The organism is Nitrosospira multiformis ATCC 25196 (genome assembly GCF_000196355.1).
Lineage (GTDB): Bacteria > Pseudomonadota > Gammaproteobacteria > Burkholderiales > Nitrosomonadaceae > Nitrosospira > Nitrosospira multiformis.
This window is the reverse complement of the sequence record NC_007614.1, coordinates 1,555,556-1,613,226: the sequence shown is the minus strand read 5'-3', so window position 1 is coordinate 1,613,226 and position 57,671 is coordinate 1,555,556. Positions and strand designations below refer to the sequence as shown.

40 protein-coding genes and 2 pseudogenes (2 of these 42 running past the window's edge) are annotated in these 57,671 nt (G+C 54.8%); 29 read left to right on the top strand and 13 right to left on the bottom strand.

Annotation, left to right across the window (positions count from 1 at the left end; genetic code table 11):
* From NMUL_RS07400 to NMUL_RS07380, 5 genes are all read left to right on the top strand, one after another.
* Positions 1 to 2,261, top strand: the 3' portion of a protein-coding gene (locus NMUL_RS07400; protein WP_011380745.1) for an efflux RND transporter permease subunit. It extends 919 nt beyond the left edge of the window; only the last 2,261 of its 3,180 coding nucleotides appear in the window; its start codon lies off the left edge, out of view; it ends in the stop codon at positions 2,259 to 2,261.
* Positions 2,262 to 2,633: 372 nt separating this feature from the next.
* A complete protein-coding gene (gene smbP, locus NMUL_RS07395) occupies positions 2,634 to 3,020 on the top strand; it encodes a small metal-binding protein SmbP (RefSeq protein ID WP_011380744.1) in 387 nt (128 codons plus the stop codon).
* A gap of 1 nt (position 3,021) precedes the next feature.
* Positions 3,022 to 6,324 (top strand): maltose alpha-D-glucosyltransferase, encoded by a 3,303-nt coding sequence (gene treS, locus NMUL_RS07390; RefSeq protein WP_011380743.1) that lies wholly within the window; start codon positions 3,022 to 3,024, stop codon positions 6,322 to 6,324.
* Between the two features lie 22 nt (positions 6,325 to 6,346).
* Positions 6,347 to 8,224, top strand: coding sequence for a malto-oligosyltrehalose trehalohydrolase (treZ, locus tag NMUL_RS07385; RefSeq protein ID WP_011380742.1), 1,878 nt, complete (start codon positions 6,347 to 6,349; stop codon positions 8,222 to 8,224).
* A 55-nt stretch (positions 8,225 to 8,279) separates the two neighbouring features.
* Positions 8,280 to 13,472 carry a malto-oligosyltrehalose synthase gene (locus NMUL_RS07380; RefSeq protein ID WP_011380741.1) on the top strand — a complete coding sequence of 1,731 codons (5,193 nt, stop codon included), beginning with the start codon at positions 8,280 to 8,282 and terminating at the stop codon, positions 13,470 to 13,472.
* Between the two features lie 40 nt (positions 13,473 to 13,512).
* On the opposite strand, the gene glgX is transcribed toward NMUL_RS07380, so the two are convergent.
* Positions 13,513 to 15,618 (bottom strand): glycogen debranching protein GlgX, encoded by a 2,106-nt coding sequence (gene glgX / locus NMUL_RS07375; protein ID WP_011380740.1) that lies wholly within the window; start codon positions 15,616 to 15,618, stop codon positions 13,513 to 13,515.
* Positions 15,619 to 15,748: 130 nt separating this feature from the next.
* On the opposite strand from glgX, the gene NMUL_RS07370 reads away from it, so the two are divergent.
* Together NMUL_RS07370 and NMUL_RS16320 are read left to right on the top strand one after the other, a co-directional pair.
* Positions 15,749 to 16,057 (top strand): hypothetical protein, encoded by a 309-nt coding sequence (locus NMUL_RS07370; RefSeq protein ID WP_238529771.1) that lies wholly within the window; start codon positions 15,749 to 15,751, stop codon positions 16,055 to 16,057.
* A 62-nt stretch (positions 16,058 to 16,119) separates the two neighbouring features.
* Complete coding sequence (locus NMUL_RS16320; protein WP_074772360.1) at positions 16,120 to 16,341, top strand: GDCCVxC domain-containing (seleno)protein; 222 nt, start codon at positions 16,120 to 16,122, stop codon at positions 16,339 to 16,341.
* Between the two features lie 325 nt (positions 16,342 to 16,666).
* On the opposite strand, the gene ahr is transcribed toward NMUL_RS16320, so the two are convergent.
* The 4 genes from ahr to NMUL_RS07345 all read right to left on the bottom strand — a co-directional run bounded on the left by ahr (position 16,667) and on the right by NMUL_RS07345 (position 20,673).
* A complete protein-coding gene (gene ahr / locus NMUL_RS07360; RefSeq protein ID WP_011380739.1) occupies positions 16,667 to 17,707 on the bottom strand; it encodes an NADPH-dependent aldehyde reductase Ahr in 1,041 nt (346 codons plus the stop codon).
* Between the two features lie 55 nt (positions 17,708 to 17,762).
* A complete protein-coding gene (locus NMUL_RS07355) occupies positions 17,763 to 19,214 on the bottom strand; it encodes a patatin-like phospholipase family protein (protein WP_049783088.1) in 1,452 nt (483 codons plus the stop codon).
* Between the two features lie 2 nt (positions 19,215 to 19,216).
* Positions 19,217 to 19,432 carry a hypothetical protein gene (locus tag NMUL_RS07350; RefSeq protein ID WP_041352451.1) on the bottom strand — a complete coding sequence of 72 codons (216 nt, stop codon included), beginning with the start codon at positions 19,430 to 19,432 and terminating at the stop codon, positions 19,217 to 19,219.
* Positions 19,433 to 20,094: 662 nt separating this feature from the next.
* Positions 20,095 to 20,673 (bottom strand): hypothetical protein, encoded by a 579-nt coding sequence (locus NMUL_RS07345; RefSeq protein ID WP_041352450.1) that lies wholly within the window; start codon positions 20,671 to 20,673, stop codon positions 20,095 to 20,097.
* Positions 20,674 to 20,912: 239 nt separating this feature from the next.
* On the opposite strand from NMUL_RS07345, the gene NMUL_RS07340 reads away from it, so the two are divergent.
* From NMUL_RS07340 to NMUL_RS07325, 4 genes are all read left to right on the top strand, one after another.
* Positions 20,913 to 21,290, top strand: coding sequence for a winged helix-turn-helix transcriptional regulator (locus NMUL_RS07340; RefSeq protein ID WP_041353012.1), 378 nt, complete (start codon positions 20,913 to 20,915; stop codon positions 21,288 to 21,290).
* A gap of 107 nt (positions 21,291 to 21,397) precedes the next feature.
* Complete coding sequence (locus tag NMUL_RS07335; RefSeq protein WP_011380735.1) at positions 21,398 to 21,961, top strand: sugar O-acetyltransferase; 564 nt, start codon at positions 21,398 to 21,400, stop codon at positions 21,959 to 21,961.
* Between the two features lie 108 nt (positions 21,962 to 22,069).
* Positions 22,070 to 22,507, top strand: coding sequence for a DUF3293 domain-containing protein (locus NMUL_RS07330; RefSeq protein WP_011380734.1), 438 nt, complete (start codon positions 22,070 to 22,072; stop codon positions 22,505 to 22,507).
* 111 nt (positions 22,508 to 22,618) lie between these two features.
* Positions 22,619 to 23,545, top strand: a complete 927-nt coding sequence (locus NMUL_RS07325) for a D-hexose-6-phosphate mutarotase (protein ID WP_011380733.1) — start codon at positions 22,619 to 22,621, stop codon at positions 23,543 to 23,545.
* Positions 23,546 to 23,592: 47 nt separating this feature from the next.
* Here NMUL_RS07325 and hrpA read toward each other — a convergent pair whose 3' ends face one another.
* A complete protein-coding gene (gene hrpA, locus NMUL_RS07320) occupies positions 23,593 to 27,582 on the bottom strand; it encodes an ATP-dependent RNA helicase HrpA (RefSeq protein ID WP_011380732.1) in 3,990 nt (1,329 codons plus the stop codon).
* A 481-nt stretch (positions 27,583 to 28,063) separates the two neighbouring features.
* On the opposite strand from hrpA, the gene NMUL_RS07315 reads away from it, so the two are divergent.
* Positions 28,064 to 29,482: a hypothetical protein gene (locus NMUL_RS07315; RefSeq protein ID WP_011380731.1), complete on the top strand. Its 1,419-nt coding sequence runs from the start codon at positions 28,064 to 28,066 to the stop codon at positions 29,480 to 29,482.
* A 232-nt stretch (positions 29,483 to 29,714) separates the two neighbouring features.
* On the opposite strand, the gene NMUL_RS15940 is transcribed toward NMUL_RS07315, so the two are convergent.
* Both NMUL_RS15940 and NMUL_RS07305 read right to left on the bottom strand, forming a co-directional pair.
* Positions 29,715 to 29,915, bottom strand: a complete 201-nt coding sequence (locus NMUL_RS15940) for a hypothetical protein (RefSeq protein ID WP_167535562.1) — start codon at positions 29,913 to 29,915, stop codon at positions 29,715 to 29,717.
* Positions 29,916 to 30,133: 218 nt separating this feature from the next.
* A complete protein-coding gene (locus tag NMUL_RS07305; protein WP_011380729.1) occupies positions 30,134 to 31,273 on the bottom strand; it encodes a TIGR03118 family protein in 1,140 nt (379 codons plus the stop codon).
* A 417-nt stretch (positions 31,274 to 31,690) separates the two neighbouring features.
* On the opposite strand from NMUL_RS07305, the gene NMUL_RS07300 reads away from it, so the two are divergent.
* On the top strand, positions 31,691 to 32,218 hold the full coding sequence (locus NMUL_RS07300; protein ID WP_011380728.1) for a DUF1269 domain-containing protein: 528 nt from the start codon (positions 31,691 to 31,693) through the stop codon (positions 32,216 to 32,218).
* 46 nt (positions 32,219 to 32,264) lie between these two features.
* On the opposite strand, the gene NMUL_RS07295 is transcribed toward NMUL_RS07300, so the two are convergent.
* Positions 32,265 to 33,011, bottom strand: a complete 747-nt coding sequence (locus NMUL_RS07295) for a hypothetical protein (protein ID WP_011380727.1) — start codon at positions 33,009 to 33,011, stop codon at positions 32,265 to 32,267.
* 260 nt (positions 33,012 to 33,271) lie between these two features.
* Between NMUL_RS07295 and tmk the strand changes: the two genes are divergently transcribed.
* Positions 33,272 to 33,889 carry a dTMP kinase gene (gene tmk, locus NMUL_RS07290; RefSeq protein ID WP_011380726.1) on the top strand — a complete coding sequence of 206 codons (618 nt, stop codon included), beginning with the start codon at positions 33,272 to 33,274 and terminating at the stop codon, positions 33,887 to 33,889.
* Positions 33,886 to 34,992 carry a DNA polymerase III subunit delta' gene (gene holB, locus NMUL_RS07285; RefSeq protein WP_011380725.1) on the top strand — a complete coding sequence of 369 codons (1,107 nt, stop codon included), beginning with the start codon at positions 33,886 to 33,888 and terminating at the stop codon, positions 34,990 to 34,992. The genes tmk and holB overlap by 4 nt, the downstream gene beginning before the upstream one ends.
* Before the next feature lie 292 nt (positions 34,993 to 35,284).
* On the opposite strand, the pseudogene NMUL_RS07280 reads toward holB, so the two are convergent.
* A pseudogene (locus NMUL_RS07280) lies at positions 35,285 to 35,551 on the bottom strand (transposase); the annotation flags it as partial.
* Between the two features lie 20 nt (positions 35,552 to 35,571).
* Between NMUL_RS07280 and NMUL_RS07275 the strand changes: the two are divergent.
* Entirely contained in the window at positions 35,572 to 36,015 is a 444-nt protein-coding gene (locus tag NMUL_RS07275; protein ID WP_146063196.1) for a hypothetical protein, read from the top strand.
* Here NMUL_RS07275 and NMUL_RS14915 read toward each other — a convergent pair.
* Positions 35,990 to 37,132, bottom strand: a complete 1,143-nt coding sequence (locus NMUL_RS14915; protein WP_011380722.1) for a DNA-binding protein — start codon at positions 37,130 to 37,132, stop codon at positions 35,990 to 35,992. The two genes, NMUL_RS07275 and NMUL_RS14915, sit on opposite strands and share 26 nt — an antisense overlap.
* A 187-nt stretch (positions 37,133 to 37,319) precedes the next feature.
* On the opposite strand from NMUL_RS14915, the gene NMUL_RS07265 reads away from it, so the two are divergent.
* The 11 genes from NMUL_RS07265 (at position 37,320) to NMUL_RS07215 (ending at position 54,581) form a co-directional block, all read left to right on the top strand.
* Positions 37,320 to 38,327: a site-specific integrase gene (locus NMUL_RS07265; protein ID WP_011380721.1), complete on the top strand. Its 1,008-nt coding sequence runs from the start codon at positions 37,320 to 37,322 to the stop codon at positions 38,325 to 38,327.
* Positions 38,328 to 38,801: 474 nt separating this feature from the next.
* Positions 38,802 to 39,566: a TatD family hydrolase gene (locus NMUL_RS07260; protein WP_011380720.1), complete on the top strand. Its 765-nt coding sequence runs from the start codon at positions 38,802 to 38,804 to the stop codon at positions 39,564 to 39,566.
* A 27-nt stretch (positions 39,567 to 39,593) separates the two neighbouring features.
* Complete coding sequence (locus NMUL_RS07255; protein WP_104009670.1) at positions 39,594 to 40,220, top strand: ankyrin repeat domain-containing protein; 627 nt, start codon at positions 39,594 to 39,596, stop codon at positions 40,218 to 40,220.
* Between the two features lie 3 nt (positions 40,221 to 40,223).
* Positions 40,224 to 40,628, top strand: coding sequence for a VOC family protein (locus NMUL_RS07250; protein WP_011380718.1), 405 nt, complete (start codon positions 40,224 to 40,226; stop codon positions 40,626 to 40,628).
* Positions 40,629 to 40,755: 127 nt separating this feature from the next.
* On the top strand, positions 40,756 to 41,499 hold the full coding sequence (locus NMUL_RS07245; RefSeq protein WP_011380717.1) for an SDR family oxidoreductase: 744 nt from the start codon (positions 40,756 to 40,758) through the stop codon (positions 41,497 to 41,499).
* Between the two features lie 6 nt (positions 41,500 to 41,505).
* Positions 41,506 to 41,697 carry a DUF1269 domain-containing protein gene (locus NMUL_RS15935; protein WP_167535535.1) on the top strand — a complete coding sequence of 64 codons (192 nt, stop codon included), beginning with the start codon at positions 41,506 to 41,508 and terminating at the stop codon, positions 41,695 to 41,697.
* Positions 41,698 to 42,628: 931 nt separating this feature from the next.
* Complete coding sequence (locus tag NMUL_RS07235; RefSeq protein ID WP_011380715.1) at positions 42,629 to 43,285, top strand: MgtC/SapB family protein; 657 nt, start codon at positions 42,629 to 42,631, stop codon at positions 43,283 to 43,285.
* A 68-nt stretch (positions 43,286 to 43,353) separates the two neighbouring features.
* Positions 43,354 to 43,755 (top strand): VOC family protein, encoded by a 402-nt coding sequence (locus NMUL_RS07230; RefSeq protein ID WP_011380714.1) that lies wholly within the window; start codon positions 43,354 to 43,356, stop codon positions 43,753 to 43,755.
* Between the two features lie 306 nt (positions 43,756 to 44,061).
* Positions 44,062 to 48,150, top strand: coding sequence for a Tc toxin subunit A-related protein (locus tag NMUL_RS07225; protein ID WP_011380713.1), 4,089 nt, complete (start codon positions 44,062 to 44,064; stop codon positions 48,148 to 48,150).
* A gap of 25 nt (positions 48,151 to 48,175) precedes the next feature.
* A complete protein-coding gene (locus NMUL_RS07220; protein ID WP_011380712.1) occupies positions 48,176 to 54,106 on the top strand; it encodes a toxin TcdB middle/N-terminal domain-containing protein in 5,931 nt (1,976 codons plus the stop codon).
* A 73-nt stretch (positions 54,107 to 54,179) separates the two neighbouring features.
* Positions 54,180 to 54,581 (top strand): GFA family protein, encoded by a 402-nt coding sequence (locus NMUL_RS07215; RefSeq protein ID WP_011380711.1) that lies wholly within the window; start codon positions 54,180 to 54,182, stop codon positions 54,579 to 54,581.
* 3 nt (positions 54,582 to 54,584) lie between these two features.
* On the opposite strand, the gene NMUL_RS07210 is transcribed toward NMUL_RS07215, so the two are convergent.
* Positions 54,585 to 55,580 (bottom strand): NAD(P)H-quinone oxidoreductase, encoded by a 996-nt coding sequence (locus NMUL_RS07210; RefSeq protein ID WP_011380710.1) that lies wholly within the window; start codon positions 55,578 to 55,580, stop codon positions 54,585 to 54,587.
* A 104-nt stretch (positions 55,581 to 55,684) separates the two neighbouring features.
* On the opposite strand from NMUL_RS07210, the gene NMUL_RS07205 reads away from it, so the two are divergent.
* A complete protein-coding gene (locus NMUL_RS07205) occupies positions 55,685 to 56,374 on the top strand; it encodes a type 1 glutamine amidotransferase domain-containing protein (protein ID WP_011380709.1) in 690 nt (229 codons plus the stop codon).
* A 108-nt stretch (positions 56,375 to 56,482) separates the two neighbouring features.
* Positions 56,483 to 56,701, top strand: coding sequence for a hypothetical protein (locus NMUL_RS07200; protein ID WP_011380708.1), 219 nt, complete (start codon positions 56,483 to 56,485; stop codon positions 56,699 to 56,701).
* A 180-nt stretch (positions 56,702 to 56,881) separates the two neighbouring features.
* Here NMUL_RS07200 and NMUL_RS07195 read toward each other — a convergent pair.
* Positions 56,882 to 57,671: pseudogene (locus NMUL_RS07195) on the bottom strand (flavin-containing monooxygenase) (its annotated part continues 431 nt past the right edge of the window); the annotation flags it as partial.

Sequence of the window (57,671 nt, the reverse complement as noted above, 5' to 3'; positions counted from 1 at the left end):
AGATCATGCCGGCCTTGCCGGAAGGTGTTTCAATCCGGTCCCTCTACGACCGCTCGGATCTGATCCAGCGCGCCATCACGACGCTGCGTGAGGTGTTGACCGAGCAGATCATTATTGTAGCGCTGGTTTGCGCGGTCTTCCTCATGCACGTGCGGAGCGCCCTGGTGGCGATCATCATGCTCCCCATCGGCGTACTCATCGCTTTCATCGCAATGCGGTTCCTTGGCATCAATTCCAACATCATGAGCCTTGCAGGGATCGCTCTCGCGATTGCTGAAATGACCGATGCAGCGATCGTCATGATCGAGAATGCACACAAGCATCTTGCGCGCGCTGGCTCGGAAGTTTCAAGTACAGTACGCAAAGAGGCCGTCATTGATGCTTGTAAGGAAGTTGGCCCATCGTTGTTCTTCAGCCTGTTGATCATCACGGTATCGTTCCTGCCTGTATTTGCCCTCGAAGCGCAGGAAGGGCGCATGTTCCAGCCACTCGCCTATACCAAGACTTTCGCCATGGCGGGCGCCGCGATACTTTCCATCACCCTCGTTCCGGCCCTGATCCTGCTCCTGGTTCGTGGCCGCATCCCGCATGAGCAGGATAATCCGTTGGGCCGTATCATGATCTGGACCTATCGTCGGGTGATGGATTGGGTAATGCACTGGAAAAAGGCGATCATTCTGGCGGCACTTGCAGTACTTGGAGTAACTGTCTATCCGGCACTCAAGCTCGGCACGGAGTTCATGCCCACCCTGAATGAGGGCACTTTGCTTTTCATGCCGGTGACCCTGCCAGGCATTTCCGTGACGAAGGCGGCCGAGATATTGCAGACGCAGGACAAGATCATCAAAAGCTTTCCGGAGGTGGCATCAGTGCTCGGGAAAGCGGGGCGGGCCAATACTGCTACCGACCCGGCGCCTCTGGAGATGGGTGAAACCATCATCAACCTGAAACCGGAGGCTGAATGGCGCCCCGGGATGAGCATGGATAAGTTGATCGCTGAAATGGACCGGGCGCTCCAGATGCCAGGAGTGAGCAATGCCTGGACCATGCCGATCAAGAACCGGACCGATATGCTTGCCACAGGCATACGCACGCCCATTGGCGTCAAAGTGTTCGGTTCGGATCTGGAGGAAATCGAAATCCTTGCCAGACAGATCGAGAGGGCGGTAAAAACAGTGCCTGGAACGACGAGTGTCTATGCGGAACGCATTACCGGCGGTTATTACCTCGACATCCAGCCGGACCGTATGGCGCTTGCCCGCTATGGACTTGCCGTAGGTGATTTGCTGGATGTAATCTCGGTGGCACTGGCCGGCGAAACGGTAACCACCACTGTGGAAGGGCGGGAACGCTTCACTGTCACTGTGCGCTATCCACGTGCATTGCGCAGTGATCCCCAGGCAATCGCTACCCAGGTGTTGATACCTACCATGGATCAGGGCATGATCCCGCTCGGGCAACTTGCGCAGGTGAAACTCCTTCAAGGCCCGCCGAGTATCCGCACGGAGAACGCGCTACTGTCGGCTTACATCTTCGTCGATATCCGCGAGCGCGACATCGGCGGCTATGTTGCGGAAGCCCAGCAAGCGGTACGTGAGCAGGTGCGGTTTCCGCCGGGGTATTACGCAACCTGGAGTGGTCAGTTCGAATACATGGAACGTGCTGCCGAAAAACTGAAGGTAGTCGTGCCGCTCACCGCTCTGATCGTATTCCTGCTTGTATATCTAAACTTTCATCGACTCACCGAGACCCTGATCGTCATGCTTTCGGTCCCTTTTTCCTTGGTCGGCGGCATCTGGCTCATGTATCTGCTCAACTACAACATGAGCATCGCAGCGGCGGTTGGCTTTATCGGGCTCATCGGTATCGCGACTGAAACAGGAATGGTCATGCTCACTTTCCTCGATCGGGCGTTGGCGAGTATCACGGCGATGCGGCAAGCCGCAGGCGAAAAAGTGACCGTTGAAGATCTTTACGAGGCAGTGATCCAGGGTGCGGTATACCGGATACGTCCGGTGATGATGACCATCTCGGGAAGCGTCGTTGGATTGCTTCCCGTCATGTTCAGTACAGGCACGGGCTCTGAGTTGACACGGCACATAGCCACCCCCATGGTGGGAGGAATGGTTTCCACTACAGTACTGACGCTGATTGTATTTCCGGCCGTCTTTGGTCTGGTCAAGGGAGTCACTGTACGAGGCGACAGCAAAAGGCAAGCGCTTATGCGTGCAAGAACACAAAAGGGAACTCGAAGAATATGAAACACCTCCCTATTATTATGGGTAGCGCGGACTCCAGGGTAATTGCCAAGATTGCTAACCGCTAAGCTATAAGCAGGGTGTGGAGGCAAACCCGGATGTGGCAAAGGCTCCCGGATTCCCGGATAGATGATGGGGGAAATGAAATAAACGCATTGAAGATGGAGGGCAGGGGGCAGTATCAATATGTCCCAGCGTTGACGGAGGTGTTTTATATCCGGCATTCAGATTTCTGCATCACCCTGTGAACCGTATAACTCTGAAATGAGCCCGCGCAGAAGTTTTAAAGCCCTACTGTACGGACCTCGGTTACGCCCCTTACAATGAGTCCGACAAGGGGCAAGCCTCCAGGATTCGTTCACCAGGAGAGATGTCATGAAAAAGCCATTCTCGTGCAGCTTCATCGCTTTTGCTTTTCTCGCAGGATGTTCTACGATGGATTATGCTACAGATGAACATGAGGACAAGGCGCTTCAGGAATTGGGGCTGGCAGTCAGAAATGCTGAAAATGAGGACGCAGGAGGCGTTATCGCACATACTGAAAAAGCGAAGAAGCACCTGATCGAGGAAAACCACGAACATCCTTATACCCAGCCGTTCATATCGATATATGGACAGTTTCCGAAAGCGGAACATGATATGGAGACATTCGAAGAAATGGATAAGGCGATCGGGGAAGCGAAAAAAGGGAACTTTACAAGAGCCGCGGAGGCTGCCAGAAGAGCTTCTGTTCATCTGAAACAGAAAGCCTGGTCGAAATAGCATGGGACGAGAAGAAGACCCGCTCTGGTACAAGGATGCCATTATCTATGAATTGCACGTCAAGACATTCTTCGACAGCAATGGCGACGGCATAGGAGACTTTTCGGGCCTGATTTCCAAGCTCGACTATCTGGCGGAACTGGGCGTTACCGCGCTCTGGCTTCTTCCATTTTATCCGTCTCCGGGACGGGATGACGGTTACGATATTTCCGATTATCACAATGTGCACCCGGATGTCGGCACCCTGGAGGACTTTCACCGGTTTATCGCGGAAGCTCACAGTCGAGGTTTACGCGTAATCACGGAACTGGTGCTCAATCATACTTCCGATCAACATCCATGGTTTCAGGCAGCGCGCCGCGCCCCACCTGGGTCCGTCAAGCGCGACTATTACGTATGGAGCGACGACAACACCAAGTACAGCGGTGCACGCAGTATTTTCACGGACACAGAGGGATCCAACTGGGAATGGGATGATGTAGCCCAGGCCTATTACTGGCACCGCTTTTTTTTCCATCAACCGGACTTGAATTTTGATAACCCCCATGTCTTTAACGCCATGATGCATGTGATGCGGCTTTGGCTGGACGCCGGTGTCGATGGCATGCGGCTGGATGCCATGCCTTATCTGTGCGAGCGTGAGGGGACCAACTGCGAAAACCTGCCGGAAACTCATGCGGTGATCAAACGCATGCGCTCCGAACTGGATAAACACTACCGCAACCGGATGTTCCTGGCTGAGGCGAACCAGTGGCCGGAGGATGTACGCGAGTATTTTGGCGAGGGCGACGAATGCCATATGGCTTTCCATTTCCCACTCATGCCGCGAATGTACATGGCTATTGCGCGCGAAGATCGTCATCCCATTGTAGAGATCATGGAGCAGACACCAGACATCCCCGAGAATTGTCAGTGGGCAGTGTTTCTGCGCAATCACGACGAACTGACATTGGAGATGGTCACCGACCGCGAGCGGGATTATCTTCACCAGACCTACGCAATCGACCCTCAGGCCCGCCTGCATCTCGGTATTCGCCGGCGTCTGGCGCCGCTGATGGACAATGACCGGCACCGAATCGAATTGATGAATCTGCTGCTCATGACCATGCCAGGGTCGCCCGTGCTCTACTACGGAGATGAAATCGGTATGGGTGATGACCTTCTCCTCGGTGATCGAAATGGGGTGCGCACGCCCATGCAGTGGTCGGGTGCAGTTAACGGCGGATTTTCAACGGCTGATTCTCAACGGCTTTTCCTGCCGGCCATCATCGACCCCGTATATGGGTTTGGGGCAGTGAACGTGGACTCACAGAGACGGAATTCGTCATCCCTGCTCAACTGGATGAAGCGCCTGATTGCGATGCGCAAGGCACACCGGACCTTTGGCCGGGGCACGCTGCGTTTTTTACGGCCTGGCAATCGCAAGATTCTTGCTTATCTGCGTGAGCATGAGGATGAAACGATTCTGTGCGTGGCTAATCTGTCCCGCGTCGCGCAGCCGGTAGAGCTGGATTTAAGCCAATTCAGGGGAAGGGTACCGGTTGAATTGATGGGGCGCACGCCTTTCCCACCCGTGGGTGAGCTGCCGTATCTTCTTACCTTGAGCGCTCATGGCTTTTATGCTTTTCGCCTGACAGCCGATGTGGCCGCCCCTGCCTGGCATGAGGAGCGGCAGGTATCGCCGGATCTGCCTGTCCTTGTGCTTGTGGATTCGGGTTGGGGCACCCTGTTGAACCGGGGCGAGGGTAACGGGGGCATGAAAGACCTGATGGCTCGTCGTGCCCGCCAACAGCTCGAGGAGCAGATCATGCCTCGCTTCTTTTATTCCCAACCCTGGTTTTTGATGCGAAATCTCCCCGTCAGAAAATTTGAGCTGGGGGAGATGCACGAGTGGTCCGCGGAGCAGGGAAGCTGGCTGCTTGCCACCGTTGTTTTAACGCTGGCCAATGATGAGACTTATCGCTTTGCCGTGCCTTTGGCACTGGTGTGGGAGGACGAGGATGAGGCGATTGTGAGCACGCTGCTGCATGCCACGCTTGCCAAGGTTCGCCGCCGGGAGCGGACGGGCGTGCTGTTCGACGCCTTCTGGGATGACGGCTTCTGCCGCGCCGTGATCTCCAGCATGCATGAGGGTTCCGCACTCCTGTTTAAGCGGGGGCAAGTATCTTTCCATGCGACCACCGCTTTTCCCGGCCCGGTGGTTTCAGGCGCGTCAACAACGGTGACCCGGACAGTTTCGGAGAGAGGGCGATTGTTCGTGAACATGGGCGACCGGCTGGTACTGAAAGGATACCGCTGGCTTCTTCCCGGCGTGCATCCCGAGCTGGAGATGTCGCGTTTTCTGACGGAGACGGCAAAATTTACCCACATGGCGCAACTCGCCGGCACCGTGGAGTACACGGACAGTGAGGAAGGCAATTCCACTCTGGCAATCCTCGAGCACTACGCCGAGAATCAGGGTAGCGCCTGGGCTTATACACAGGACTATCTGCAACGCTACCTGGATGAATGCCGCACACAACAAAAGCGTCCCATTGATTCGCGGCATATTGCCTACATGACCCTCATCAATACGCTGGGATTGCGTACGGCGGAATTTCACCGGGCACTTGCGCAGGATGATGCAGAGGGAGCTTTCGGCGTCGAGCCCATTACCTCCGAAGATCTTGCGCAGTGGGCGAGCACCGTGCGTGCGCAGATGGATGAAATGTACAAATTGCTGGAAGCGAAATGGCCGGATGTACCCAAATCCGCGCAGGAGGCCGGCAACGATCTTTTATCAGCCCGGTCGAAATTCTACCGTCGTATCACCCGCCTTGCAGCCATACATCCCCAGGCCTTGAAGGCGCGTTGTCATGGGGATTACAGCCTGCGTCAGGTGTGGCTCTCGAATAATGATTTTCTGATTACGAATTACGGCGGCGGTGCCGAACGCGCATGGCGTGAGCGCCGCTGGAAACAGAGTCCCCTCCGCGATGTGGCAGGTATGCTGTTTTCGTTTTCCGAGGTGGCGGCAGCGGCACTGGAGCATGTCACGGATGAATATCCGGAATCAACCATTATGCTTGCACAACAAGCTGATAAATGGCGAGTGCTTGCCAGCGGCGATTTCCTCAAAAGCTATCGCAGGGCGATGAAGGGAAATTCCCTGTTCCCCGCTGATGCCGGAGTAACCGATGCTTTGGTTACGCTCTTCATGGTGGAGAAAGCTGTTGCCAGCGTGAGTAACGCGCTCGCGCAACAATCGAAGGCAGTCGATGGAACCATGCAGCGACTGATACGGCTGATGCAACACAGAAGGTAGAACAAAGGGAAGAGGGAAAGGCGTGCTGACACGACTTCACGACATGCCTTATGGCACTCAAATCACGGACCACGGAGTGCGCTTCCGTCTTTGGGCGCCTGGTTGCAAACAGGTGGGATTGTGCCTTGCAGACGGACGGACGAATGAGAAGCCCGAACGGGCACTCCCCATGACTCCCCGCGCAGGAGGATGGTTCGAGTCGACTGTAGCGGAAGCGGGAGCGGGAATACGCTATGGGTTCGATGTGAACGGTGCCCGCGTGCCCGATCCCGCTTCGCGCTTCAATCCGGATGATGTGCATGGTTTAAGTGAGGTGATCGATCCTTCGGCCTTCGCCTGGCAGGATGCGAAATGGCGTGGACGGCCATGGGAAGAAGCCGTCATCTATGAGCTGCATGTAGGCACGTTCTCGCCCGAAGGAACCTTCAAGGGCGTCTCCCAGAGACTGGACTATCTGGTCGAACTCGGTGTGACCGCCATTGAGCTCATGCCGGTTGCCGATTTTCCGGGCTCACGAAACTGGGGCTATGACGGCGTTCTGCTTTACGCGCCGGATAGCCGTTACGGACGTCCGGAGGATCTCAAGGAACTGGTTCAGGCCGCGCATGAACGGGGACTGATGATTCTGCTCGATGTCGTCTACAATCACTTCGGGCCGGAAGGAAACTATCTTCACCTTTATGCAAAGGAATTCTTTACTGGGCGCCATCACACTCCGTGGGGTGCGGCAATAAATTTCGATGGCCCCGCAAGTGGACGGGTACGCGAGTTTTTCATCCACAACGCGTTGTATTGGCTGCAAGAGTATCATTTCGACGGCCTGCGGCTCGATGCAGTCCACGCGATCATCGACCATTCCAGTCCGCACATCCTTGTCGAACTGGCGGAGCGTGTTCGTGCCGAGGTCGGTACAGAGCGCCACGTGCATCTGATCCTGGAAAACGATGCCAACAATGCCCGCTATCTGACAAATAGTTGGTACGACGCGCAGTGGAACGACGATATTCACCACGCTCTGCATGTGCTTTCTACACAGGAGGGCGATGGATACTATGTGGATTATGCCGACAATCCGGTACGCCATCTCGGGCGCTGCCTGGCGGAAGGGTTTGCCTATCAGGGAGAGATATCCGTTTATCGCGACGATATGGCGCGTGGAGAGGCGAGCATTCATCTGCCGCCCCAGGCTTTCATTTCCTTTCTGCAATCCCACGACCAGGCGGGCAACCGTGCATTTGGCGAGCGTATTAGTCATATTGGCGAGGAAGCGTTGACACGTATGGCGGCAGCCATCTATTTGCTGGCTCCCGGCATTCCCATGCTGTTCATGGGCGAGGAGTTTGCCGCAAAATCGCCTTTCCTGTTTTTCTGCGACTTCGGACCGGAGCTGCGCGAAGCTGTGACACAGGGGCGACGCAGGGAATTTGCCCGCTTTGCGCATTTTACGCAAGACATGGACGAGACAGCGATACCGGACCCGAATGCTGTTCAGACTTTTCTTATCTCGAAAATCGATTGGGATTTACTCAGGAATGAAGCTCACTTTGCCTGGCTGGAGTATTACCGCAACCTTATGAAACTTCGCAGCGAAATTATCGTACCGCGCCTTCGCGGAATGAAGGGTAATTCGGCACATTTTGAGGTATTCGCGCCTAAATGCCTGTGGGTCTGCTGGCAGTTGGGCGACGATTCCACCTTGCGGCTATTGGCGAATTTTTCCGACGAGAGCGTGGCGGCTCCCCGGTTCGGCGGGCAGATCGTGTTTGCCTCACCCGGTGCAATACCCCCATCTTCCCGAACAACCAAAAGTATCCCGGTGAAAAGTATGCTGGCGCCTCGTTCGGTAGTCTGGATGCTTGAACCGGCTGCCGATAAAAGTAAAGGCAGTTTTACCGGATAACAACCGCCGAAACTGAAATGAAGGGAAAGCACAAGGAAATATTCGAGGGAGAAGCATGAGCAATCCGCTTGACCAGCTGTGCGAATTATATGGCGTGCTGCCCTGCTACAGCGATATCTGGGGAAATACCCGCTACACTTCACAGGACGCAAAGCGCGCTCTACTCGGGGCAATGGGGGTTGCAGCGGCCACCGAAGAGGAAATTTCAGCGTCCCTGCACATTTTTATAAGGCGCAAATGGGAGCATGTGTTGCCACCCGTACAAGTGGTGCGGGAGTGGATGCGACCCTATCGTATTGCAGTCGCACTACCGGCCCTCGAGGGCAAAGGGCGCTATCGCTGGCGCTTGTGCAGGGAATCCGGGACCGAAGACCACGACGAATTTATTCCTGATGCCCTGGAGGAGGTCGAGCGTTATCGCTTCACCGCTCCTGGCAATTTCGGCAGTTTCGATGATCCTGGTGAGCAGGAATTCGTGCGGCGGATTCTGGTGCTGGATCTCTCTGTGGAACCAGGGTATCACCGGCTTTTCATCGAAAAGAGCGATGGCCTCGCTCTGGCTGAAATGCCGTTTATCATGGCTCCTGCCACCTGTTATTGGCCGCCCGGTCTCGAAGGTCCGAGGCGGGTGTGGGGCCCTGCCCTCCAGTTATATGGGATTCGTTCCCAGCGCAATTATGGCATCGGGGATTTCAGCGATCTTCGGCGCCTGGTCGAATTCTATGCCAGCGCAGGGGGAAGCACGCTCCTGCTCAACCCGCTTCATGCGTTATTTCCCGATGCTCCGGAACACACCAGTCCCTACAGCCCCTCCAGCCGCACCTGGTTCAACCCGCTTTATCTGGATGTGGAAGCCATACCCGAGTTTGCGGAATGCGAGGAAGCACGTTCGATAGTGCTCGCGCCGGAATTCCAGGCGCGGCTGCGCGCGCTTCGTGCTACCGAACAGGTGGATTACAGAGGCGTTGCGGAGGCAAAATCGGAGGTTCTCGTCTCCCTTTACCGGTATTTCCGTAATACCCATCTGGCGCGAAATACCGATCGCGCTCGTGTTTTTCGTGCTTTCCAGGCTGAGCACGGCGAGGTTCTTCGCAAGCAGGCACTGTTCGAGGCGCTTCAGGAATATTTCCGGGCAGAGGATAGCTCTGTATGGGGGTGGCGGGTGTGGCCCGAAGCATACCGCGATCCCGAAGCTCCGGAAGTGACCGCGTTCCGCGAAGCTCATCTCGAGCGCGTGGAATATTTCGAATACCTGCAGTGGCAGGTTTCCCTGCAACTGGGCTCAGTGGGCACACGCTCATGGGAAGTAGGACTCAATATTGGTCTAATGTTCGATCTGGCGATCGGGGTAGCGGAAGGGGGCGGGGCAACGTGGTCCCGCCGTGAACTCTATGCACTTGAAGCCAGTGCAGGGGCGCCACCCGATGACTTCAACCGTCTGGGGCAGAATTGGGGCTTGCCGCCCTGGATTCCTCACCAGCTTACTTCATCCGCTTATGCGCCTTTCATTGAAGTGCTGCGCGCCAACATGCGCGACAGCGGTTCACTGCGCATAGATCACGTAATGGGCCTGCGCCGCCTGTTCTGGGTGGTGCGGGGGCTGCCTGCAACGGAGGGGGCCTACATACGCTATCCCTTTGAAGATATGCTGAGCATATTGGCACTGGAGAGCCAGCGCAACCGCTGCCTGGTGATAGGTGAAGATTTGGGTACAGTACCCCCTGAAGTACGTGAAGCCTTGCATCCCGCAAACGTGATGTCCACACGGTTATTATATTTCGAGCGGGTTGATGGCGGACGATTGAAGCCACCGCAGGCGTACCCGGCAAATGCCGTAGTGGCGGTAACAACCCATGACCTTCCGACTCTGGCAGGATTCTGGCAAGGGCTCGATATTGATTTGCGCGATCGTCACCATCTGTTTCCCGAAGATGAGATGCGGAACAGGCAAATCGTGGAGCGAGCGGCAGACCGTGCACAGCTCCTGGTGGCATTGGAAGGGGAAGGCGTATTGCCGTCGAGAGGAGGACTTCATCAGGTCGGCTTTCCAGAGATGACGGCGGAACTCGCCGCAGCAGTGTACACCTATCTGGCCCGTGCACCGTCCAAACTTCTGCTGCTGCAGCTCGAAGATGGCTTCGGAGTACTTGAGCAACCGAATCTGCCCGGGGCGACAGGAGACACTTATCCATCCTGGCGTCTCAAACTGCCCCTCAATCTGGAGGAGTGGCAGGGAAGCGCCTGGCTGCAGGGGATAATCCTGGCATTGCGCCGGGAACGCCCCTTGTCGCAAGCGCCCTCCTCCTCAGAGGGTGAGGTCGCGCAGGATGTACAAGTGCAGATTCCCAGGGCAACTTACCGCTTGCAATTGAATCGGGACTTCAATCTGAGGCAGGCAACGGAACTGATCCCATACCTGGATGAGCTGGGCATCAGTCATTGCTATCTTTCGCCCCTCCTCAAAGCGCGCCCCGGCAGCATCCATGGCTATGACGTAACCGACCACGGCAGGCTCAATCCGGAGATCACGAGCGCCCGCGACTTTGAGCGGTTTGCCGCTGTCTTGAAGCGCCATGGAATGAGCCAGATCATGGATGTGGTGCCCAATCACATGTGCATCACCGGCGTTGATAACGAATGGTGGCTGGATGTACTGGAAAACGGTCCGGCATCCCGCTTTGCCAGCTATTTTGACATCGACTGGTACGTGATGGGAGAGCACCTGCCGGGCCAGGTGCTGCTCCCTGTTCTGGGCGATCACTATGGCACCGTTCTGGAGAACGGGGAGCTCAAACTCGCGTTCGACATCGAACAAGGCTCCTTCAGTGTTTTTTATCATGAGCACAGGTTTCCTGTAGATCCGCGTGAATATCCCCGTATTCTTGGGCATGATCTGAGAAGGCTCGAGATGCGACTGGGGGAGCAGCACCCGGAGTTTCTGGAACTCCAGTCCCTGATTACGGCATTAACCCATTTGCCGCTGCGAGAGCGCGTTTCCCCCGATGCGGTCGCGGAGCGGGTACGCGACAAGGAGATACACAAGCGCCATCTGGCTTCACTGTTCGTGAAGAGCGCCGACATCGCCCAGTTCGTCCAGGAAAATATCACTCTATTCAACGGTGACGCACCGGGGCAACCCAGGAATTTCGATCTGCTACATGAACTGCTGGCCGTCCAGGCCTATCGCCTGGCTTTCTGGCGTGCGGCAGCGGACGAAATCAATTACCGCCGCTTCTTCGACATCAATGATCTGGCGGCGCTGCGCATGGACAACCCGGAAGTATTCGAAAGCACGCACCGCCTGGTTCGTGAACTGATCGCGCGCGGCTATGTAAGCGGATTACGCATCGATCATCCGGATGGTTTATACGCGCCCCAGGAATACTTCGAGCGCTTGCAGGCGATGGCTGCGGCAGCACTGTTTCCGGGAACGGTGAAGGACGGCGCCAAGTCGCTCTATATCGTCGCAGAGAAAATACTTGCGTCATATGAACATCTTCCGAAGGCCTGGTCCATCCACGGCACTACGGGATACGACTTTGCCGCGGCTTGCACCGGTCTTTTTGTCGACACCCACGCCGCCGGGGAGTTTACCCGCATCTATGAGCGTTTTATCCGGGCACGTCCGGATCTCGATGCAATGATACGGGCGAACAAGCATCTGATCATGGATCGTGCGCTGGCAGGTGAGCTTCAGGTACTGGCAATACAATTGGCACGTATCGCCAAGGGCGACCGCCGTACATGCGATTTCACCTTCAACAGTCAGCACAGCGCACTTGCCCAGGTTGTCGCCAATTTTCCTGTCTATCGTACTTATGTATCCGATTGTGAAAGTTCTGCTGATGATGTCCGCTACGCCGACTGGGCGGTTGAGGTAGCCAAGAAGCGCAGTCAGGCGGTTGATACCACCATCTTCGATTTCGTGCGGGATGTATTGCTGGGACGGCAGGCCAAAGGTCAAGCCGAAGCATACAGGAACGCCATATGCACCTTTGCCATGAAGTTCCAGCAGTACACCAGCCCGGTAATGGCCAAAGCGATGGAGGATACGACCTTCTATCAATACAACCGGCTGGTATCGCTCAACGAGGTCGGCAACGAGCCGCAGCGGTTCGGGGTGTCCCTCGCAGCCTTTCACCGGGAGAATCAGGAGCGAGCGAGCCATTGGCCGCATGCCATGCTGTCCACTTCAAGTCACGACAGCAAGCGGTCGGAGGATGTGCGGGCGCGCATAAGCGTTCTCTCCGAAATACCCGATCAGTGGGCACAGGCTCTTAAACGATGGAACAGGCTCAATCGCAGCAGCCGTTGGGAGCTGGACAACACTTATGCGCCGAGCCGGAATGACGAGTACCTGCTATACCAGATATTGCTGGGCATATGGCCTTTCGACACACCGCATGCCGAGGAATTGGCAAACCTGTCCGACCGCGTAGTTGCCTATATGCGCAAGGCCGCGCGAGAAGCGAAGGTGAACAGTTCCTGGATCAACCCTGATAGCGAATATGAGGCAGCAATGCAGGACTTCGTGCATGCACTTCTCTCCGAGCAGCCCACCAATCTGTTCCTGCGCGACTTTCTGCCTTTCCAGCAGCGGGTTGCATGGGTGGGTGCCTTCAACAGCTTGTCACAAGTGTTACTCAAACTGACCTCACCGGGAGTACCAGACATCTACCAGGGCAATGAAACCTGGGATTTCAGCCTCGTGGACCCGGACAACAGGCGTCCTGTGGACTACACGGCGCGTCGCAGGTCCTTGCAGGCCATCCGCTCGATGCATGCTGAAGAAGGTCCCGGGGCATGCGCCCAGCATCTGATGGAGAACCTGCGGGACGGCAGGATCAAGCTCTATCTGACCTGGAAAGCGCTCACGTTCCGCCGCGAGCACGAACAGCTTTTCCGCGACGGCGACTACCTGCCGCTAAAAGCGCATGGAGACTGCAGCGAACATGTATGCGTGTTTGCACGGCGCCGGGAAAATGAAATTATTGTCGTTGCCGTACCGCGATTGCTCGGTAAGCTCATCGGAGAACAACACAGGTTCCCAGTCGGCAAATCCATCTGGACCGACACCTGGGTGGAACTGCCTTCAGACGAGTTGCGCGAGAAGTGGATCAATGTGTTGACTGGCGAGATTCTTGCCACCCAGAGGACGGAGGAGGCATGTGGGAAGTTTGGGTTGGCTCACCTTTTCGGGACGTTTCCTTATGCGTTGCTATCCCCTTTCGAGCAGACAACGGGATGAAGCGGGGATATTTGCAGAGGCTCATCCTGATGAGAGGGTTTCATGCCTGCCGCTGCAAAAGCACCAGTGACCGGGCGGCGACTGACAAAGCGGATCCGGCTTCGAGCCCGGGCTGATCCGCTGCATTCTCTACCCAGCCCTCGTTGGTGTCGAGTATTCTCAACCAGCGTAGCCCCCAGTGGTTGGGGGGCAGGACGAAATCGATCGGCTCGAAATGTGCGTTGAAAATCAGGTAGAAGCTGTCATCCTTTACCGGCTCCCCTCGAGCATTGGGATTCGGGAAACTGTCTCCGTTGAGAAAAATTCCCAGGCTTTGAATTCCCCCATTCCCCCATAATTCCTCGCTCGCCTGTTCTCCCATGTAATTGAACCACGCAATATCGTCCTGGCCCCCACCGTGAATGGGTTGCCCCTGAAACCACCGGCGTCGGCGGAAGACCGGGTGATCACGGCGGAAGCGAGCAAGGCGTCTGGTGAATTCCTGTAAACCGGTATCCACCTTCCCCCAATCCACCCAGGAAATTTCGTTGTCCTGGCAGTACGCATTATTGTTTCCCTGCTGGGTGCGACCCAATTCATCCCCTGCCAGCAACATGGGCACGCCCTGAGACAATACCAGGGTAGCCAGAAAATTGCGCTGCTGCCGGGCGCGAAGCGTAAGCACTTCCATGTCATCCGTAGGCCCTTCGACACCGCAGTTCCAGGAACGGTTGTCGTCAGTGCCATCCCTGTTGTCCTCGCCATTGGCCAGGTTGTGTTTTTCGTTATAGGAGACAAGATCCCGCAATGTGAAACCGTCGTGCGAGGTGACAAAATTGATGCTTGCAAAAGGATGACGCGAATTCCCCTCGTAAAGGTCTGAGCTTCCGGTAAAGCGATAAGCGAATTCACTTAAAGTAGGTTCCTGGGTGCGCCAGAAATTGCGGATACAGTCCCGGTACTTGCCGTTCCATTCAGACCAGCCTGACGGGAATTTCCCCACTTGGTAACCGCCTTCCCCCAGGTCCCAGGGTTCCGCGATCAGCTTGACCTGATTTGTAACAGGATCCTGCTGGATAATGTTGAAAAATGCATTCAGCATTTGCACTTCATGGAGTTCGCGTGCGAGCGCGGATGCGAGATCGAAGCGGAAGCCATCGACGTGCATTTCCAGAACCCAATAGCGAAGCGAATCCATGATCAGTTGCAGCACATGCGGTTGCCTCATATTGAGGCAGTTGCCTGTGCCTGTGTAATCCCTGTAGTAGCGCCGATCTTCCATGAGCTGGTAATAATAGGCGTTGTCGATTCCCTTCAGGCATAACACCGGCCCGAGATCGTTGCCTTCCGCAGTATGGTTGTACACCACATCGAGGATAACTTCTATGTCGGCTTGATGCAGGGCCTTGACCATTTGCTTGAATTCGGCGCTTGCGGCTCCCGGACGCTTGTCCGCGGCGTAGGCGCTATGGGGAGCAAAATAGGCAATGGAGTTATAACCCCAGTAGTTGCGCAAACCCTGATCCAGGAGATGTTTGTCCTGCACAAAGTAGTGCACTGGCAACAGCTCGACAGCCGTGACCCCAAGCTGTTTCAGATAATCGATAGAGGCAGAGTGTGCGAGCCCCGCATAAGTGCCCCGCAGTTCAGGGGGTATGTCGGGATGCTGTGCGGTGAAGCCCTTGACATGCAACTCATAAATGACTGTTTCGTGCCAGGGGCGCTGGAGTTGACGATCGCCGGACCAATCGAAAAACGGCTGATGAACGATGCTGCGGGGCATGAAAGGCGCGCTATCCTTGTCATTCCGTGCATCGCGGTCATCGAAAAGATAGGGGAATACAGCTTCATCCCAGGTAATGTCGCCATCGATCCCTTTTGCATACGGATCGAGCAGCAGCTTCGCGGAATTACAGCGATTACCTTGCTCCGGGGACCACGGCCCATGCACCCGAAAACCGTAACGCTGTCCAGGCTCTACGCCCGGCAGGTAGCCGTGCCAGCAGTATCCTGTCACCTCGGGCAAATTCACCCTGGTTTCACGACCGGCTTCATCGAACAGGCATAGTTCGACGCGTTCCGCCGCCTCGGAAAACAGGGAGAAATTGGTTCCCGCTCCATCGTATGTCGCACCAAGGGGGTAGGGAGTGCCTGGCCAGATTTTCATTCGGGTACCTGCGTCAAAGTTGCGGAATGCTGCTATAACTTACAGTGCTATATTATTTTCGGACCAGCCAACAGAGAGATGGCAAATGAAAATTCGCTTATTTTTTGTAATTCTAACAGGCTTGACTCTCATGTCCTGCGCTCACATCGATTCCCATCCCATGGATATGACAAGCGCTATTCGGAACGCAAAAACCGCTAAGGATCATTACGTCCTGGCTCGACACTATCAGGCGGCAGCGGAAGCCATGCAGGCGAGAGCAGATGAGCAGAAAAGATACCTGACCGAATATCGGAAACACGGATATTACTATGGCAGGAAAACCATTGATGTGAAAGAGCATGCCCAGGCACTTGCTCACATCTATGAGGAAGCTGCGGAGGAAAACAGGAGGATGGCGGAGTCTCACCGTCAGATGGCGGAGGAAGCGAAGCAGTAGAAGCGGCAGTAAACTGGAGGATATGCTGCCACAATTTTTTACCACTCCCGGGAATTCTTTTGATGAATAACCCACTTCATCTGGAATCGGAACTGACGTGCCCTTACTGTAAGTACGTCAAGCGAGAAATCATGCCAGTCGACGCCTGCCAGTTTTATTATGAATGCGAAGACTGCAAGACGCTGTTGCAGCCTCGTCCGGGTGATTGCTGCGTCTTTTGTTCCTTCGGGTCCATTAAATGCCCTCCGGTTCAGATGCAGGCATGCTGTTCATCCTCCCCTTAGCTTGCGGAAGAGCTTGCCGTGAGCCTCCAAACCGGATTTCAACATCCCGAAGAAGGAACAAGCAGGCAGGAAACCAATTTCAGCCCGCAAGCGCAATGGGGAATTCATGGGGGCGGGTACCTGCCTATTTGCCACATTCAGCCGCAGAGCATATGGTCGCGTTGATGCTGACCCTCAGTGCCGTCCAGGGACTGCTTGGCTTTGAAATGCCGCAATAAAACTATTGGTATTATCGGGACCGGGAAATCACCCTGCGTAACATTACGGAATTTGGGCGCCCTCGTGTCCGAATGAAGTGACGGTTGAATTGCTAAGAAGCGGCCGATCATGCATTCGCACTTCCTGGGTGCTCCCGATTGAAATTCGCATCCAGGACTATGCGGTAGCGCGCTTTTCCAGCAGCCAGATGTGCAACCGCTTCATTGACCCTGCTCATGGGAAAACGCTCTACCTGAGGCTGAATGCCGTGACGGGCGGCAAAATCCAGCATATCCGCCATCATCGCAGGCCCACCCGTCGGTGACCCTGAAACATTCTTCTGTCCGCTCAGAAGCTCGAAAGCGGGGATAGGCAGGGGTTCGAGCACTGCGCCAACGAGATGCATGCGTCCCTTCGGTTTCAGCGTCTGGAGCAGCAATGCCCAGTCAAGGGGGACATTGACGGTCACCAGCAGAAAGTCGAGCGAGCGTGCTGCCGAGCGAATTTCGCCGCTCTTACGACTGGAGAGAACACGATGGGCACCGAGGGTGCGCATTTCTTCCGCCTTTGAGGGATTGGAAGAGAAGGCCGTAACTTCGCAACCCCAGGCATGCGCAAATTGCAGGGCGAGATGACCAAGGCCGCCAATGCCAACGACACCTACATGATCGGTCGGTTTTACATAGGCCGCAAGGGGCGCAAATACAGTAATTCCTCCGCAAAGTAACGGGCCTGCGGAGGAACTTTCAAGGGTCTCAGGTATGGGAATCGTCCACGCCCAGTGGGCTCGCACTTTGTCGGCAAATCCCCCGTAATGCCCGATGATTGTCGCGGTGGCTCTGGTACAAAGGTTGTGATCGCCGCTCATGCATTCATGGCAGTGCATGCAGCTGCCCGCATTCCAGCCAACGCCTACCCGCTGGCCGATTTGCAATCCCTTTGCCTGTTCTCCCATCGCGACAATCCGGCCAATGGCTTCGTGCCCCGGAATAACGGGATACTGCGTGATACCCCAGTCATTATTCAGTATTGAAAGATCGGAATGACAAAGACCACAATGCTCCACCGCAATTTCCACTTCCTCCGGCGCGAGAGGCCCGGCGTCATAAGTGAATGGTTCGAGTTTCTGCCCGGGGGCGTGCGCGGCGAATCCGAGAATCTTCGTCATATTTCTTCCCTTTCTTTTTTGGTGAGCTGGCGCGTGATTTCCATCGAATTTTTCATCAGCAACCCTGTCCCGCGAATGGAATGCATCCATGCAACACTTCCATCAGTCTTTTGAACTCGGGATCTTCGCTGAGTATTTGCTGTCCGACCTTCCGTAGTTTATCTACCGTTTCCCGAGGCAATTCCAGGGTGGTTGGAAGATTTTTGAACCAGTTTCGCTCGTCGACGGCTTGGATGTATTCAAACGCCACCTCGATCGGAAAAAATTCAATCTGGTGCGGTACGGGAATATCCAGCTCGCATCGCGGGCCTTTGCTGGCAGCCAACTCCTTGCATCCGGATACCAGGCGCATCGATTCGTTGAACTCGTTAACCGTTTGCCGCAACAATTCGAGAGTATCGAATGAATAATTGCCCAACGGGACCACGGCTGCGGCAGTCAGCGTATCAACGAGCCCGGGAACCTCTGGCCTCTGATCCCGGCGGGTAGTTGGGTTTGTGCCGGCATTCACCACGATTACCACCAGTTTGTCCACTTTCTTCTGATTTATCAGGCGAAGCACGCTCCAGGAATTATTTAAACTGGTGATCGCCGCGAGCGGCTCCCGCAACCCGATATTGTCGGCCACGCCGCCATCGGTCAAGTGGATGTATTTACGCGGGTTGAGGTCGGTCGCGGTATACGAAAGCCTGTTTTCCGCGCGCGCGGCCCGACGTATATTGAGGCGCGACTTATGATCCTGAACGGCAAGATCCACCCATTCAGGCTGACGGTAGCCGCATTTGCCCGCATAGTTTTTAAAAGTGAGGGGCGTAAGTCCTCCCGGATACGCCGAGGATGCGGCTGCTGCCCGCCCCAGTGAAATTCCTGACAGGTCGGAGCATAAAAGATCAAACTGGTCCTGGGTAAAGGGAAATTGCGTTCCCGTCGTCATATCCGTGGCATTCAGGATCACAAAAGGTCGTCGAGCCCGAGCAATTACTTCCGCATATGTGCCTGCGCCAAATACCTCCCGATCATAAAACTCCGCCGCCAGATCACTGCGCCCGAAGGTCGACCCGCCGAGTTTCAACAGCCCCGCCGGAGTCAATGCCGAATCAATCAATTCGGATTGGATGGATCTGTAGAGGAAGCGATTCGGGAATTCGTCGAAGATCCGCAATCCATACAGGGCGTAATAAGCTGCAGGAAAGCTTCCCCCGGATATCGACGAAATTACATCCACTTCATCCAGCAGCGATATTTTCCGGTTTTTCCATTCGATTTGAGTGTCGCGGAGAGCCTCCAGCACTCCATAAGATAATGCCGCCGCCCGGGTACCGCCTCCCGAGAAAACCAGAATGACAAACAATTTATCGCTATTGCTTCCCGGCTCCAGTTTTTCGAAACGGTAACCTGAGGAAGGGTCGTACCTGGCCAAGGGCGGATTTACCTGAAAGGAGCCACACCCGCTCAACAATAGGGCTCCAGCAAGCACAGCCACGCATGTGCCGAGTCGGATACTCATACCTACCATTTTTTGATAAAGGCAACTTTCATGGGAAGCAGAACAGTGGTTCCCTTGACCATGACCTCGCAACAGATGGGGTCACAGTCTTCTGGAGGGGCCAGGGTAAATTTATGCGTGCCCGCATCCATCTGCAGGACTTCATTGGTATAGCCGCACAGATCGCCGTCGACATATACCGGCCGCCGAGCCGGGTAGCTAACTATTACGAACTCCACACGACTTATTCCTTTCAAGTAGATTGGAGTTATGCGGAAATTCAGGCCCTCGGAATGCCTTTATTTATTAACATATCGAGGAACAGGCATTAAAAATCGGAGAGAAGATATATTGTTATTGTCCCATTGTCCCCCGCCATTTTTTCTCATTTTCCGCATCATAGATGATACAGGGGCTTTGGTTCAGAGACTACAAGGATTAGACAGCGTTTGCCAGGGGAAGCGAAGGGAATGGTGGCAAGCCGTGATTTGAGCTTGAAAGATACCCGCTTTTTTCTGAATAGAAAGAGAAAGCGGGCAGGTTCTGGCCTGACTCGGGACCATAAGCCCATCGAATCAAGTTGACGCCTCCTGGGAAGGTATCTGGAGGATGCCCAGGAGGAGTCAAGCACGGCCATTCTTCAATTCAGGAGGCAGAGAAAAAACCAATGCTTGCAATCTCATCAGCAAGCATTGGTCTCCACTGGAGTCCGCACTAAATTTTTGCTTATGAAGGAAGAGAAGCGACGGGCCTTTATAAGGCTCAACTACCAGGCTCAACTACTGATTTAGTCAGCCAGTCAGACGAGCAGGCATGGAAGCTTTGGTCAAAATCCTCCATGCCATGACCTACTAGGGAATGGGAGCAAAGGTCCGACCCTTACCGCTAAAACTCCAGAGGCCTATGACCCCCGAGAAGATCTCCATTGCCTCACCCGCTTGGACTGCATGATCTTGTAGCCAAGCAAAGTCAGCAGCAGAGCGGCTATCATCGGTCCGACCGCAGCGCGAAAAGTTTTTGCGTAATTGATCATTTCTACGCGCAACGGATATTCGTAGCGTACGGGAGGCACTGCCTCACCGGTTATGAAAACCGTGTACTCCCCCTTGTCCAGGGCGGTTTCCCCCTTGATCACCCCATCGGGGTGATAGCTGGGCCTGACATAAGATACCGTTTCATCTTCTGTTTCATTGCTTCCTCTCACAATTCGCATTCCGATGGGAATATCCCGTAATGCGGGATCCACGAGATCGACCACCAGAAACGTGTTTCCTCCTTTGGGAATTTCGGTGCAGTATTGATCTGCGGGCTCATACTGCGGCTGGTAGGCGCTTAAATGAACCATGCTGCTGTCGCCAAGCCGTCGCATGCAGCTGTCTTCCTCCATCGAGACTTTTCCATGAGCGGTCGCCGAACCGCTGTACAACGTTGCTACAAGGACAAGAATCGAGGTACCGGCTTGTATCGCTTGCTTCATCATCTACTCCTCTTGATTTGTATTTGCTTGTCGCTGCCTTTCAGCCTCATATCGTCCATCCAAAAAGTCCTGATCTTTCCTGGACGAGCTATAACAGGTTATCTGAGCCATATGAGAAATAAAGCCGTTCCGAGCTGAAAAAATTGTATTGGCAACCAGATAGAGTCTCAATTCTCGTATTTGGTTGCATATTGAAAGTATAATAAATGAATCGTATCGGGAAAATCAAACATAATGTGAGCATGACTAAAGATCAGAGCAAGCGTTCTTCCTGTCCCGTTAGCTGCGCGCTGGATATATTGGGTGATAAATGGACTTTGCTTGTCATTCGCGACATACTGTTCAAGGACAAGCAGCATTTCCGGGATTTTCTCGCTTCACCCGAAAAAATTGCATCCAATATTCTTTCAGATCGTCTGAAAAAACTGGAGGAGTGCAATATCATTTCAAGGCAGCGCGATCCCCTTAATGCAAGAAGAGTCATTTATACGCTCACGGAAAAAGGAAAGGATTTATCCCCGGCCCTGCATGCGCTCATCCACTGGGGCGCCAAGTATGATCCCGAGAGCAATAAACAGCCATGCTCGATGCGGCATACGGGCAGAATGTCCGAAACCTGACTGAAGCGGCAGCGCCGGGTGTTTCCCCCCGGGTGGTTCCTCTAGAAAGCTTTCTTTCTTTTTCTTTCCGAAGCTTATTCAAATGCCTGTATTGAATAATAGATGACGTGATCGATAAGACCGAAAAGCAGAAAATGCTGAATGGAGAACTCTATCGCTCCAGCGACCGACTGCTGGTCGAGGAAAGAAAGCGTGCCAAAAGATTGGCGAAGGTTTTCAATGACACCCTTCCGGAGGAGGCTGAAAAACGATCTGCAATTTTGGGGGAACTGCTCGGGGCATCGGGGTCAAATCTTCATATCGAGCCACCCTTTTATTGCGACTACGGTTATAACCTTCTAGTAGGGGATAACTTTTACGCCAATTTCAATTGCATCGTGCTGGATTGCGCGCAGGTCATCATGGGGCATAATGTCTTTCTGGGCCCGGCGGTGCAGATCTATACTGCAACCCACCCCCTTGCAGCGAAGGACCGTGATACCGGTCTGGAAGCCGCTGCACCCATTACCGTGGAAGACAGCGTCTGGATTGGCGGTGGGGCGATCATCAATCCCGGGGTCACGATCGGACGGGGCACGACGATCGGATCGGGAAGCATTGTTACCAGAAACATTCCCGCAAACGTTTTCGCTGCAGGAAATCCTTGCAGGGTGATCCGCCACCTTTCTTAAGAAGAAACTCTTCCTGCACTGCTTGCAACTTACCCTGCCTGCCCTGCATCCATGGGTAGATGTAGCAATCATAAAGGCTTGGGGATGAGAAGCTTCGCCGGAGATACCATGTCATACACTGAAATCCCTGATGATCTCATTTATGTCTATCGCTCGGCTTACTATCGGGCGGGCGTAGGCCATGAGGCAATAACGTTGCATGTCGACCAGTATTCCGAGCCGCTGGCAAGGCTTCTGGCAGCGTCTGGCCATCGGTGTGCCGCGTTCATCACCGCCTGCAACCCCTTCGGGGCGGCAGAAAGTCATGAAATGAACATGAAGGCATGCCTGGATCTCCGGAAGAGCCTTGATCGGCATGTTGCCCAGCAGAGCCAGATTATCGAGGGTGAAGGCATCGACCCTGCCGGAGCATGGGCGGCGGAAAAAAGCTTTCTCGTGCTCGGATTGAATCTGGAGACAACTAAGGCGCTTGGAAAGGAATTCGGGCAAAATGCGGTTGTCTGGATAGGTACGGAAGCAATTCCAAGGCTCGTTCTGCTTCGCTGATCGGCCTGCTGATGCGGGTCGCCCGGCATAAACAGCTGTTGATGACAAAATGTTCAGGTGCCATTATGATCCTCTTCTATAGGGCATCTTCAGAAGCGAATAAGGAATGAAATGAACATAGAAGAGTTGAATAAAAACCATGGGATCGACGGGCAGGTCAAATTCATGGAGGGGGCAGGAGGGTTCCCCTTTATCAGGGTCGATAATGCCAAGGGTGGCGCAGTGATCTCTGTTTATGGAGGGCAGGTACTATCTTTTCAACCTGCAAATGAGCAGAACCTGATGTTCCTGAGCGAGGCTGCATATTATGAGGCAGGTAAAGGTATCAAGGGCGGCGCTCCCGTCTGCTGGCCTTGGTTCGGCCCGGATCCGCAACAGCAAGGGCGTCCTGTACATGGTTTTGTGCGTACCCGCCTCTGGAACGTCATTAAAACGGAAACCACTGGAAATGGCGACAGCAAGGTGACGCTCGGTTTGAGCGATACAGCGGAAACAAGGGCGATCTGGCCGCATGCGTTCGATCTGGATCTCGAAGTTACAGTGGGAAACTCCCTGAATCTGGAATTGATCACGCGAAATAAAGATACCGCGCCTTTTTCAATCACGCAGGCTTTGCATACCTATTTCAAGGTCGGGCATATCGATCGCATCACCATTCTCGGTCTCGAGGGGGTCTCGTATCTCGATAAAGTCGACAACTACGCTCAAAAAACCCAGGCAGGTGCAATAACGATCAATTCCGAAGTCGATCGCATTTACCAAGATGTGCAGAAAGAGTTGGTGATCGACGATACCGCTTATGATCGCCGGATTCGCATTCAATCGAGCGACAGCAGGACTGCTGTCGTATGGAATCCCTGGGCGAGAATTTCTGCCCAGATGGGCGACCTGAAGGATGACGACTACGAACACTTTGTGTGCGTTGAAACCGCGAATGCTGGGTCAGAAGTGGTGGAAGTTGCTGCCGGCGGGGAATGCAGAGTAGCTGCGAACTATCTGATAGAGCGAAATATTCCGGAGCTGAAACCGGCTGCTTGATCGAACACCGCTCCGGTTACACGTCGAGGAAACCAGATTCCAACCCGTCAAACTGTTGAATTGATTTCCTCCCATAATTTCTGAAGCCGTTTGGCCGAAACAGGGGAGGGTGTTTTCAGTTCCTGGGCAAACAGCGAAATACGCAGTTCCTCGATCTGCCAGCGGAATTCAACGAGCCTGGGATCATCGATCCTCGCCTTGCGATGTTTTTCAAGGCGCTGCTCATACCGGTTCCACAATCCGGCAATGGCAGCAGCGTGACGCGCGTCGCGCTCGGGATTGGCGTCATACTTATCCAGGCGGAGGATCATGCCTTTCAGGTAACGCGGTAAATGCTGCAAGCGTTCCCAAGGGGTGGCGCTCAAAAATCCTGGATAAACGAGGTTGCGGAGTTGGATCATCAAGTCGGCTCCAGGGTTACCAGAACCACCGCCACTTGCTGCGCCGGTTTTTTGCACGCCAACCTTGCCCGTTCCTCCGATTGAAGAAATCCTCGCCATCAATACCTGGGACTCACTGGCAACGTTTTGCACGATGCGAACCAGAGCCTCAGACACAGCAGGGAGCCGCGTGCGGGCACGCTGGCGCTGGGCGACAAATTCCTTTTCACTGCGGGGCAGCGCATCATCCGCGATAAAAGCGCGGTCTGCGACCGCATTCAATATATCTTCCTTGAGCTGCTCAGGCTTGATGAGCGTGTGCAGTTGAAAGGCCGCCTGCGCCAGATATCTGCCCTTTCCACTCTTTGCCCCCTGTCCTGACAGATCTTTTTCCAGCTGTTTCATTTGCTCCTTCAGCTCGAAGCCCAGCAATTGGCGCACTCCGCCTCGCATGCTGAGCTCTGCCGCTTCGCGCGTATCGAACAGGCGAATCGCTACTTTTCCATCCCGTTCGGCGAGAGCAGGGAAGCCGGTCATGTTCTTGCCCGCACGGGTGAAGGTGATTTCCTGCGGCAGATCACCGAAATCCCAGTGTTTTACATCGTCGCGTTCAAGGGGATTATGCTCTCCCGACTCGGAACGGGAGAATGTCAGTTGTGCCGCTTGCCCGAGTTGCGTTTTCAATTGGCCCAGATCCCGGTTCATTGCCAGCTCTTGCCCCGCATCATCCACGATTTTGTAGTTCATCATCAGATGCGAAGGCGGTTTTTCGTCCCAGGCATCTGGTGGAACGGTAAGGCCGGTTTTGGTCCGGATAAAGCGAGCCAATGTTTCGGTCAGAAGTGACGGAGAGGGTTCAGGGGGTGAAGTTGCTGCTGCATGTTCCGCGCTTTCCAGAAACTGCGTTACAAACTCCGGGACCGGTACAACGTGGCGGCGTATCTGCTTGGGGAGTGCCCGCAGATACCAGGTTATCTTTTCGCGGACCAGCCCCGGGACGAGGCTGTCGAATTGCGTGGCATCCAGCTTGTTCAGCAGTGGCAACGGTACGGTAATGGTGACCCCGTCCAGCACATGTCCGGGATCGAAGCGATAGGTGAGTGACAGGGGGAAGCCGTCTACGAGCATGGTATCGGGAAACCGTTCTTCCGTTACGCTCTGCGCCGTATGGCGCATCAGGTATTCCTTGGGAATGTAGAGCAAGCGCGAATTCTCACGCTCGGCCTCTCTGTGCCATTTCTCGAAAGCGGCGCCATTGCTGATTCCCTCGGGGATGAGCCCATCGTAGAACACGAAAATTTCCTGTTCATCTACCAGCACATCCGGCCGGCGGGTTTTATGTTCGAGAGCGGCCACATTGGCGATAAGCTCGTGGTTGTGCTTAAAAAATGGGGCCTGGGTAATGTATTCCCCTGCTACGAGGGCCGAGCGTATGAAAATCTCCCGTGCTTCTTTCGGGTTGATATTTCCGTAGTAGACGCGCCGCTTCGGTACTACTGTCAATCCATACAGGGTTACCCGCTCGAATGCCGATACCTGCGCTGATTTCTTCTCCCAGTGCGGGTCGAAATAATGCTTCTTGCAAAACTTTCCACCGATCCTTTCCACCCAGGCGGGATCGATTTTCGCTACACCTCGACCATAAAGCCGGGTGGTTTCCGTCAGCTCTGCAGCGACGATCCATTTGGGTTTGGCCTTTTTCAGCACGGAACCCGGGAAAATTGAAAACTTGATGCCGCGCGTTCCGAGGTATTCGTTATCCTCGTCAATCCTGAAGCCGATATTGCCGAGCAACCCCGCGAGAAGCGCCCGATGTATTTCATCGTAGTTCGCCGGTATCTTGTTGGGCTTAAATCCTGTTTCCACTACCAGCGTATGCAATTGACCGTGGACTTCACGCCACTCCCGCATTCTGCGATGCGACAAAAAGTTTTCCTGGCATTGCTCGATCAACTTGCGGTTGGATTTCTTATGCTTGAGCAGGTCATCAAAGAAATCCCACAACTTCAGATAGCCCAGAAAATCGGAGCGCTCGTCCTGGAAGCTCTGGTGGGCCCGGTCAGCGGCTTCCTGCCGCTCGAACGGACGGTCTCGCGGATCCTGCACGCTCAGGGCAGAGGCGATGATGAGCATCTCGGTCAGGCAGTTTTCCTCCTTCGCTGCCAGGATCATGCGCGCAATCCTGGGGTCGATGGGAAACCTAGCCAGCCGCCAACCGATACTGGTAAGGGTGTTACTCTCATCCACTGCGCCGAGTTCAGCCAGTAACTGATAGCCGTCCGCAATCATGCGGGGCAGGGGCGGTTCGAGGAAAGGGAAATTCTCGATTGATCCAATTTTGAGAGATTTCATGCGTAAAATCACCGCGGCCAGCGAAGAGCGCAGGATTTCCGGGTCGGTGAATTCCGGGCGGGCAAGATAATCCTGCTCCGAATAAAGCCGGAAACAGATACCGCTCATCACCCGGCCGCAGCGTCCCGCGCGCTGATTAGCGGAGGCGCGTGAAATCTTCTCCACCTGCAACTGTTCCACCTTGTTGCGATAGCTGTAGCGCTTGATGCGCGCCACGCCGGTATCGATTACGTAGCGAATGCCGGGAACGGTCAATGAAGTTTCTGCCACGTTGGTGGCAAGCACGATACGTCGCAAGCTACTGCCCCCAGGTTTGAAAACCCGTTCCTGGTCGGCATAGGACTGGCGCGCGAACAATGGCAGAATTTCGGCGCCAGCGCGGCCCGTGCCAGGTCCACCAAAAGCATGCTTGCGCAACGCCTCCGCGGTATCGCGGATTTCCCGCTCGCCCGGCAGGAACACCAACACATCCCCCGGCCCGCAGCGATTGATTTCATCCACTGCATCAAGGATGGCCTGCTCTATGTCACCTTCATCCCTGTCCCTATCCTTATGTTTATCCTTCTGCCTGTCCTTATCTTTATCCCTGGTCTTGTTCCCGGCCTTGTCTTCATTCCGATCTTCCGCGATGGCGGAAGCAGCGCGAGCCGGAGCCTCGATGGGCCGATAACGTACCTCCACCGGGTACATGCGGCCGGATACTTCAATGACAGGCGCGTTATGGAAATGCGCGGAGAATCGTTCGGAATTGATGGTGGCGGAAGTAACGATCAGCTTCAGATCCGGTCGGCGCGGCAGCAGTTGCTTGAGATATCCGAGCAGAAAATCGATGTTCAGGCTGCGTTCGTGCGCCTCGTCGATGATGATCGTATCGTAGGCAAGCAAATTCGGATCACCCTGAGTCTCCGCCAGCAGAATGCCGTCTGTCATGAGCTTGACATACGTTTCCGGACTCACCTTGTCCGAAAAGCGCACCTTGTATCCTACCGCATGCCCCAGCGGACTCTTGAGCTCTGAAGCGATTCGTGCCGCCACGGTTCGTGCAGCGATACGACGAGGCTGCGTATGCCCGATCATCGCGTGCAGACCCCATCCGAGTTCCAGGCAGATTTTCGGCAATTGTGTGGTCTTGCCCGAACCGGTCTCGCCGCTGATGATCACTACCTGGTTTTTCTGAATAGCCTGGGCGATCTCCTGCCGTAGAGCTACTACCGGGAGCTCTTCCGGATAAGCCGGCTTCGGCAGGTTTGCCAGGCGCTGCTCAAAATTCCTGCTCTTGGCGTTAACGATAGGAGAATTCTTCATGACATTAAATCAATTGATCTGTTTTTCTGATTTTCAGATGTGTTTTCGTAGAATAGGTGAAGCAAAGCGCAGCCCATCAATAACGAAGGTTATGGGCTGGTTGCCCTCACCTCATCCGCAAATATTACGGATACCGATAAGACATGTATAAGCTTCAGTTTTGGATGCACAAGTAACAAAAAGCTTGATTTCTGATGCCCATCAGCTATGTTTAATGATGGGAAGATTATTCATTTGATGCGAGAGCATAATGTTGCAGCAACAGGAGATATTCGAAGCCCTGGGTACATAAACTGCTGTACACTGTACTGAATCGTTTTTCCATCGGCTCTTACAGGTCTTCCATGCCTGGAAATCGTTTTCAGGAGCAAGGAACATCAGAAAGATCCTGCATGTGAGTTCCCCCTCACTTCACTGCTTTCCCCGAGTGGGCCGATCAAGTGTTGAAAAATACCGATAGCGGACATAGAAACCGACCATCATGCGAGCCACCATCCAGTTCAGCCAGCCAGACAAGAAATTCGACATTTTACAAAAGCTGTTCAGCTTCGTTAAAGGCTTCAAAAATCTGCGCCAGCACATCCTGGAGCAGGGCATATTGCTGGAAAGGTTGAATTCTGGCGAAATAGAGAATGTGCAGCGAGCGCTTGCAGGTATAAATTACCTGGAGGGCAGGGTTATAGACAACTCGGTGCGTATTTTCGTCACCGACGGGGAACTGCGCGCGCTGTTCGATCTGATGATGCCCGTTTCCCGCAAACAGAATGATTTTTCCCGGATCTTGTGGGAACGTGGTTTTACGATTGAAGAGCTGTCGCAGGATCAGGCGGAAAACCTGAGGAATCAGTTTTCGGCCATCGCCACCGTGACCATCGGGCCGGATGTTCCACGGACCAGGATTTATACTGTTGGCGGGCAGATTTTTCAGGAAGATGGAGTGCCGCTGTGCGCAAGGGGCTTTACCGTTTGCGCATTCGATGCGCTCTCGGTCAATACATTTGTGCGGTGCGGCGCTATGGGCGCGGTTCAGGAGGATGGATTCTACCGTATCGACTATGCCTGGCGCTCGAATGGACGAATAGGCCCTGATCTGTTTGTGCGGGTATTCGATCCGGAGGGCGACATTGTAGCTGAAGCAAGGAAGAATCCGGCTGCGGTTCAGGAATTTCTCGATATTACAGTTAAAACGCTTTGCATCGTTCGGGGCACAATTCGCCAAGTGGATGACTTCCCGCTTCCTCATCTCCTCGTCCGTGCATTTGATCGGGACATGCGAGCGGAGACATTGCTGGGTCAGGCAATGACGGATGCGGAAGGAAGTTATCAGATTACATATGGCACAAACAAGCTCCGGATGAAGGACAAAGCGGATCTGATCGTGCGCGTTTTCGAACCGGCCGATAGCGAAGGCAAGGAAACAGGAGACGAAATCGGAGCTTCAGAAATCATATTCAATGCTCCGCTACAGCAAGCGGTCGATCTGGAGGTCAAATCGGGAAAATTCCGGGGACCGTCCGAGTATGAGCGATATATTACGGCCCTGAAGCTGCTCATTGAGGGAGAGCCTGTTCACCAATTGACCGATAAGGATTTAAGTTTCCTTGGAGGTAAGACAGGCATTCCGCTGGAACACCTGAATTATCTTCGGCTGGATGATCAATGGTGTTTTCATTACAGCATGGAACCGGCTGTGGTCTATAGTCTATTACGTCAGGGACTTCCTGCCGACCTCCACCACCTGTCGACTGAAAAACCAACCCGCCTGCATGAGGCGCTGCAGGCCTCCCTGGCGCACAACATCGCCCCTGCAGTACTTGCCGATAAGGTTGATCAGGCCATAAAGCCACTTCTCTCCCTTGCTGATTCGATGGTCTTTGAGCTTGAAAGAAGGGCAAAATAAGCAACCCTCATAGATATGAACGGCGCCCCGTTTAACCGGATTCCACTCAGCCGGGGCTATATATACGAGCTCCGGACGCTCCTTCTCCAGTATTTTTGCGGCCAGGGTCTATAGTTATATTGTCTATATAAGGATAGCCGCTACTGCTTCAGCGGAATCTGCTTGTAAAAGGCTGTGTGCCATGACCCTTCGCAATCGCACCAAACGGATTTTATCTATCTCATTTATGATATTAGGCGGAATACTGATGTTCTTCGCGCCGGAAGATATCTGGATCGGCGCACTTCTCTTCATTCTTGGTCTCGGCATCGAAATCGCGGGCCTCGTCCTCGGACACAACAGATAACAAACCCAAGCCAAGCATTGAATTATTGCTATCCAGGATTTCTGAAAAGGAGCAAGGATCTCGTAAAAAGGTATCGGTCTCCCGCATTCCGGGGAGTCCATGGCCAGCAGGGGCAAATTGACCGGAACAGATCAACTTCCGGAGTATAAAAAAACCCGAAGACGTTATCGACTTCGGGTTTAAAGTTTCCACTTACAAAGGAGGGATCACTTGTCCAACGGCTTATATGATAAAACTGTTACAAATAAAGTCAAGAATAAAGTGTATGAAATTGAGGCGCCGTGATCCCTCCATTCATTAAAACGTCATCCCGGTGTGCGGCGCCTGATCAGCAGCATCAATGCACCCATTCCCGCCAGCATCATTGCGTAAGCGGAAGGCTCGGGGACGGGTGTGAGGACACCAACCAAACCATGGGCTTCGTCGTCCGGTCCCGCCGTGAAGTACAGCAGATGACTGCTGCCTGCGAGGGTATCGTTGCCCGGTGAAATGGACCACAACCCGTCAATCACTACGGGATGATTGTTGGCATCGAGCACCTGGCCCAGAAAAGTATGCGTATTGGGGTCGTAGATATTGATATGGCCATCACCGAAATTCCCTACCAGGAGATCACCGGCAGCAGAACCAAACGAAGAAGGCGCTACAGCCAATCCCCATGGTGCATTCAAGGTTCCGCCGGATGCAACCCGCGCAACGAAATCGCCGTTCAACGTGTATTGGTCGACAAAACCCAGTCCCGCCCCGGCTACTTCGTCATCCCTGGCTGCATTCTGCAGGGCATAGGTCACATACAGCGATCCGTTGAGATTCTGGACATTGAAAGGGGCGTATCCACTGGGAAGACCGGGATCGGTAAACGAACCGGACAGTGAGGGCGCCCCCGCATCTCCCTTGTGAACATCCACTGTCCCCGCTTTGAAGTTGGCCGCGTAAAGATAATCGTGCCCCCCGGTGTTGCCGATAGCTGCACCTTTATAGCTGTTGTTCGGAGATGCCGGCACCAATGTCTCTGCCGGTATCAAACCCGTCGTACCCAGGGTGGGGCGCCAGCCTGAAACTGTGCCATCTTCGCTTACGAACAGAAAGCGATTGTCCCCAAATGATGATGTACTGTTGAATACCTGCCCCGTCACGCTACCCTCACCCGGGATGGAAACAGTCAAGGGTCGCTGGACGGCGGCTTGTGTTGCTGGATTCACACCATACAGACGGACTGTTCCGCCATCAGTGGAAGAGACCCAGAAGGGGCCGCCAGGAGCATAGGACATTCCCCATGCATTCTTGAGACCGGTATCGGTAATCTGGGCGGCATGAGCAAGCGGATCATCAGTCACAAGATTGGTGGGTGTGAATGTAACCGCCCCGGCAGGAATGGCCAGCAGGGACGCCATGACGCCTGCTGTTGCTGCAAGTGAAGGCAAATAGGATCGAATCTGTCGCATGATATTTCCCCTAAAATATTAATAGAAAGAATTTCAGTGCCACGCAGTCAGCTTCTGTCCCTCTTTGCCCCTTATCTGTCTCCTGTTCCTCTTCGGAATAGAAGTGGCCCGGCGAGTCGGATACAACAATACATAAACTCACCGCCACAGATCTATCATTTTCTGGGACTCAATTCGATTTAACACAAGTCGTGTGATGAAACTGTTTTAATTATATAAAGAATTCGTTAAATTTCAGCCTGTTTTTTTGGCATCTTCAGCACCGGCTCATGCCGCCAATCTGGAATTCTGTCAGGACGGGGAAGAAGAATCTGGAGAAATTCTTTACGATCACGACTTGCTTGATACCTGGGAAACCAAGCGGTCCATGCAGTATCATAGGTAGTAAGTATACAAATGCGATTGAAAGGAGGCACCATGTCGGATCTGGTGGTAATAGGATTTGAAAACCCGCAAAAAGCAGAGGAAGTTCTGTGGCGGCTCAGGTCGCTGAAAAGACAGCATCTGATTGATCTTGAGGATGCTGTGGTCGTCGTTCGTGACGAACAGGGTGAGATAAACCTCAAGCAAAGTATAAATCTTACCCACTATGATACGTCTGCCGGTCTGCTGTCCGGCGGGCTTCTGGGGACTTTTGTCGGAATGCTTTTCCTTAACCCGATAGCCGGGTTACTCATCGGAAGCATGATTGGAGCAGGTGCGGGAGCGCTGTCCGGTTCTCTTACGGATTATGGTATTCCGGATGATTTCATCAAGTCATTAGGTGAAACCGTCCCCCTTAATTCGTCAGCGCTCTTCATCCTGGTGCGAAAAGTGGATCCGGAAAAAATCCTGGCTGAACTCGCCGAGTTCAAGGGCAAGGTTTTGAGCACCAATCTCTCACGAGACCAGGAGCAGCGGTTAAAGGAAGCGCTTGGAGGAGTGCCCAGGACAGCAGCCCCTTGAAGTGTATGGGACAAGCGATGAGCAGGCCGTTGCACAACCGTCCCGCTCATGGCTGTCCCGGAGCGGGCAAGGAACTCCCTGAAGATTCGGTCGAGCGCCCTTCGCGCCTGGCTCTGACTTCCTTGGTATCCAGATCCAGGATGCGCGGATCCCTTGCAGGTGAATCGGTGGCAAACTGCTCCTCGATTGGCGATTCTTTTGCCTTTGCATCACTCCCTGTATCCTTATCTTCCATACTCTTGGCTTTAGCCGATTTACTCACGCCGGGTTTCGCCTTCGCACTGCCGGTATCTCCGGCACTCTCTCCCCGGCTCCTTGCGGGCCCGTCATGCTTTGCCTTCAGATCGTTGCTGAGGGCAGCATAATTGCGATATTCGTTCTGCATCTGTGCTTGCAGTTGCAAATATTGAACGCCATAGGCCACGCGGGCACTTTCCAGTTGCTGTAACCGGATTTCCAGCTGGCGCCTGTTATGGGAATTGTCCTTGGCTTCGACGGTCTTTGCTGCCAGAGATACTTCCTGGATTTTTTGATTCAACAGCTTGAACAAATGCGCCATGTTATTTGCAGCAGCACTATAACGCCGATGATGCAATTGCATCTTCTCGAATTCAGTCAATGGCTGCCCCCGCGGAAGCGAAGCAGACTCAGTCGTGTCCGGTGCCGGTCTGTCCTGCCGATTTCGTTCCGCCGGCTGGGCAGCAGCGCTGGAAACACCTGGAATCAAGATGCCGGGCATCAATGCAAATAAAAGTGCCCAGCGTGCGAATAAGCTTCCTGTATCATCAGTCATGAAATGAACTCCTGATCGCCTTTTGTATTTGCGTTTTCTGTGTGTGTTTTGTACATCCTGCGAAACAGTATAACGCTTACCCATATCCGGCATGTTCAGCGTATGGTTTCTTTTTTCCAGCCCGGCCAAACAGGGTAACTACTCCCTTCCATAAGTATAAGTTAAACTCGCCTTGACGCAGACTCTGTCCGGTATGCTTCTTTCCGGCTTACGAGCCAATGGCATTGCCAATATGGTAATTTTCAGGAACGACATCAAATATGAGGGGCAAATTCATCACTCTGGAAGGCATTGACGGTGCGGGTAAGACGACGCATCTCCGGTGGCTGGAGTATTTCCTGAAGGAAAGAGGAAAAAATGTGATGGTCACGCGGGAACCCGGCGGCACTCCCTTGGGGGAAGCATTGCGCGACATCCTGCTGGACAGCCGGCAAACAATGCATGCGGAAACCGAGGCGCTGCTGATGTTCGCAGCACGGCGCGAACATCTGGACAAGGTCATCCTGCCTGCCTTGAGCCGTGGCGAGTGGGTAATATCGGACCGTTTCACCGATGCCAGCTTTGCCTATCAGGGTGGCGGAAGGGGATTATCCCTGCAGAAATTGAATGAACTCGAATGCTGGGTGCAGGGAGAGTTTCAGCCGGATGTTACCCTTTATCTCGATGTGTCTATCGCATCGGGAAGGCAGCGAACCAGCAACATCAGGCAGGCAGACCGGTTTGAAAAAGAACAGGATGAATTTTTCCGGAGAGTACGAGAAGCGTATCTGGAGCGGGCAAAAGAATTCCCTGAAAGAATACGGGTGATAGATGCCAACCAGTCCCTGGAAGATGTCAGGCGGTCAGTTGAAAAAAGTATTGCAACGATTTACGCATGAGTAATATTTATGGATGGCAGGAAGAAGTCTGGCGGAAACTTACGGGCGCGTTGGGGCACGCCCTGCTGTTACGAGGCAGAAAGGGACTGGGCAAGCTTGCATTTGCCCGCTATCTGGCGAAGTCCAGACTCTGTGAAAATCGCTCCGTCGAAGGAAAGGCGTGCGAGGTCTGTGCGAGCTGCCACTGGTTTGAGCAAGGCAATCACCCCGATTTCTGCCTTGTCGAGCCCGAAGCGGCCACGGCAACGTCTGTCTCGGGGGAAGGAGCCGGGGAGGAGGGTGTGGAAACCGGAGATGAGGCAGAAGTTCAATCTCTTCCCCGGGCAGTGAATCAGCTCAGCGGCAGTGGCAAGTCCACAAAAAAACCCAGCAGACAGATAAGTATCTCGCAAATACGGGAGCTAGGCGACTTCGTCAATATCACCAGCCATCAGAACGGCTATAAGATCATCCTGATCCATCCGGCGGAAACCATGAGTACGGCTGCTGCCAGTGCCCTTCTGAAGAATCTGGAAGAACCGCCGCTCCAAACGTTGTTCATACTGATAACGCATCAGGCACAGTATTTATTGCCGACGATCCGCAGCCGTTGCCGCCAGATCATCATGCCCGCCCCCGATGCAGCCTCCGCAGCACTGTGGTTAAAACAGCAGGGTGTCAAAGCCCCCGAAAGATGCCTGGCCTCGGCTGGCTATGCTCCCCTGACCGCACTGGAATTCGCGAATGAAGATTATCTTGTGCGGCACAGCGCTTTCATCCAGCAAATCAGCACTCCATCAGGTTTCGACGTGCTGGCACGGGCAGAGGAAATGCAGAAATCGGACCTTGTCATGGTGGTCAGCTGGCTGCAAAAGTGGTGCTACGATCTGATGAGTTTTCGTATGGCGCAGAAGGTCCGCTATCATCCGGACATGCTCGCGCAAATAAAACCCCTGGCATCCGGGCTTGATCCGTATTCAATGGCAACTTATTTGCGCGCCCTGGATAAAACGCAGCAGCTTGCCCGCCATCCGCTCAATCCAAGATTATTTCTGGAAGAACTGCTGTTTTCCTATGTGACGATGTTATCCGAGAAATCCAGGAATCGGAGCAAGGCCGGCTGACAGAAAGTATCTGACAGAAGACAGAAGTTTGCCATGACTGCTTCTGGAATAGATCATGAACAATCCTTGATATCCTTCCCATCCTTCCGCGGAATATCGCAATCAACCTACAGCCCTGGATTACTGCTCGGTAATCGCGAGATCGAATTACGGGTTATGCAGTGCATCAGGTCTCAAAAGACAAAAGCTGGAGCTTTTCTCATAGCCTTTGCTGAGCCTCACCTCACTAGTAGTGTATATTTTTATACTATTGATCCGGCCACGTGAAGTTTGAAGTTTTCATACTGCATATTCATTCTGTATATTTGAGGCAAGGATCCTGAAAATATCTCTTCACCCGCTCAGGGGACTGCTCCAATATCAGCACATGTTTTGTGATAGCTTCCTTGAGTTTGGCTTTGGTACGCACCGGTACTCTTGAGCAGATAGCGTGCTTCAAATCGGCATTGAGCCATTCTTCCGGATTTTGTTCCGGGCTGTAACCGGGCAGGTAGAACAGCGTAATTTTTTCCTTGTGTTCGTCAGCCCATTTTTTTACCGGCTTGCTGTGACGCACCCGCCGCTGGAAAATACGCCGGCTTGACGGCGACGAGTTGGCGCAATTTCGCGCTTACTTCGACCATCATTACTGGTCGACGATTCCAGCCATCTCCGCGCCGTCGACGCATGCTGCGACCTGTTCACGCTGGGTACGAACTGGTGTGCGTGAGCGCGATCGAGGCGCAAGATGCCGAAGCACGTCTACAGAATCTGCGACATTGCGGCTTTCCGATCGAGCGCATGATCGCAACGGATAATGCGGAAATCGACGATAGCCCCAAGGCAGCGGCGCTACGGGAATTGCAGCCGGTGGTGTTCGTCGATGACTTTCTGCCTTACTTGCGTCGCATTCCGGACAATATTCATGCAGCCTTGATCTTGCGCGAACAGAATGGCTCACCGAATGTCGGGGCCAATTTGGTATGGGCGCATTCCCGTCATGCCGATCTTGCCGACTTTACGCTGTGGTGGCTGAACCGGTAAGAGCGACCAATTTCTGTTCGGCCGACAACAAACGCTGTTCGAGCGCGCCGCGGTCCTGTAGCCAGGTGTGCTTTTCCTGCGCCAAATGATCGGCGCGCTCTTCGGCACGGCGCACTTGGTCGGTCAGCATACTGGATGCTTGTTCTTGCGCTGCCAGCGCTGCCCGCATGTCGCTTAGCTGCTGTTGTACGGCTGTCAATCGCGCGACCAAGTCGTCTTTCGCTGTCATCAGATCCCGAACCTGGTCGCTTAGCTGCTGTTGCACGACTGTCAATCGCGCGACCAAGTTGTCTTTCGCTGTCATCAGATCCCGAACCTGATCGGTAAGACGGTCTCGCGCCGAGCGCACCGCTGTCAATTCCTCTTGTGTCGCATGGAGGGCCTGATCCTGGCGGTCACACTCGGCGGTGAAATTGGCGATGCGCATTTCCTGCTGGCCGATTGTCTTTTGCTGTACAGCGGTCTGTCGGTTTGCGCTGTCCAAATCCTGTTCGAGGCGAGCGATACGTTGCTCGTACGCTTGGCGTTCTTCAGCGCGTCGGGTTGCAGTCGCTTCCTGATAGTGCTCGAACTGCGCGCGTGTCTGTGTCAATTGATGGTCTAGCGTCGTCACCTCGCTGGCGCGGTCGGCCAAGCGCTGTTGGAAGCCGGCACTCTCCGCCTGAGCGGTGGCGAGCGATAGGCTCTGAGCATGATGCGCCTCCTGTAACTGTGCTAGTGCACGGCGCGTTTGAGCGAGATCCTCCGACAAATTTGCCTTGGTCTTCAAAGCGGCCTGCAGTTCATCATTGAACTGCTGTTCGCGTTCGCCTGCCGCGCGAAGCTCTTCGGCGTGCTGCTGCTTGGCTTGATCGAGCTTGCGCGTCAGTTCGGCTTGCATATGTTCGTACAGTCCCGTGACCGCCTGGAGAAGCGACGCCGGCAAGCCGGATTCAACGGCCGCCATGGTGTCTTGCTGCTCGGCTTTCCAGCGCTTGAGAAAAGGCGCGATGGTACTTTTGCTGCCGGTGCCGCCCAAAGCTTCGCGGACGCTGTCGACTGTGGGATTTTTGCCTGCCCCTATCAGTTGGGCGGCGGCTTGGGCGACATGAGAATACAGAATACCGGCACGGGCCATGGCGTCTTCCTCAATAAAGTAATATAATACGTTATACGTAATATTACGATAAATTACGTTAAAAATATATGCATGAATTTATAAATAATAATTTCGATAATTTATGTTATCGTGACTTAATGATGAATTCTGCATCACTCTTGGCGTAACGCAGCCAAAAACCGCGAAAGTGAGCGACAAAAAGGGTATGGAAGAAAAGAAGCCGGAAAATGTCGTTTTGTTGGAAAATCTGTCAAAACATAACGCCGGTACGCTCGTTTCCGAACACGAAATGCGGGAGCGCCACCAGCGTTTTATCTCGGCGGCAACCTCGGAAAACACTCGCCGCACCTACCGCTCGGCGATCCGGCATTTCTACGCCTGGGGCGGAGCGCTGCCTTGTGATTCAGGGGCAGTGTTGCGGTATCTCCTGGCTTATTCCGACTCCCTGAACCCGCGCACGCTGGCGCTGCGACTGACGGCGCTAGCGCAATGGCATGCGTTCCAGGGGTTCCCGGACCCGACCGCCGACCCGAGCGTGCGCAAAACCTTGAAGGGCATCACGCGCACCCAGGGCAAGCCGAAGAAGAAGGCGAAGGCGCTGCCAATTGAGGACTTGGAAGCGATCGTGGCCAAACTGGAGCCGGACACCAGCCTGATTGCGATACGGAATAATGCACTCTTGCAGATCGGCTTTTTCGGCGCGCTGCGCCGCAGCGAGTTGGCCGCGCTGATGGTGGAGGAATTGGGTTGGGAAACGGACGGTTTAGTGATCACGCTCGCGCGCTCGAAGACCGACCAGGAAGGGGAAGGTGTCAGCAAGGCGATTCCCTACGGCGGTCCGGATGGAATATGTTGCCCGGTTCGCGCCTTGAAGCGCTGGCTGGAAGCGGCAAACATCATTTCGGGGGCAGTGTTCCGGCGCGTCACTCGCTGGAATATCATCGGCACCAATCCGCTGAGCGACGGCAGTATCAACGATATTCTGGAGGCGTGTGCCAAAGCGGCGGATCTAGCATACGTCCCGGAGCTCAGCAGCCATAGCTTGCGGCGCGGCTTGGCCACTAGCGCACATCGATCCGGGGCTAATTTCAAGGACATCAAAAGGCAAGGTGGCTGGCGACATGACGGCACGGTGCAAGGATACATCGAGGAAGCTGGGCGGTTCGAGGCCAATGCCGCATTGACGCTGCTGCGCCGGAAGGGGAAAAAATGAGGCATCAAAACCTTAGCGTACGATTTTTTCCGGATTCTGCGGCGTCCCCGGTATTGGAGAATTAAAAGGTGTTGCAAGCCTCAATTCCTGAAAGTCCATTTGTGATCATCTGGAAATAAAAACAGCAGGAGATTCTGCACGGAGAAGGCTTCAAAAATAGGTTGAAAGCAAAATCAGCCGTTATGGCCGCGAGTACCGGATACAGGTAGTTAGGGGCCTGTGACGTCATTTCTGCACCTGAATACTGCTGCTGAGGCGGCGTGAGAGTGATTTACCCACTGGCGGTGATTGGGGGCGTTAATATACAGAGCCTACTATCGGGATTTTTTTCCCTGTGATATGTTCGATTAAGCGACTATCTGGAATCAATAGCGGCGGTAATCAACTGACGCCCATAAGCCAGTATCCCTGGATCAGGGGAATAATTGTTGTTGTCGTGATGTCTTCCTTTCTCCTTTTTGACCGGGTTCCACCATGTTTGTCGATTCCCATTGTCATCTTGATTTTCCCGATCTCGCGAGCAGGCTGGATGAATTGCTGGCACGAATGCGGGAAAATGACGTCAGTCATGCACTCTGCGTGAGTGTCAATCTCCAGGATTTTCCCCGAGTCCGCGCTCTTGCCGAGAACCATCCCAATTTATATGCCTCGGTTGGCGTCCACCCTGATTATGAAAATCTCGCCGAACCGCAGGCGGCACAATTGGCGTCTTTGGCTGATCATCCAAAGGTGGTGGCGATAGGTGAGACCGGCCTGGATTATTTCCGCCTCAAGGGCGATCTCGAATGGCAGCGGGAGCGTTTCCGTGAGCATATCCGCGCTGCCCGCCAATGCTCGAAACCGCTCATCATCCACACGCGTGAAGCCGCTGCCGATACACTGAGGATTATGGCGGAGGAGGGTGCAGACAAGGTGGGGGGAGTCATGCATTGCTTTACGGAAAGCTGGGAAGTAGCGCGGCAGGCGATGGAAATGAATTTCTATATATCGTTTTCAGGCATTGTCACATTCAAAAATGCCGTTGCGTTGAAGGATGTGGCCAGAAGAATCAGTCTGGACAGGATATTGATAGAAACGGACTCACCCTATCTTGCTCCCGTGCCGCATCGGGGCAAGACAAACGAACCCGCGTTTGTGAGAAACGTCGCAGAAGAAATAGCAGCGCTGCGCGGCGTCCCTATCGAGGAAATCGGCAGGATCACGACCGATAACTTTTTCAACTTGTTCAAGGCGGCCTGAATTATGAGGTCATCCAGAAAATTATTTATGGCTGGTCTGGTGCTTGCTGCCAGTCTCTCTCAGCAGCCTTATGCAATGGGTGGGGTTTATGAAGATTTGCGCTGGGCGGCTGAAGACAATAATACATCCGATATCAGCAAACTGCTCGCAAAGGGCGCTGATCCGAATACACCCGATGAGCAGGGAAATACGCTTTTAATGGCCGCTGTCCGTCATAAAAATGCCGATCTTGTCGATCTGCTCGTTCAGGCCGGCGCCCGGCTCAACCTTCGCAACCGCTATGGCGAAACAGCGATCATGCTCGCGAGCCTGCACGGTCTGGAAGATATTGTCCGGAAACTGTACATCAAGGGAGCGGAAATCAACCATGAGGGATGGAATCCGCTGATTTATGCCGCAACAGGAGGCCACCCCCGGATCATCCAGCTCTTGCTGGAAGGAGGTGTGCCGATCAATTCAACATCCGATAATGGAACGACTGCGCTTATGATGGCCGCAAGAGGCGGGCATGTTGAAGCCGCAAGAGTTCTTCTGAAAAACGGCGCCGACCCCAATCTAAGGAATGAGTGGAACAAAACCGCGTTGCAGTGGGCGTTGAGCAGAAACCACAGTAACGTGGCAGAATTATTGAAAGCAAGCGGAGCAAAGGAGTGAGCCGTGGGAGTTATCGACTTCAATCACTATAATCTGCGTGCCCCACGAGAATTGCTCGATAGCCTCAAGGCTTTTTATTGCGATGTAGTGGGACTCGCGCAGGGTTTTCGCCCCCCGTTCGACAGCTTTGGGTACTGGCTTTATGCCGGTGACAAATGCGTGCTTCATCTGAGTGAAACGGCCACGAATGAAGTGCGGCATACCCATATATCGACCACTTTCGATCATGCCGCATTCACCTGCACCGGGCGCCCCGAAATGGAGGCACGGTTGAAGCAGCACGGCATCCTGTTCAGAAAAGGCCAGGTACCCGCACTGGGCATTACTCAGTTATTTTTTAAAGATCCGGCTGGAAATGGCATCGAGCTGAGCTTTCCCGATCAACCCGTAGAGCAATCCCCGGAATAGATCGCGGAATTTTCCCTGCAGCTTCAATTTGGGAAATAAGCGGGCAGACGGGAATCAGGCTATCGTTCCAAGAGGAAATAGAAGAAGAGAGAAGCGCAGTGTTCATCCGCACCTAATGAAAGAATAAATGAACAAACCGTTACACAATAAAGTCGCTATCGTCACGGGTGCGTCACGCGGCATCGGTGCCGAAATAGCGCGCACATTAGGAGGTGCGGGCGCAAATGTAGTCGTGAACTATGCTAAGGACAGGGAAGCGGCCGAGGCAGTCTGCACTGCGATCCAGCAGGCAGGCGCAGAGGCAATTGCCATCAAGGCGGATGTCAGCAATTCAGCTGAAGTTTGCAGGCTCTTCGATGCCGCAATCGAACGTTTTCAGCGCCTGGATATCCTTGTCAATAACGCAGGCGTGCTCCTGTCCAGAAAAATGTCTGATATCAGCGACGACGAATTCGACCGCGTTCTGGATGTCAATGTGAAAGGCGTTTTTTATGCTCTGCGGGAAGCTGCTGTCCGGCTCGAGGATGGAGGTCGCGTGGTGAATCTATCCAGTACTGTTACACGGCTGATGCTTCCCAATTATGGCGCCTATGCGGCCAGCAAGGGTGCTGTCGAACAACTGACGCGCGTCTTCGCTAGAGAAGTTGGAGACCGCGGCATCACAGCAAATATCGTTTCGCCAGGGCCGGTCAATTCGGAAATGTTCACTGCGGGAAAAAGCGAAGAAACGATAAGACGGATGGCAGCGATATCTTTCCTGGGACGCGTGGGAGAACCGGAAGACATAGCGGGAGTTGTCCTCTTCCTGGTGAGCGAAGAGTCGCGCTGGGTTACCGGCCAGAACATCAGCGCCAGTGGAGGCGCGGCATAAATCCGATTGCCGGCTTTGTATTGGGCGGTGCACTCAGCGTCGGGACAGAAGCGCTATCCGGCTCTCGCCGACTACGGCATCAACGATGATTTCATCAAGTCGTTGAGCGAAACGATCCCCCTCAACTCATCGGCGCTTTTCATTCTCGTGCGCAACGCGCAACCGGAAAAAGGTTCTGGCGGAGCTCACCGACGTTAAAGGCAAGGTCCTGCGAACGTCACTGTTTCCCGAGCAGGAGAAAAAACTCCAGGAAGCGGTGGCAGGTTCGACATCTTCCCCTCACAACATAGCTAAGGCGTAGAAACTAGAGTGCAGGGTGCAATAAGCAAAGCAGCATTGCACCCCATGCACCGTATGGCAGTTCCAGGTGCTGCCTGATTGTCGCTATGTTTCAAGCAGGTGGGGTTGCGCAGCGTAATCCAACGGAGTCCGCCAACCAATTCCATCTCGCCCATCCCCGCCCATCGGCGAATCCCTGTATCCCTCACTCTCTCACGAAAAAGCCTCTCGCAAGTAGCAAGGTGTGAATACGACTGTGCTTACCCGCAGTGCCCATAGCCGAAATAGCCAATCGATCGTCTATTGGGGGATTTTGACGGTGTCCGATTCACCAGGGGAATGGCTTAAACGTCCTCTGAGCGGCTTCTGAACGGCTTCTGGTTAGCTTGACAAGAAAACACGGAGGGCGCCGCCCCTTCTCGCCGATGCGGCTTCCGGTCTCTATAACGCCCCTCGCACTTTTTCACCTTTCCCCCTCTGTCATCTTTCCCCGAACAGGTTTAATCATCCCTGTCATTTTCCTGTGTAGAACCTGGTATCCATAAGCGGCATCACGCTCAATCCTGCCAATTTGACAGGACCTGTCCTTCTCATCGCTGCCCCCAATTTACTGCGCACACGGTTACCTCGGTTTATACCCCTCAGACCCCTCAGTCATGCACAACCTGGATATACCTCCTATTTTTTTAGTGTAATGGAAATATACTCTTGGCATTAACGTGAAACATGTCGATGGGAGAGAGGAGGGGCGGCTGAAGCAATTTCGGTTTACTATGAAGGGTTAAAAGGAGGAAGGATTCTGGAAGCTATAACGAACGCGAGTGATTCCGTCACCATTGCTGTCCATCTTTTGGCGGCAGTTCTGTCGGGTGGGGCAATCGGCCTGGAGCGAAGCCTGCATGGGCACCCCGCCGGTTTCAGAACGCATGCGCTGGTTTGCCTTGCATCCAGTCTATTGATGCTGGTTACGCTCTATCAGTGGAAGTGGTTGCCGCCAACCATAGCAATCGAGGCTGTGCGAATGGACCCCGTGCGAATGGCTCAGGGCATCATGACGGGTATCGGTTTTCTTGGAGCCGGGGTTATTTTCAAGGAAGGTCTGAGTGTTCGCGGCCTGACCACTGCCGCTTCCATCTGGATTACAGCCGGTATCGGCATACTGATGGGTATAGGCTTCTTCCTTCCCGGTATTTTGGGAACTCTGTTGACCCTGGGGATACTTTCGCTTTTCCGTTTGATCGAAGACCGGGTTCCGCGGCAGTCATATGCTCAGTACTACGTAAGCTTTGACCGCCATAAGGTGATGCCGGAAGATCAGGTTCGCGCCTTGGCGATCGACCATGGGTTTGAGATTGCAACCATGAGTTACCGTATTACCCGAGCCGGCTTGTTCGAGTACCGCATGGATATCAGGACGACGAAGGCCGGCAGAGCGGTGGGGCTTGCAAAAGCACTGCAAAATATCGAATCTGTACGTGAGTTTCGTGTCTCGACCACAGGTACATAGCGTGCCACGTTCCCTTGCGGGAGAGATTGAATTCGCTTTGAATCGTCAACCAACCGGAGGAGTTTCCCATGCAGCTGAACCCTTATCTCAATTTCAACGGCCAATGCGAGACCGCTTTCAAGTTCTATGAAAAATGTCTCGGAGGAAAGATCACCGCGATGCTCACCTTCGGAAGTTCACCCATGGCGGAACAAACACCCCCGGAATGGCATGACAAGATCATGCATGCGCGCCTGGCAGTAGGCGAGGCTGTGCTGATGGCCTCGGACGCGTCACCAGAGCATTATGAAAAAACCAGAGGGATGTCGGTGGCCCTGAATACGGACAAACCGGAAGAAGCCGAACGCATATTTGCGGCATTGTCGGAAAATGGAGCCGTGCAGATGCCGATCCAGCCTACCTTCTGGGCTGCCCGGTTTGGCATGCTGATCGATCAGTTCGGCATACCGTGGATGATCAATTGTGAGTAAAGACGATGAATTTCGATCGGTGTTGCCATTCGTCCTGAACTCCTTGTCCTGAACCCCTTGCAGGCTCGGAACAAGCTTGCCGGGTCGAAGAGATACCGTAGGGGGTAGCGAAAGTTACTCAAAGGCACGCCAAAAGCTCAGGAAGATATTCCAATCACCCGCTCGCCAGATTGTATTCGGAAGAAACGCGGTTTGACTAACCCGGAGGCAGCATCTATGTTTATTTCAGGACATCCCGAATAGCCGCGTCGCCGACCTCCAACCTCTGCCGGCTACTTGATAAGAGCACCGAACAAGGAACCGGATATGGCAACCAAGTACCTCAGCAATTACTACAGCTATAAATTTGTCCCCCAGGTTCTGAAATTCGGGGTAATCGAAGTTGATCCTAAAGCAGCGCTGGAAAAACAGGTGCAGGAGCATCTCGCAAGCGGACATCGCTATTTTTTCCAGGATGAATTTCAGAATGCGCTCACCGAGTATCAGACTGCCTACGCCCTGCTGCACAAGTTTCTTCACCCGCAGTTTCCGGTAGACGTTACTGCAATCGCAACTGTTGTTCTGAAGCCTCTGCAACTGACTGAAGCAATGATTGCTGCGACCGCGCAGGTGGCGAAATATCGTTCCACTATCACCGCCGGCCCCATCGTAGCAGCGGGTAGCCCCCCGCGAGAGATCTCCTCTGTTGTACAGAAATTCAGCGGTACAGGCAGCGCGGTTGTCGCGCCGCCTGCAGCCGTTCTTTATGAGCAGGCTGCCGTATATCTTCAGGCCGGGGCAACTTCCGAAGCACAGCCCATCATCCAGCAGGCACTCGAACTCAATGGGGGACGGGATCTGGAACTGGAATCCAACCTGCTGGTGGCATCCGGCATTGCTGGTGTTCAACGGGGCGAATTTGACAATGCCCGGGATAATTTCGCGAAAGCGTTCGAATTGGCAAGACGCGTGAGCGCAGTGCCTGGGACTGCGCCGGGGGCAGCGGGACCGGGGGTGGCTGGCATACCGGGAATCACGGATGTAGCGGGAGAGGGCGCTGCGGCAGCTGTGCCGCCCGCCCGAACTGCGGAATTGGGTGCAATCAGCAATAACATCGGCGTGGTTTCAGCCTTGACGGGCGACGCGCGTAGCTCTGGCGCGGCTTTCCAGGCGGCGGGAGATTCAGTTCCGCTTTCGTTCGGGAGGACGCTTACACAACCGCTCAACCCCGGCACCGCCACTGCAATGCAGAGGCCGATGGGCAGCGAAGGGCTCGGCTTCATCCTGAATTCATCCTCCGGTTCGAACCAGTATATGAATGTGTCTCCCACTGTTTCTGCCGCAAGCGCCGCACAGCAGTTCGGGGTATTCAAGGGAGACCAGATCGTGAGTGTCGATCTTCAGGGCGATGCGGTTGCAAACCTTACCGCAACCCTCTACCAGCCGCGTATCACCGCTACGGCACTTCCGGAGCTCGCCACTTTCGAAATTCTCGAAATCAATTTCATCGCCTACATCCCTCATACCTACGGCTTCACCCTTCCATTAAGTCTCGGTGACTGCCATCTCGAACTGGGCGATTATGAGGAAGCCATCAGTTGGTACGAAAAGGCGCGGGACTATCCGTATCTCAACCAGGGCATCGAGACGCCAATGGTCTGGCTGAAACTTGCCAATGCCTATCTCCGCTGGGGCCATTTCCTGTTTGAGGGGGGCCAGAAGGCCGAAGCGAGAACGCGGTATGAGCAGATCGTGCGCCTGACCGACCCGATCCTCGATCCGGCTTCACCCCTGTATAAATCGCCCGTTTTCGACGGCCTTGCGGCACAGGTGCAGGCGATTCTGGTCGCGCCGCAGCCGCTTGATCCCGAGGTGCACAACCCTTCGATTGCGTCAGTCGTACTGCTGGCCAAGCTCAACATACAGAATATCCAGGACGGCATCGACTTCCCGTTACTCAGCCTGGCGCGCGAGCAGGTCCCGGTATTCCGCTTCGATTACCTGCAGAATGCCGCGCGTTATTTCGCGGAACATGCGATTCAGGCGGAACGGACTTATATCAATTTCAAGACCAGCGCCGAGCAGGAGGAATTCCAGCGCACCATGTTGCAGAATGCGGTCGATCTGGAGGCCGCCAACGAACAACTCGAGATCAAGAAAGTCGAGATTGCGCAGGAGCAGAAGGAGGCCATCGAGGCGAACCAGGCCTATGCGAATACCCAGCTCGAAAACGCCCGGGATCTGAAAGAGGAATATGCGGATGTAAGCCTGGAGGAGATGGCACTCGATGCGGAGATCACTTACGTAGGCGCGCCTACCACCGAATATGACTTCTCGGGCTATGAGGAATATGGGATCTCGAACGGGACCCATCGCGTCGATGAGGTGCTGCGGACCTTGACACGCCGGCGCCGCGAGATATCGCGAGATTTCGAACTCAACAACATGGACCGGCGCATCAGCGAGCTGGAAGCGGCAAAGAGGGTCGCTGATGAGCAGGTGGACATCGCTACCAAACAGAAAGAAGCTGCCGATATCCAGAAGAACATCGCCACCCTGCGCAAGCAACAGGCCGAGCAGCAGCTGGCGCTGTTCGATTCGCAGGAATTCACGCCTGATCTGTGGAATCGGCTGGCAAACGAAATTCGCCAGATTTCCCAGTCATACCTCAGCCAGTCGATCGTCATAGCCCGGCTGATGGAGCAGGCATACGAGTACGAGGTCGGCAAGGCCGTGAATATCATCAAGCCATCGTATAACCGGAATGATCTGGCAGATCTTCTGGCTGGCGATTTCCTGCTGCGTGACATCGACTCATTCACCTTCATGCGGATCATCCTGGGCGAGAAAAAGCAACCCATGAAGGAAATCATTTCACTGTCAGACCGCTACCCGGTCCAGTTCCTGCGCGATTTCCAGCGCACGGGTACCATGGGTTTCCGCACGGAGTTGAGTGATTTCGACCGGAATTATCCTGGCGCTTACCTGCAGCGCATCAAGCGTGTCGAGGTCATCGTCGAAGGACTGATCGGCCGGGGAGGAATCCATGCCAGCCTCACCAATACCGGACTCTGCCTCTCGCGCATGCGCAATGGCGGCATCAAAATGCGGTTGCTGCAACCGGAAACGCTGTTGCTGTCGCAATACCGCATCGCCGCCGACGCGGTGATCTTCACGCCCGATGGGGAAATGCTGGGAATTTTCGAACATAGCCCGGTCTCGACCTCATGGGTATTCGAGCTCAATCCCGCGGCCAACGACATCGTCCTGAACTACATCACCGACATCAAACTTGTGATCTATTACGAGTCGTTCTTCGATCCCAACCTCAAACCCAGAGTGCTTGAAGAGCTCGCAGTCACACAGGTCAATGCCGGGCGTCGTACCGTCGCGCTTCGGTACGAGCTTTTCGACGAGTTCTTTGCGTTCCAGGATACGGGTGAGGTGACGTTCACGCTTCGATCGACCATGCTGCCTTTCTATCACCTCGATCCGCGCGTGCGCGAACTCACGTTCCTGATCGAAACGGAGGAGGGCGTTTCTGCCGAAAACCTCACCGTTATCGTGTCCACTGCGGATGGCACAACCGCCACCCAGTCCACTACAGCGGATGGCGCACTTTCGACCGGCGGATCGAGTCCGCTCAATGCATTCATTGGCAAGCCCTGGTTACAGGAGTGGAAGATAACCATTCCGGTCGCCCAGAACCAGGCTCGTTTCGATGCCGGTTTCGAATGGTCGCAGGTACAGAACATTGTAATGACGACAGAGTACGAATTCACCCCTCGCCGCATTCCGGGGCAACCATACCTTCTCCTGCTCGACCGCTTTGATGCCGATACGCTCGCAAATTTCGATGTAGTCGATGATCCGCAGGCGACGGTCTCCGCACCCTCGCAATGGGTTTTCAACGCGGCAGCACAGCGGATCGACCAGATGTCGAGTATACATGGGGATGCATTCGAGCCTGGTGCCACGGGCCCGGAGAAGCCGGGCACTTACCTGGTGCGCAAAACCACGACGGAACTCCCGGCGATTCAGGATCATATCGTCGCAGTGGATGTCAGCTCCGAGGATAACGGCGGTATTGGCGTCGTGTTCCGCTGGCAGGACGTGGACAATTTCTATTACTTCCTCATGGATGGGCAGCGCAACTACCGCCGCATGGGCAAGAAGGTGGGCGGCGTATTCCAGGAACTGGATACGAAGGCCCTTGATGATACGCATGGGTATGAAACGGGTACAACCCATCGGCTGAGAATCCGCCTCGGTGGATCGGAGATGAGGGCCTATCTCAATGATGAGCAAATCCTTCTCGGGCAGGATGCCTCGCTGCCGAATTCAGGCCGCGCCGGTCTTTTCTGCTGGGGCAGCGCAGGTGCGCATTTCGACAATTTCCGGATTGTCGCGCTCTGAAACCATGGACCTGGGGGAGTAGGCAGTGGCCAATAAATCTCCGGTCGAGCGCCAGGCTACCTCGAATCCCGCCGGTGGAGGCGACATCCGGGGTCTGGGCGAGACCTTCCAGCCTGATTTGAATTCGGGGGTCGGCAACTATCGGGTTCCCCTCGATCTGTTGCCCGGCATCCGTAATTTCCAGCCGAGCCTCGCCCTCGGCTACAGCACCGGCGCGGGCAACGGCCCCTGGGGCCTCGGCTGGTCCCTGCTTTTTGCCACTATAAGCCGCCGCACTTTTCGGGGCACTCCGTCCTATACGGAAGACGACACATTCCTGTTCGCCGGGCAGACAGAACTTGTGCCCATCGGTTCCGACACTTTCCGGGCTTCGGTCGAGAATGGGTTCGAACAGTTCAGCCGGACGGAAACCGGATGGCAGGTTACAGAGAAGTCCGGCATACGCCATACCTTCGGCACGACCGCTGAAAGCCGCATCGAGTTTGACGATAACGGGACCCCGCGCGTGTTCGCATGGCTGGTCGAGCGTACTGAAGACACCACGGGCAATGCCATTACCTACCGGTATCGCAGTGAACAGGGGCAGCGGTATATCGAGGAGATCCGCTACGCCATCTATGCCATCCGATTCGAATACGAGGTCAGGCCCGACGCGTTCTCCGATTTCCGCAGCGGCTTCGAACAGCGCACTACGTTGCGTTGCAGGCGGATCACGTTCCATGTCGAGCCCCTGGGGCCCGCCGCTGTGCGAAGCTGGTCACTCGCATATGACCTGGCGCCGTTATCCGGGCTGTCCCTTCTGCGTTCAGTCACCTTCTCCGGCAATGATCCGGAAACGGGAGAATCGGCATCGCTTCCGCCACTTCAGTTTTCCTATACGGAGTTTACCCCCTCGAGCCGCCGCCTGAGGAAGTTCACGGCTGAGATCGGCGCCGCGCCTCCCGGTCTCGACCAGCCCAACCTGGAATTGATCGACCTGGACGGACGGGGCCTGCCTGGCATTCTGTCGATCGAAAACGGCATCGCGCGATACTGGGCCAACACCGGCCAACTCAGGTGGGCACCGCCCCGTTCCTTGCCTCAATTCCCGGCTGCGTTCTCCACGGCGGAAGACCGCGTGCAGTTTGCCGATATGGACGGAAACGGCGCAGCCGACGTGCTTGTTGGCAGCGGGACGCCCAGCGGCTTCTATCGCAACGGGGGAACCGGTGCTTTCGATGGATTCAACCGATACGTCCGTTCACCGCAGCTTGCCTTTGAAACAGGCGGACTGCAGTTGATGGACGTCAATGGCGATGGGCTCGTCGATGCAGTACATGACGGGCGTACCGGTTTGCAGGTTTACAAAAATCGCGGTGCGGCAGGCTGGGAACCGCCGCGACTGGTGCCGAAGGACGGCCTGCCGACACCTGTTCCCAATCTTTCCTCCGGTGATCCTCGCGTGCGGCTGGCCGACATGAACGGAGACAAGATACCGGATGTAGTGCTGTTCAGCAGCGGCTATTTCGAATACTGGCCTGCGCGCGGCGAAGGCCATTTCTCCGAATCGCGCAAAATGACTACCGCCCCGAGATTCCCTTATCCGTTCGATCCGGCCCGGGTGTTCATCACCGATATCAACGGAGATGGCCTGGCTGATGTCGTTTTTGTCGGTTACGACGAGATAACCTACTGGATCAACCAATCCGGAAATGCGTTCAGTCCTCCACAGACCATTCGTTACACCCCCCCCACTTCCCGGGCCGATACGCTGCGGGTCGCGGACATGAGCGGAACCGGAACGGCTGGGATTTTATGGACCGGTCCATATCCTGACTACCGCTACCTCGACTTTACCGGTGATGTGAAACCGGGCCTGCTTAGCCGCATCGACAACGGCCTGGGCCGCGTTACGACCATTGAATATGCGACCTCGACCGCTGAGGCAAGGCGCGATCAGGAGCAGGGGCAATCGTGGATGTCGTTTCTTCCGTTTCCCGTACAGGTTGTATCCGCCGTTACCATCGACGACGCGATCAGCGGCCTGCACAACGTAACCCGTTACCGGTATCACGAGGGGCACTACGACGGATACCGACGCGAATTCGACGGATTCGGCCGCTCGGAACAGATCGAGGAAGGGGATGCCTCGATTCCTTCCTGTCGAACCGTTTTTCACTATCATACCGAAGCTTCCGGGAGGCCTTCCGAGCCGGATCCGGAGCTGCGCCGCAGCCTGAAAAGGAAGCTGTTCCGAGTGGAGGTTTTCGGCGAAGATGCAACTCCATCGGCCTCCGCTCCCTACCGGGTCGAAGAAAGCCGGTGGATAGTGCGAATCGAGCAGACGCTGCCCGATGACCGTCGCGTGCTGTTTCCTTTCGTCGAAGAGACGGTCACATCGACATTCGAGCGCGAGTTCGAAGCCCGCATCGAACGGAGGATGTTCTCGTTCGACGCTTCCGGAAACGTCACAGGCGAGGAGCGGAGGGGAGAAGGAGGAGAGGGAGCTCCGCTGATCGCGACGACGCGGGCCGAGTACGCACAGGACCCGACCGGCCGCGTCCGCGATCATGTGTCGCGTATCGTCCAGCGCGACGGGGACGGCAATCTGCTGAACGAGTTGCGGCATTATTATGACGGCCCCGCCTTCGAGGGTCTGCCCCTTGGCCAGGTTACGAAAGGATTGCTCACCCGGACGGAGAAGGTTGCCCTGCATAAAAGCACGGCCACCTCCGTGTATGGTGCTCATGAACCGGATTTTCCGGCACTGGGATATCATGATGGAGAGGACCAGGATGGCGAACCTGCATGGCTGTATGACCATAAACGGCTCAGTCTCGATGAGCGCGGCAATGTCCTGGTCAGCCGGGATGCACGCGGGAACGACACGACCTACACCTTTGATGAATTCGGGTTGTTTGCGACTTCGATCACCGACGCGAAAGGTTTCATCGCAACCGTCGAGCATGATCTTCGCATTGCAAGACCCAGACGCATGGTGAACCCCAACGGCGGAGTAACCGAGTCGCGCTATGATCCTCTGGCACGCATTGCCATAGTCGCCGCGCCCGGAGACACGCTTGCAATCCCCAGCGTAACCTATTCGTACGAAACTTCAGCACTGCCGGCACTGCGCAACACGCGTTATCGCGTGATTTCCGGAGATTCCCGCACCATCGCGATCAATGAGTATCTCGATGGAGGCGGCGCGTTATATCAGCGCCGCACAGAGCATGACGGCGCCAGGGTTTCGGTGAGCGGGCAGGCTGTGACCAATGTACGGGGGAAAATGGCGGAAAAACTAGAGTCGTTCTATGCCGAAGGGTTGGAGTTTGAGCCATATCCCGCTGACCCTTCCGCACCGCGACGGCACTTTTTCTTCGATGCACTCGGTCGGGCAATCCGTACAGTGCACCCCGACGGGGGTGAATCGAGCGCGGAATACCGGCCATTCGATACGCTTTTCTCCGATGGCGGAGATAACGATCCCGGGGCGGAAGTTTCGTTTGGAACGCCCCGGCGCGAGCTCTACGATTCCTGGTACCGCTTGATCGGAGTGGAAGAGCGCGACCAAAGTACGATCCGCACGACCCGCTATGAGCTCGATGGTGCAGGACGCTTGCGGCAGATCACCGATCCCCGTGGCATTATCCTCAGCCGTATCACCCGCGATCTCACCGGGCAGGAGATCAGGATCGAACATGTGGACGCGGGCAACCGCCTGCTGGCCTGTGATGCCTCCGGAAATCTCGCGCTTCAGGTGGATGCCGCAGACGAGTCGATCAACCGGACTTACGATGAATTGAACCGCATCACTGCCACCGCGTATGGAGGAGGGGAGCCGGAGCAGTATTTCTACGATGCAGGGAGCGGCGCAAATCTGACAGGCCGGTTGGCGCGAACCGTTGCTCCCGCCGGTGAAACCACTTACAGCTACGATGAGCGCGGCAATGTCATTCTGCGTTCCAGGCTGGCGCCCGGTGAGACCGACGCTCTTGCGTTGAATTACACATTCGACAGGATCGGCCGTATGACTCGCTTGAGCTATCCCGACGGAGCCGTTGTCGATTTCGAATACTATTCTGGATTCCTGCTGCGGCGCATTCCCGGTGTAGTCGATACTATCGAATATACGGCCGCAGGGGTGCGAACCGCACTCCAGTATGAGAATGGTGTGCGGACGGAATACGACTACGACCCCGTTTCCCTGAGGCTGCGGGAGCTTCGCACTCATCGGCTGGAGACGGGCGCGGTCTATTTTCATACCCGGTATGACATCGACAAGGCGGGGAATGTAGCCGCGATCGAGGATTTGCGGGCTGCAGCAGCCGGATTCGTGCGGACGCAAAGCTTCGGGTATGATGCATTCAACAATCTTCTGGAGGCTTCCAGTCCGGATCCGGGCGCCGGTTATTCGCACGTCTATGAATATGACCAGGCAGCGAACTTCCTTCGCAATCCCCTGATCAGTTCCAATCCGCTCTTCTACGAGAATGGCGGCAACAGTAACCGCCTGAGCGGCCACAATGATGGCATCAATGCCGTTACCCTGTTCGGGTACGATGCGAACGGCAACGTCATTTCCATGCCCGGACGCACCCTGACCTTCGATGCCAAGCAGCAACTCTCGCGGGTGCAGGTTGCGGGGGGAACGGACGTGGTTTTCTTCTATGACCACAAGGGCGTGCTGAGCAGGCGCGAAGCAACCGCGGGGGGCTTGACCGAAACGACGCATTACGTGGATAACCTGTTCGAGTCGAAGGATGGCACCACGCAGCGCTGGATACTCGCAGGCGACCTCCCGGTCGCCTGTGTTGCAGATGGAATGATGGTTTTCATACATAACGATCACTTGGGCAGTGCGGTCATTTATACCGATGCGGGTGGCAATCTTCTGACGGAAACCGCTTTTCATCCATTCGGGAGCGTGCTCGTGGCTCCCTCCGGCGCACTTCCGCCGGCTTTCGCAACCAAAAAACTCGATGCGGACATAGGACTGTACTACTTCAATGCGCGCTGGTACTCGCCGGTAATGGGACGCTTCATTTCGCCCGATCCGCTCTATCTTTATCAGCCGGAACAGGGCTTGCAGGAGCCAAAGCGCTTGAACCCATACGCGTACGCGGGCAACAATCCGGTTCGCTACGTCGATCCGAGCGGATTGGGCTTCTGGGACGTGCTGGGCGCCATTGTCATCGCCATTGCCGTCGTGGTGGCCGTGGTTGCCGTTTCCGTGCTGACTTTCGGAGTAGGCACCGCAATCGGCTTTGGCACCCTCCTGGCTTACGCGGCGGTAGCAGGACTCGCAGGGGCGGCCATCGGGGCTGTCGTAGGGGGCATCGCCTATGGAAGCTGGGAAGGTGCACTGCGCGGTGCGTTGATCGGTTTTACAGCGGGCGCCAACGCAATGATCGGCGGCATGATCTTCGGTCCGATCATCGGTGCGGCACTGGGTATCATCACCTTCCTGGCGGTGATCCCACCGGTAGCGAAGAGCGATGTCTACCAGGGCATACTTGGCTGGACCAGCTACCTCATGCCCATGAGCTGGCCGGGCCATGCCATCGGCCTCGTCTTGTTCGCCCTGAATGTCGTCGGTTATCTCGTCACCTTCGGGCAGGTGGACAAGCTGCGAATCCGTGACATGCAGGTTGACTGGAAAACAGGCAACATTTTCACGGTGGGCGGATGGGTGGGTCAACTGGATGGCAGGGCTTTCAATTTCGGCGGTTTCAGCTTCGTGAATACTGCGCGCTATGTGGGAGGAGAGATTATTCCGGCTACGTTCGAGCATGAATCCGGGCACATGTTGAGCAACGCTGCGTTTGGATTCTTCCAGGCGACCCGCGTGTTCGAAGGAAACGGACTGGACAGTTTCTGGGAGCGCATTGCCGAAAGCAATGTGCCCCCTGGCCTGCGTGCCACTGATCCTGTAACGCCGGAACCGGATCGTCCTAAAATTCCGCAGTGGGGTTAGCGCACTCTGGAAGGCCGGTGAATACGGGCGGTCAGGAAGACAGGAAATAAAGCAGCACTATGGAGAATTTCTGATGCTGGAGACGTATCGGGGCAGCTGTCATTGTGGAGCTGTAACATTCGAGGCCGATCTGGACCTTACTCAGGGCTCATTTCGATGCAACTGCTCCATATGCCGGCGTACCCGCTTCTGGCCGGCCATAGCCAAGCCGGAAAACTTTCGTTTACTGACGGGTGAGTCTGAACTGACACAGTATGCTTTCAACACCCGGAAAACCTATCACTATTTCTGCAAGCACTGCGGTGTTCGCTGCTTCGGTGTGGGAAATGAAACACCTATCGGCAAGATGTATGGCGTCAACCTGGGCTGCCTCACGAATGTTACTGATGAGATGCTTTCGAAAATCCCCGTCACTTACGTTGATGGGTTGCACGATAAGTGGTCAAGTCCACCGGCATTCTTTAGCCACCTGTAAGGATCAAGCGGAGATAGTTGCTCCTGTCATCAATACGATTTTTCCGATATGGGCGCCTGATTCCATCAATACATGCGCCTCGGCAGCTTCCTCCAGTCGGAATGTTTTGAATATTTGCGGTTTTATTTTTCCCTCATGCAATAATGGCCAGACCTGCTGCTCCAGTTCCTGGGCAATCTGGGCCTTTTCAGGCACCGTGCGCGATCGCAGGGTCGACCCGGTATGAGTCAGCCTTTTTGCCAGCATGGGCATCAGGTTCAGTTCCATGGCAGGCCCATTCTGGATGCCGACCTGGAGAATACGGCCATTGAGCGCAGCCGCCTTGTAGTTTCTCGCCACGTAGTCCCCGGCGACAACATCGAGAATGACATCGACTCCTTTGCCATCCGTAAACTTCCGGACTTCCTCGACGAAATCCTGGGTGCGGTAATTGATGGCAAAATCAGCGCCCAGAGCAACGCATGCCCGGCATTTTTCCTCCGAGCCTGCGGTTGTCAGGACAAGAGCGCCGAAAGCCTTGGCCAGCATTGTGGCGGTGGTGCCGATGCCCGAAGTGCCACCATGAATGAGTACAGTCTCGCCCGATTTTAGCTTGCCGCGCTGGAACAGGTTGGTCCAAACGGTAAAAAAGGTTTCCGGCAATGCCGCTGCCTCGATCATGCCGAGACCTGATGGTATCGGCAGGGCATTGCTTTCGTGCACGGCGCAGTATTCGGCATAGCCACCGCCCGCCACCAGCGCGCAAACCTTTTCGCCCGGCCTGAATCGGATTGTGCCTTCGCCTGATTCAACGATTTCCCCCGCGACTTCCAGTCCCGGGATTTCCGAGGCGCCCGGAGGGGGAGGGTAAAGGCCCCGGCGCTGCAGGATATCGGGCCGATTTACTCCGACCGTTGCCACTTTGATCAGAATTTCACCAGGGCCGGGCTGGGGAACCGGATGGAATGCAGGCCTCAGCACCTCCGGCCCTCCCGGATGTTGTATTTCAATTGCGAGCATCGTGGGCCGACTGTCGAGTTTGAAAGCGATGCCAATACCTGCTATAGGTTAACTGTTCCAATTTTCCGTTGGCGTTTCGATGTTTTTCCACAAAGGAGATGAACATGAAAATTCTCATCGTTCTGACATCCCATGATCAACTTGGCGACACTGGAAAGAAGACCGGCTTCTGGCTGGAAGAATTCGTTGCTCCCTATTATGCATTCAAGGATGCGGGAGCGGAAATCACGCTGGCATCGCCGAAAGGCAATATGCCGCCGATCGACCCCAAAAGCGATCTCCCGGAAAATCAGACTCACCTGACGCGCCGCTTTCGGACAGACGGCGCCGCGCAGGCTGAGCTTGCCCATACGAAAGAGCTGACCTATATCTCGGCAGCCGATTACGATGCGGTCTTTTATCCCGGAGGGCATGGGCCGATGTGGGACATGCCGGACAACCGCATATCCATTTCACTGCTGGAGGAATTCATAGAAGCCGATAAACCGATTGCCGCAGTGTGTCATGCTCCCGCCGCTTTGGTCAATGTGCGTGGAAAAGACGGGGAGTATCTGGTCAAAGGGATGCGCGTGACCGGTTTTTCAAATGCCGAGGAAGCAGCAGTCGGCTTGACCCCGGTTGTTCCGTTCCTGCTGGAAGACCGATTGAGGGAACGTGGCGCCATTTACAGCAAAGCGGACAACTGGACGCCCTATGTCAAGGTCGATGACAAGCTGATAACCGGCCAGAATCCCGCCTCTTCCCGGCTGGCAGCGGAAGAACTGCTGCGGCTACTCCATGTCGTCGCCGCATAAAGGCAGAATCCGCCGGACCTCCATCGGCAGGAGTCTATCGAGAGGAGAAGCAGGAGAAGCGTTCCCTGCCGACCAGGGAGCAAGATAAACAGGAAAAGGAAATGCCGCGTGGATAAAAGTGAATGGTATTTTCAGATCGGCTATGTGGAAATATTGTATGCAGCAATGGTGGCGGGCATTGCGGTTGCATTGTATTTCTTCCGCAAATCCGGCGAGATTCCGGGCTTGATCGCAGACAGGATGGAGGAAAGCGGCAAGCTGCTGGGTTTGCTGGGACTGGCGGTAGTGCTTTTCATGCTCAACAGGGTGCTCGGGGATCTGTGGTAGAGCGAGACCTTCGTCTCCCTTCGTCCTGAGCCCTTTGGCAAGTTTGGCAAGCTCAGGACATCCTTGTCCAAGGAGCGAAAGCGCGCATCTCCTTCTGTTGGCACTGAGTCACGGAGACAGCCTCTTCATGATCGGCATATACGACGTTGGCCTGTCTAGGTGCGGCCAGTTCCGCAAGGCCTAACACATGACATAATCCTCGAATCGCGGTTCCCGAAGCTGCTTTGCGTACTGAAAAGAGAATCCGGGATAAATTCCGATGATTTTCCCGGATTCTGTCTTGTACCAGCTCCGGCATCCTGCAGCCCATACCGATGTCGATAACGTCTTTTGCAATTCCTCGTTATACCGGTTCATGGCTTCCGGTTTCACTGAAAGAAAGCGCTTCTGCTGCCTGGCAATCTCCTGAATGCATTTCAACGCATAGTTCACCTGGGCTTCTATAAAAAGGATCGCGGAGGTGTGTCCTTGCCCCGTGTTCGGCCCTAGGAGTATGAAAAGGTTGGGGAAGCTGGCCACGGTGACTCCCTGATAAGCCTTGGGCTCGCGCGCCCACGCCTCATTCAGGCGATAGCCCTGCAAACCCCGTATCTCTACCGAGAGCATGCGTTTTACATTGAAGCCGGTTGCACAAATAATCACATCCACTTCGCGTTTCTGCCCGTCCCGGGTGACGATACCGCCGGGATCGATTCGGTCGATAGGCGTATCGATCAGCTCCACATTGGGGCGCATGAGGGTAGGGTAGTAATCGTTGGAAAGCAGGACACGCTTGCAGCCGAGGGGATAGCCGGGACGCAACGCTCCCCGCAGGCGCGGGTCGATCACCTGCCGCCTGAGATGCCATTCTGCAAGTTCACGCCCGATCCTTGCCATGAAACCGCCGGGATTAAAGGAAAGACGGTTCATTTCATGAAGCCAGTAGAGCAGAAAACGGTTGGTTTTGGCAATGGGCTTTAACCGAAACAGG

What these genes read in the sequence shown, in the direction of transcription:
- hrpA (WP_011380732.1), bottom strand. Translation starts at nt 27,582, where the DNA reads ATGAAGAATTCTCCTATCGTTAACGCCAAGAGCAGGAATTTTGAGCAG.
- NMUL_RS07230 (WP_011380714.1), top strand. Translation starts at nt 43,354, where the DNA reads ATGCAGCTGAACCCTTATCTCAATTTCAACGGCCAATGCGAGACCGCT.
- NMUL_RS07340 (WP_041353012.1), top strand. Translation starts at nt 20,913, where the DNA reads ATGACTAAAGATCAGAGCAAGCGTTCTTCCTGTCCCGTTAGCTGCGCG.
- smbP (WP_011380744.1), top strand. Translation starts at nt 2,634, where the DNA reads ATGAAAAAGCCATTCTCGTGCAGCTTCATCGCTTTTGCTTTTCTCGCA.
- NMUL_RS07380 (WP_011380741.1), top strand. Translation starts at nt 8,280, where the DNA reads ATGAGCAATCCGCTTGACCAGCTGTGCGAATTATATGGCGTGCTGCCC.
- NMUL_RS07210 (WP_011380710.1), bottom strand. Translation starts at nt 55,580, where the DNA reads ATGCTCGCAATTGAAATACAACATCCGGGAGGGCCGGAGGTGCTGAGG.
- NMUL_RS07325 (WP_011380733.1), top strand. Translation starts at nt 22,619, where the DNA reads ATGAACATAGAAGAGTTGAATAAAAACCATGGGATCGACGGGCAGGTC.
- NMUL_RS07295 (WP_011380727.1), bottom strand. Translation starts at nt 33,011, where the DNA reads ATGACTGATGATACAGGAAGCTTATTCGCACGCTGGGCACTTTTATTT.
- NMUL_RS07205 (WP_011380709.1), top strand. Translation starts at nt 55,685, where the DNA reads ATGAAAATTCTCATCGTTCTGACATCCCATGATCAACTTGGCGACACT.
- tmk (WP_011380726.1), top strand. Translation starts at nt 33,272, where the DNA reads ATGAGGGGCAAATTCATCACTCTGGAAGGCATTGACGGTGCGGGTAAG.
- treS (WP_011380743.1), top strand. Translation starts at nt 3,022, where the DNA reads ATGGGACGAGAAGAAGACCCGCTCTGGTACAAGGATGCCATTATCTAT.
- NMUL_RS07245 (WP_011380717.1), top strand. Translation starts at nt 40,756, where the DNA reads ATGAACAAACCGTTACACAATAAAGTCGCTATCGTCACGGGTGCGTCA.
- NMUL_RS07255 (WP_104009670.1), top strand. Translation starts at nt 39,594, where the DNA reads ATGGCTGGTCTGGTGCTTGCTGCCAGTCTCTCTCAGCAGCCTTATGCA.
- glgX (WP_011380740.1), bottom strand. Translation starts at nt 15,618, where the DNA reads ATGAAAATCTGGCCAGGCACTCCCTACCCCCTTGGTGCGACATACGAT.
- NMUL_RS07355 (WP_049783088.1), bottom strand. Translation starts at nt 19,214, where the DNA reads ATGAGTATCCGACTCGGCACATGCGTGGCTGTGCTTGCTGGAGCCCTA.
- holB (WP_011380725.1), top strand. Translation starts at nt 33,886, where the DNA reads ATGAGTAATATTTATGGATGGCAGGAAGAAGTCTGGCGGAAACTTACG.
- NMUL_RS07370 (WP_238529771.1), top strand. Translation starts at nt 15,749, where the DNA reads ATGTCCTGCGCTCACATCGATTCCCATCCCATGGATATGACAAGCGCT.
- NMUL_RS07265 (WP_011380721.1), top strand. Translation starts at nt 37,320, where the DNA reads ATGGAAGAAAAGAAGCCGGAAAATGTCGTTTTGTTGGAAAATCTGTCA.
- NMUL_RS15940 (WP_167535562.1), bottom strand. Translation starts at nt 29,915, where the DNA reads ATGCGGGAGACCGATACCTTTTTACGAGATCCTTGCTCCTTTTCAGAA.
- NMUL_RS07260 (WP_011380720.1), top strand. Translation starts at nt 38,802, where the DNA reads ATGTTTGTCGATTCCCATTGTCATCTTGATTTTCCCGATCTCGCGAGC.
- NMUL_RS07300 (WP_011380728.1), top strand. Translation starts at nt 31,691, where the DNA reads ATGTCGGATCTGGTGGTAATAGGATTTGAAAACCCGCAAAAAGCAGAG.
- NMUL_RS07315 (WP_011380731.1), top strand. Translation starts at nt 28,064, where the DNA reads ATGCGAGCCACCATCCAGTTCAGCCAGCCAGACAAGAAATTCGACATT.
- NMUL_RS07225 (WP_011380713.1), top strand. Translation starts at nt 44,062, where the DNA reads ATGGCAACCAAGTACCTCAGCAATTACTACAGCTATAAATTTGTCCCC.
- NMUL_RS07330 (WP_011380734.1), top strand. Translation starts at nt 22,070, where the DNA reads ATGTCATACACTGAAATCCCTGATGATCTCATTTATGTCTATCGCTCG.
- NMUL_RS07305 (WP_011380729.1), bottom strand. Translation starts at nt 31,273, where the DNA reads ATGCGACAGATTCGATCCTATTTGCCTTCACTTGCAGCAACAGCAGGC.
- ahr (WP_011380739.1), bottom strand. Translation starts at nt 17,707, where the DNA reads ATGACGAAGATTCTCGGATTCGCCGCGCACGCCCCCGGGCAGAAACTC.
- NMUL_RS07345 (WP_041352450.1), bottom strand. Translation starts at nt 20,673, where the DNA reads ATGATGAAGCAAGCGATACAAGCCGGTACCTCGATTCTTGTCCTTGTA.
- NMUL_RS07215 (WP_011380711.1), top strand. Translation starts at nt 54,180, where the DNA reads ATGCTGGAGACGTATCGGGGCAGCTGTCATTGTGGAGCTGTAACATTC.
- NMUL_RS14915 (WP_011380722.1), bottom strand. Translation starts at nt 37,132, where the DNA reads ATGGCCCGTGCCGGTATTCTGTATTCTCATGTCGCCCAAGCCGCCGCC.
- NMUL_RS16320 (WP_074772360.1), top strand. Translation starts at nt 16,120, where the DNA reads ATGAATAACCCACTTCATCTGGAATCGGAACTGACGTGCCCTTACTGT.